Below are 57,671 nucleotides of genomic sequence, written 5' to 3'. Positions count from 1 at the left end.
AAACGGGAAGTAGAATGGATGAAGTTATCTTTGAAGAGTTTAAAGGTACAGGTAACAGTGAAATCGTTCTCGATAGAAATATCTCTGATAGAAGAATCTACCCTGCGGTGAATATCATGAAATCTGGTACAAGAAAAGAAGAACTCCTTCTTACGCCAGATAGACTTCAAAAAGTATGGGCACTTCGAAGTGCTATCAACCAAATGGATGATGTAGAAGCCCTTAAATTCCTTTACGCTAAAATGCTTAAAACAAAGGATAACGAAGAACTCCTGTCCATTATGAATGAATAAAATTTTCTTACAAAGGTAGCGCTGTGTCACAAGTACTTGCCCTAAAATACCGACCTTCTTCTTTCGACAAGCTGATAGGTCAAGAATCCATTACGCAAACACTTTCACTTGCGCTCAACCAAGATAGGCTCTCACACGCCTATCTTTTCTCCGGTCTACGGGGAAGTGGTAAAACTTCAACTGCACGTATCTTTGCAAAAGCGCTTGTGTGTGAACAAGGCCCAACGGCAACACCTTGCGAGACGTGCGATCATTGTCTCAGTGCCAACGAAAACCGCCATATTGACATTATCGAGATGGACGCTGCGTCCAATCGTGGTATTGATGACATTCGCGAGCTCATTGAAAGTACCAAATACAAACCCAGCAGTGCGCGTTTTAAAATCTTCATTATTGACGAAGTTCATATGCTCACAACGCAAGCATTTAACGCACTGTTAAAAACCCTTGAAGAGCCACCACCGTATGTTAAGTTTATTCTTGCAACAACAGACCCATTGAAACTGCCAGCTACGATTTTATCGCGAGCGCAACATTTTCGTTTTAAACAAATTAAAACTGCCGATGTGGTCAATCACCTGTGTCATATTTTAAATCTTGAAAATATCGAGTATGAAAAAGAAGCCCTAGAGATGCTCAGTAGAGCAGGTAACGGCTCTTTGCGTGACACACTGACGCTACTTGACCAAGCGATTATCTATTCTAAAGGTTATATCACACCTCAAAATGTGGCTTCAATGTTAGGGCTGTTAGACCCAACCCAACTTGAAACGATTTTCACCGCCATTTTAAATGGCAATAAAAACGAATTATTGCACCTCATCAAAGAGTTTGAAGCCTATGAGTGTGAAATCGTCATTGACGAACTTATCGCGTATCTGAAAAATGCCTTTTTTGAGCAAGATCGAAGATTTTCAACACTGTTATACGAGCGCTTTTTCAAAATCTTAAGTGAATCCAAAAGCCTTTTGTACATCAACGCTAACAATGGTTTTGTGCTTTCATTGGTCTTCTTTAAAATGGTGGAAGCAACCAATATTAAAACGATTGAAGAGATGATAGACTCACTCGAACATGAAAAATTTCGTCTCCCGACTCCTGCGCAACCGCAACCACAAGAAGAAGAGATTCCAAGCGAAGAAGTTTTACATGTAAAAGACCAAGGCGTAACGACGGCACAGCTTTTTACGCGTCTTTGCGACAAATTGTTAGACCGTAACGTGGAACTCGGCGAATGTTTTAAAACACACATTCGTTTTGTTAGTTTTGACGAAAACACGCTCACGCTCAATTCCAGTGCCGAAGATGAAAATGCAAAAACACTTAACACGCATTATGGAATTATCAAACATTTTGTACAAGAGCTTTTTGGGCTTGAGACCAAAATTAAAATCAATAAAGTCACTCCTGAACCTGAACCTGAGCCTCAACCAACATTAGAGCAACAATTTCACGATGCAGAACTCAGCGCCAATGAAGAGAGTTACTCAATGGTTGAAAACTCCACGTTTGACGAATCTCCGCAAAGCGAGAGTTGCGCAACAGGAGCAATGATGGCACAACAGCGTGAAGTCGATGCTAAAGAGATTTTAAATACGCCTTTTGTGCAACGCGCAACAGAACTGTTTGACCCACAAAAAATTCAAATAAGGCAGAAAGTATAATTATGGATAAAATTCTTATCATCAATACCGGCGGAACATTTAATAAACGCTACAATCCTCTTAAAGGAGAACTTGAAGTTCCCAAAGACGGTATCGCCGTTGAGGCAATTTTGCGTTACTGCTACAATACTCCTTATGAGCTAATCAACATCGTTCACAAAGACAGTCTTGAGATGAATGAAGCAGACCGTGAACTTATCGCAAAAACGATTCAGCAGTCTTCTCATGCAAAAGTACTTATCATTCATGGTACCGATACGATGGATGTAACAGCAACATTTTTAGCATTACATGTAAAAGAAAAAGTCATCACACTCACAGGAGCGATGGTGCCTTTTAGCATTGATGGGATTGAAGCAACGGCTAATTTTATGATGGCATTAGGTCATCTAAGCAATAACGATACAGCAGGCGTTTACATTGCAATGCATGGCATGGTAGCAACGCACAGCAAAATCTACAAAAACAGACAAAAAGGGATTTTCGAGCCTGCTTATTAAACGGCTCGAATCTCTTTGGTTCTTCGAAAGATAAAGTGGCTCATCACAATCACATAATACGGATAAATCACCACTCCTAAAAAAGGGATAAGCGTTAGCGCAAAACAGACAAGCGATATACCTCTTAACTGTCCTGAACACTCTTTTTTTAATCTAAGATACTCTTCTTTTGAATTGAGCATCGAAGAGACATCTAACACCAAGAGTTTATGAAACATATAATAAACAGGAAATAACAGTCCAAAATTGAGTAAAGGAACAAAAGCCAACGGCAAGAGTAAAATAAATAAAATCACCGTAATCAAAATGGTTTTAAGTACAAACCATAAATAACTAATAAGGTCAATCCCTTTGACATGCACGCTAGGATAATAGCGCGTTCCAATCTCTTTGATAAAATAGCCTGCAAACAGCCCCACGATGACCGAATAGACCATCAAAAAAAGATAATAAATCACAATCGCCGATGTTAGAAAAAGCAAAATACCGACAATTGTTTTTGTAATTAAGAAAAGTGAAACAAGGCTAAAAAGCCACGTTTGCTCTAAATTACCTTCAAAGCCTTGAAGCCACTGGGTTATCCAGAGGCTAAGAGCACCGATGCCTCCAAACATTAACCATATAGCGCCAATAAAAAAGGCAATCGTTAGGATAAAAGAGAGCAAAGAGACAAAAAGAACTCTTGGAGAGAGTGTATCTCCAAGAGCCTGTGTGAAGATGTTGGTTTGAAAAGAAGATTGAGGTGCCATCATTTTATTGGATTATTTGGCCATTAACGCTTATGACCCCTTGTTTAAAGGTCACATCGTACACAAAATAATCTCCATCAGCACGACCAAGCTCAAAATCTTGTGGAGCGGTTAATTGCAATGCTTCAAGTGTCGCACGGTCCTCTTTATGGATTTTCACTTTAGACGTTACATCCAATAATCCTATTAAGGCAAGAGGACTTTGTTGGTCGCTAAAATCATTTTTTGCGATTTGCAATGTCGTATTGATAGAGACATCTTTCAGCGCTAGTGTGCCGGAAAGTGCTTTGAGTCCAATGTTAAAATCAAAAACCATTCCGTGTCTTACAAGCGCAACAAAATCATCAATCAACGCTTTTTCACCGCCACTTTCAGGAGCAAGCACCATTGCATTGTAGTCAGCTTGGATTTTTTTAATACTCTCACTTTGCAATCCTTTAAGAGAAAGGTTTGCTAACAATGTATTCAGCTTGACCTCTTCAGCAAGGGCATTGGTAAACGAAAGATTGTTTAAAGCGTAATCTGCTTTTAAGCTCCACTCTTTACGAACATCTTCCGCACTACTGGTCACTTTCATAGCACCCATTGAAAAAGAAACAGCTGAGTACGCATCTTTGGTATCAAACGCATAATGCTCCAAAGAGAGTTCGCCTTTATTGTTCAAATCATCTTGATAATCAAACGTATATAAGAAGTTTTCAAGATTACTCTGAACCGTAAAATCTGCGGCTTTCACTCCTAGATTTTGCTTTTGAATGCCCACGACACCATGAACAATACCCGCACGTTCATTTAAAGTCAATGTATGCCCTTGCGTATCCACATCAATGGTTCCCTCTTCGACATTAATACTCTCTTTAATATCTTTGAGTTTTAATGCTTTGAGTTTTTCATCGCTACTAAAGGTCATATCGACACCAAAAATACCTTTTTCCAGAAGAGGCAATACAACACCTGATGCCTTAGGGTCTTTGGCAATCTCTTCTTGAGTGACTTGTGGTAATTTTGCTAATGTCAATGAGACTTTGGCTTCGCTTGGGAACAGATGAGAGGTAATCATCTCTCCTTTAAACCCAAGACCGTTAAACGCTTCATTGATACCTTCATTGGTTTCGTCTTTAAGACTTTGTGCGAAAAGTTTATATTGAGCATTTTTAGCTACTAATGCATTGAGCATGAAATCACGTGCTTTTTTAGCATCGCTTATTTCAAGTGTAAACGTTCGTTTCCCTGTGAGATAACCGCTTTTACTGATAATCTCTTGTTTAAAGCCATTTTTTTCAAGAAGGCGCTGATTCTCTTCCAGTTTGGAATCAATCTGTTTTGAGATGACTAAAGGTGTAGCAACAATAGCAGCAGCTACGATAGATGCACCAATAAGGTATTTCGCGTTAGCCATAAAGAGCCTTTTAAGATTTATAACCTATGACATAATAGGTATTTTTGTTAGGAACTTTTTCCACCGTAATTTTATATTTTTCCGACCATTTCGCAATCATATCATTGACAGATGCAATCATGTCTTCACCAAGAGCTTCATTTTTGATTTTAAAGTAATCTTTATTGCTAGAAAGTGCCACAAACGAGTGATGTGTTTTAAGCGCATCGTGGAGTGCAATCAAATGTTTTTCAACATTTTCAAAACCAATAGTATTGGCAATAACGCGTGTTAGTTGTGCTTCTACACTAGGGGTGATACTGTATCCAAGTTGTGTTAAAATAGCTTGTTTTTCCATGTCTTTCCTTCTATAAATTGATTCTTTTGGGTCAAAAGACCACCTTTAAACACGTTTAACGCTTTTGTGCGATGAGCACATCTTCGATCATTTTTGAGATATCGCCATCTAAGATAGTATTAACCTGTGAATAGGCGATATTGCTACGATTGTCTTTGACTTGCTGATACGGCGCTAAAACATAACTGCGTATCTGATGTCCCCAGCCAATTTCACTTTTTTCAACACCGTCTTTCTCCGCTTGTTGTTTTTCAAGTTCAAATTCATAGAGGCGAGATTTTAACATCTTCATTGCCGTGGCTCTGTTTTTGTGCTGAGACCTATCGTTTTGGCATTGCACTACAATTCCTGTTGGAATATGTGTAATTCTAATCGCACTATCGGTTTTATTGACGTGCTGTCCACCCGCGCCACCTGAGCGGTACGTATCGACTTTTAAATCACGGTCTTCAATCACGATATCAATGTCATCATCCACTTCGGGAGAGACCATAACCGAGCTAAACGAAGTATGACGTTTGGCATTGGCATCAAACGGGCTGATACGCACAAGCCTATGAATCCCATTTTCGACTTTGAGGTAACCGTACGCATTTTCACCGCGGATGATAAACGTTACATCTTTGAGTCCCGCTTCTTCACCCTCTTGATAGTCCATCACTTCGACTTTAAATCCACAGCGTTCCGCCCATCTAAGATACATACGGTACAAAATGCTTGCCCAATCTTGGCTCTCCGTTCCACCCGCACCTGGGTGAATCGAGATAATGGCATCTTTCGTATCATTCTCACCACTAAGCATCATGGCAATTTCAAGATTGGTAATATGATCTTCTAAATGTTCCGCATCCTTAAACAACTCATCAATCGTTGCTTCATCATTTTCTGCATTGGCCATTTCATAAAGGTCATGGGCATCAAAGACAACATTTTTGGCTTTGGTGTAGCGGTTCAGCAATGAACTAATGGAGGTTTTCTCTTTTTGCAACACAGCGGCCCTCTTCGCATCATTCCAAAATTCTGGGTTTTGCTCTATGGCTTCTATCTCTTGCAATCGTTGCGTAATATCATCAGGTTTGATAATCTGTGCGATATTTTCAACTTTTATCGTTAGTTTTTTGAGAAGTTCTGTATATTCGTAATTATCCAAATATATTCCTTTTGCTATAATACGCTTTCTTGTTTCCTAATGAAGAGCAAACACTTTGAATGTGCACCTTTCATTAAGAAGATATTTTACTCAAAAGTGCCTAAAATGAAAATAGTAAAAACAATTGATGAACTTCAAGCGGCTAGAGCTGAGCTTAGAGGCTCAGTTGGTTTAGTCCCTACCATGGGAGCGTTACACAATGGTCATCTCTCATTAATTCAACAATCTACCGCTGAAAATGACCACACTATTGTCTCTATCTTTGTCAATCCTACCCAATTTTTAGAGGGTGAGGATTTGGATAAATACCCTAAAAAACCCGAAGCCGATATCAAGATTTGTGAATTTGCAGGTGTGGCTATTTTATTTATGCCCTCATCTGAAGTGATGTATGCGTCTATTGAGCCTTCAATTTTAGCACCTTCTTCAAAATCGTATATTTTAGAAGGATTTACAAGACCTGGGCATTTCAATGGTGTCTTACGTGTCGTTTTAAAACTTTTCAATCTTACAAAACCTACACGTGCCTATTTTGGGAAAAAAGATGCCCAACAACTTTATATGATTCAAAATATGGTGCAATCGCTTTTCTTAGATATAAAAATAGTCCCATGCGAAATTGTTCGTGAAGATGACGGTCTTGCGCTTTCCAGTCGCAATGTTTATCTAAATCCCACCGAACGTAAAGAAGCACTCAAGCTGTGCGAATCTCTCAAAGTTGCGACACGTTTAGTTATCAAAGGCGAACGCCATATCCCAAATATTCAAGCTGAAATGTTAAAGGCTTTAGCACCATTACATGTAGAATACGTGGAAATTTTAAATCGTGATTTTGATACAATAACGACACTTGAAATAGGCAACGCTATTATTTTAGTTTGTGCAAAAGTCGGTACAACGCGTCTTATTGATAATCTTTGGGTTTAAATCACCTTTTTCTGCTTCATTGGAAGTAAATTTCAGCGCCCATGCGGCTAACGTAGCTTTTTGGCAATGCCAGAAAGCATAGAATCAAGTTCACAAGAACTTTTTTAAGGATACCATTGAAAAAACTACATCTTGTTTCATTAGGATGCAATAAAAATCTCGTCGATAGCGAAGTGATGTTAGGAAAACTCCAAGCGTACGAATTGTGCGATGACCCCAGTCAGGCTGACGTACTTATCGTCAATACCTGTGGGTTTATCGGACCTGCGAAAGAAGAGAGTTTAAATACTATTTTTTCTTTACACGAAGCACGTAAAAAAAATTCACTCTTAGTCATGGCAGGGTGTTTAACGGAGCGTTACAAAGAAGATTTGACGAAAGAGCTCAAAGAAGTCGATTTGTTTACCGGTGTTGGCGATTACGATAAAATTGATGAAATTATCTCTTTACGCCAAAATCGTTTTAGTCCTGCTACTTATCTTCTTAATGAGGAAGAGCGCATCATTACAGGCTCCAACGCACATGCGTACGTCAAACTCTCAGAAGGCTGCAATCAAGCGTGCAGTTTTTGCGCTATTCCAGGGTTTAAAGGCAAACTTTTTTCACGCACGCTCGAATCTTTGGTTAAAGAGGTTAAAGCACTGGTTGCCAAAGGATTTTTTGATTTTAGTTTTATTTCACAAGACAGCAGTTCTTATTTAAGGGACCAAGGGGAAAAAGAGGGGCTTATCAAGCTCATAGACGCCATTGAAGCTATTGAGGGTGTCAAAAGTGCGCGCATCTTATACCTTTATCCTACCACCACGTCTAATGCACTCATTGAGCGCATTATCGCTTCGCCTTTGTTTCATAACTATTTTGACATGCCGATTCAACATATCAGCGACAGTATGCTCAAACGCATGAAACGAGGCGCGGGACGTGAGCGTATTATTGAACAACTCACGCTCATGCGCCAAGCACCCAACAGTTTTATTCGCACCAGCTTTATCGTGGGACATCCAGGAGAAAGTGAAGCGGAGTTTGAAGAGCTCTTGAGCTTCATGCAGACATTTGAGTTTGATCGTGTCAATATATTTGCCTATTCGGATGAAGAAGACACTTCCGCATACGAAATGGAAGATAAAATTGATGTTAAAACGATTAATAAACGTATCAAAAAACTGGATAAATTAGTATCGAAACAGACTATTAAAAGCCTTGAACGCGAAGTAGGTAAAGAGATGAGTATTCTCATTGAAGGTGAAAGCAGTGAACATGAATTTTTCATGGGAGCAAGAGAACTGCTTTGGGCGCCAACGATTGATGGCGAAATCTTAGTCAATGATTCTGATATTGGGGCTATTGCCATTGGGAAGTGCTACAAAGCCACCATCAGTGAACGTGCTGGAGATAAGCTCATTGCAACCATTACTTCCGTTGCATGAAGCAACACTTAACACGCTTTCTCATCAAAAAAATCTTTTAGCATTTTCAGGCGGTGGAGATTCCACTGCCCTCTTCTTTTTACTTCTAGAACAGAACATTACGTTTGATGTTGCGTTTGTTAATTATAAAACAAGAGAGCAAAGCGATGAAGAAGAAGCTTATGCTAAAGAGCTCTGTCAGCGCTACCATAAACACTATTTTATTTTTACATGTAAATTAGAAGCTTCCAATTTTGAACACCATGCACGTACAAAACGATATGCTTTTTTTGAAACGCTGATTGAGATTTACCACTATACCAATCTTTTATGTGCGCACCATTTAGGAGACCGCTTAGAGTGGTTTTTAATGCAGCTCAGCCGTGGTGCAGGATTGATAGAGATGCTAGGCATGCAAGAGATGGAAAAAAGAGAGCACTACACACTTATCAGGCCACTTTTACATGTAACAAAATCATCGCTTCTTGATTTTTTACAAGCGCACAATCATCGCTACTTTAATGATGAAAGTAATGCAAGCATGGAACACTTACGCAACCATTTTCGCCATCATTTTGCTACGCCATTATTAGAGCAGTATGAAAACGGTATCGCTCAAAGTTTTGTGTATCTGCAAGAAGATGTCAAACGCTTGCTACCTCAAACCTCTTACAAACGTATCAAAGACCTTTTTATCCTTCAAAGAGAAACCGATGACCTTTTGAATATTCGTCAAATTGATAAAATTTTAAAGCTCCTAGGAAAACTTCTTTCCAAAGATGAACGTCAAGAAATTTTACGTACCAAAGAGTGTGTCATAGCAGGAAAGATTGCTGTTTGTTTTCAAGAAGAAACTATTTTTATCGCTCCTTATGTAAAAGAAGCGATGCCAAAAGTATTTAAAGAAGCATGCCGTAAAGCTAAAATTCCTTCGAAGATTCGCCCTTACCTTTTTTCTTCACAGTTGGAACCTCACGCGTTGCGTTAAGATCATACACTTTAATTTTAAAGGTGGATGAGATATTTTGAGCATTGGATTCAAGATGGATAGGAAAGTCTGCTTGAACAATATTGCTGTATTGATTCAACCCTTCTAAAAAGTTATAGAAGTTCTTAGGGGTTTTTAGTGTGGATGTCACATTGAGCTCATATTCGACAAACTCTTTTTTATAATCTGATTTTGTAACCTCAACCAATGAAACTTGTGTAAAAAATTTAGCCGCATAACGAATGAACTCCTCTTGCGTAAAAGGGTGTTTAAACGCTCCGATAATATGCACATTCTCGGCTTTGAGTTTTGAGAGTTCTGATTCACGCTCTAAAAAAAGATTTTCAACGCGCGTTTTATGCACCAATACACGCTTATGCTCTGCTTGTAAAACACGATGGTCTTTGACATTGGGAATGATGAGTAAAAAAACAAAGGCAAAAGTAATAATGATAAACGTCATTAAAAAAAGCAACAGCTTCATTAAATCAATTTTTTCTAAGCTGCGATCAAAACTACTCACCAAGTCCATCCTCGCTAAGAATTTTGTTCACACTCACAAAATTGTACCATCCCTCTTTTGTCAAATAAAACGTTGTATTACTGGTATGAAAAATAGATTTCAGAGGCGCTGCTAATAAAAAATTAAAGGTATCTTGGGTGGGGGTTACACCGTATAAAATGAGTGAATTACGCTCCATTTGTACTTTTTTTAACGTTATTTGATCAGGTACTAAATCAAAAAGATTTTTCATACTCTCTTTGAGCAATGTGTTGTTGGAAAAAATCTCCTCAGAAAGTGCTTTTTGGCGTAAAATTAATCCGATAGATTCATCATCTTCATCGATTTTAGTCTCTAGCATCTGACGTTCTTGGGTCAATTCAACGATACCCGTTTTAAAGGACCGTACTTCATACACGATATAAAAATTGAAAATGAGCATAAATGCAGACATAAGGGCAATAAAGATAACCCACATCTTGCTAAAGAGTGATAAAAAAGGCTTTGGACGAGGGGCTATAAAGCTGTATCTCATTTAAAAACCTCTTGCATTGCAATATCGCACATACGATCACACACATCAACTTTATGGATTTCAACATCCATCATCAATTCATCTTCAAGCTGATGAATCAAATCCGAACTGATTTCATACCCATCGAAAATAATAATCTCTTCAATGAATTCACTAACATACAAAGGATTATGATAATACTCTTCTAAAGACGATTTAAGATACTTATAGACCATCAAATCACGGCCATAAAGCTCTAAACTCATATCTTCTTCTTTGACATCACTCATGCCTTTAAAATGGCCAATAGTTCTATCATCAATGTCTGAAAAAGAGTCTGCTGAACGCAGGTCATCAATATCTTCTAAATCCGTTAATTCGCCTAGTTCATTCAGGTCATCTAAATTGTCATTATCATCTTGGGCAAGTTCTGGCATCTCACTTTCAGAAACAATCTCTTCTTCTTTTTGCTCATTTTCCCAATCATCCACATTTGCGTTATGGGTAAACGAAGATTCATTTTGTGTTTTAAAAAAGGCGCCAAAAAGTAACTGTTTTTCTTTAAAAACAGCAATAATAAAGAAATTTTGGCAATTAAGCATATAACAGGTAGGTTTGCTTTTGAGTTTTTGAGAAACGATAAAATCGCTGAGAATGATGAAAGGCGAGTAGATAAGGTCCACACCGACTTCTGAAAAGAGGTTTTTAACCCATTTGATTTCAATGTAAGATGCATATGCACTCCATTGATTCGAAATTGCGACATGATGGACATTATGCATATCAACACTGTATTTGCTAAAACTGTTGTTTCCTACGCCTTCAATAGCACCTTGTCCCATTGAATCAAGTAAAAAAGCGATATAGACAAACTGGTATTCATCTTGGAGAGACATTAAATAATTTTCAATACTTTTATCGAGAGCTTCAACAGGGAGACTTAAAGGAAAAACTTTGGTAAATGTTTTTTGAAGAGCGCCGTCTTTTAAGACTTTGCAACGAAGCAGACACTCCGCTTCATTAAACATAATAGCAACAAAAAGGTTCTGAAATTTTTTCTGAAGAACTGTTTTAATGCTCATGCCATAGACTCTTTGTTCACGTCGCTACTCTTATGTAAATTTAGGATATATATTAGACTAATCTTGCTTAAGTTTTCTAGAATACGAAGCAAAAGCAGTACCATTTTGCTGTTTTTAGGCTAAATCGCGTGTTCTTGAAGCTGTTTTTGTATCAGTGTTTTGGCTTCTTCCATACTCAAACCATCTACATAAAAAGGTTCTCCAAAATAGAACTCTAACGTACAAAAAGGTTTAGGGAGACAAAAGGCATCCCAACTCTTCATACGCCAAAAAGATGAGGCTTTGCAATTCATTGTGATAATAGGGATATGGCGCATTTGCGCCAAATTGACAATGCCATCGGCAACACTGTGCCTAGGACCACGTGGTCCATCAGGTGTTAGCGCAATATCACGTCCCGCTTTTAAAGATTTTAATGCGCTACGAAGGACACTGCTTCCACCTTTGGATGTGCTGCCTCGCACTGTACTTCCGCCAAATATTTTGATGAGTCTGGCTATCATTTCACCATCAGAATGGCGACTAATCATTGCGTCGACATTCTTTCGATGCGCATAGTGCCAATAGGCAAAAGGCATCATTAAAAGCTCACCGTGCCACATCGCATAGAGGCTTGGTGTTGAAGAGCCGTTGGTGGTAATGTGGAACTTTTTTTTACATGTAAAGTATAGAAGTTTGAGAAAAACAAAAACGAGTGGAGGCAAAATCCAGACGAGGATTTTGCGTCGGTTTTTTTTAGAGAACAATTTCGCCATATAACGAAAGACGTTTTGGATTAGTGATTTTAATATCAACATTCTGACCCAACAAACTCTCATCACCTTTAATCTGCACCAGCGCATTGTTATCGCTTCTGCCTGCTAAAAAACCGCTATTACGAAGTTCGTCGATATAAACGGTATAGACTTTATCGCGTTTACTTTCCGCAATTTCATCTAAGATTTCGTCTTGAATCAATTGTAGTTGCTCAAGCCTTCTAGCAGCAACTTCAGAATCTACTTGATTGGTAAACTCTGCCGCTTTGGTCAAAGGTCTAGGGGAATATTTAAATGCAAAAATTTGCTCAAATTTGACTTGCCTTACGACATCTAACGTATCTTCAAAATCGGCATCGCTTTCACCAGGAAATCCGACGATAATATCTGTGCTAATCGATACATCAGGAATCATCGCTCTTAGTTTTAAAGCCCTGTTTAAAAACCACTCTTTGCTATAACCTCGACGCATTTGCTCTAAAATATGTGTTGAGCCGCTTTGCAATGGCATGTGCATGGACTTACACACTTTTGGATTATTGGCAAATGTTTCTAAAAATTTATCATCCATATGAAGCGGGTGAGGTGACGTAAAACGAATGCGTTGTACTTCGGGAATCTCACTTATTTGATTTAAAAGGTCAGAAAAATCCATGGAATATTTTACGGAAGCACTAAAACGCTTGCCATAGTTATTGACATTTTGCCCCAATAAAAAAATCTCTTTGGCTCCACTAAGAGCAGCTTTTCGTGCTTCATTGATAATCAACTCAGCAGGAATAGATATCTCTTCGCCACGTGTATGCGGTACAATGCAATACGTACATTTTTTATCGCATCCGATGGAAATATTAACGTACGCTTTATAAAGACTATTTCGGTACTCGCCAAAAGCATAAGCACTTTCGTCATAATCTGTATCGACACTTAAAAATTTTTCGGTATTAACAGCGGTAGAAATTTTTGAAACATTACGTGCGCCAATTACAAAACTGACATAAGGGGCACGTTTAAATATCTCTTTTCCTAAATGGCTTGCTGTACATCCGCACACGCCAATTTTTGCGCCATCTTTTTTTTGAAGGTTGTATTTTCCAATTTCTGAAAAAAGTTTACTAACGGGTTTTTCACGTACACTACACGTATTGACCAAAATAAGATCAGCGTCTTGGACGTTATTGGTTAAAACATAATTTTCTTTATCCCCTAGTTCTGCGATAATGTGCTCCGAGTCTCGCACATTCATCGCACAACCTAAGGTCTCTATATAAAGCTTTTTTTCCTCTTTTATACCCAAAATAAAGCCTTAAAGAATATGTACTTCGTACATGTAATCGCTCTCTCCTAGACCATAACGAATATCGCGCAGGTAAACACTAAAACCTTTTTCTTCGAAATGCTCTACTAAAGCGACCAAGTCTTTATGAGAATTTTCTTTGTCAAAGTAAAAAATTTTCTGTCCATCTTTTTCAATAATCTCAGTTACTTTATCCAATGTAATTGTCTTTGGTTTTCCATTAATTTCATTTCTGGCTAATTTAATTTCCATTGTAAACCTCTTTTCTGTCGAAAAAATTATCGTTATGTGCCCAACATGCACAAAGATATATCGCGAAGTATACTTTATTTTCGATAAATTCCTCATTAAAACCACACAATTGCATCTTTATAAAGAAAAATAAAAGAAGATTTTGGCTATAATCCTCTTTCCTCATCTCGCAATCGTTTAAATTTCCATGATTTGTATTTGATATTTTCATCATTGCGACACCTATCTAAATTGAGATAAAATACGTTAAATTTTTTAAGGACACCTATGGAAAGAATTGTAGACATTATAGAATCCATTGCCCATGAAAAGGGGTTAGATATCAATGAAGTGCGTAACACCGTCACTTTAGCGCTCGTAAAAACAGCTAAAAAAATCTATGGATCAGAGTATGAATACGATGCTGAAATCGACCCTGCAACTAAAACACTAAAACTCTATCAAAAAGTTATTGTCGTTACACCTGATGATATAAGGCTTCAAGAAGGAAACGAAAATTTTATTGCTGTTAAAGAAGCCAAAGAGATTGACCCTGATGTAGAAATCGGCGATGAGCTGACTTATGAATTGCCACTGGATAATTTGGGAAGAACAGCCGCTGCAACTCTTCAAAAAGAGCTAGAGTATCATATTCAACGCCTTCTAGAAAACAATATTTTTGAAAAATACCAAAAACTTATTGGTAAAACAGTTTTTGGAACGGTTGTTCGTATCGACAATGATGAAACGACGTATATAGAAATTGATGAAATCAGAGCTGTTTTACCACGTAAAAACCGCATTAAAGGTGAAAAATTTAAAGTCGGCAACGTGGTTAAAAGTGTGATTCGTAAAGTGATGATTGATAAAACGCAAGGAATGTATGTTGAACTCTCACGTACCAGTCCAAAATTTTTAGAATCTCTTTTAGAACTTGAAGTCCCTGAAATCAAAGATGGCATGATCAAAATTGTCGGAAGCGCTAGAATTCCTGGTGAGCGAGCAAAAATTGCCCTGAGTTCATTGCATCCTAATATCGACGCCGTTGGCGCTACCGTTGGTACCAAAGGTGTACGTATTAATGCCGTGAGCAAAGAGTTACACAATGAAAATATCGACTGTATTGAATACTCTAATGTCCCTGAAATTTTCATCGCACGTGCTTTAGCTCCCGCGATTATTTCCAATGTTAAACTTCAAAACGGTAAAGCCATCGTCACGCTACCAAGTGATCAAAAATCAAAAGCAATTGGTAAAAATGGTATTAACATTCGTTTAACCTCAATGCTGTGTGGTGTTGAGATTGAGCTTCATGAATCAGGAGCTGCTACGGCAAATACAACCGCTACTAACGAAGCACAAGTTAAAGAAGAGATTGAACGCAATCCAAATGCGTTAAAAAACCTTTTTGGCGGACTATAAAACCTTTTTACATGTAAAGCTTCCGCTTTACATGTAAATTTTCTTCATGCCCTTTATAAGGCTCTACAGATTGATTTTACTCTGTCTTTTCTTTAACGTATTCCGCCCCATGATTAATCTTCTCTTTTGTCCATTCAGCGCTATCTTTAGCATCTTTTTTAATGCCACCCCATGTTGCGCATCCACTCATCAACAAGATTGTGACTAAAGCTAAAAGAATATTTTTCATTATTGTGTCCTTTTAAAATGATTTATCCTCTTCGTTTAAAGTGAGGATTGAGTTTACTCAGTACCAAATCGGCAATCATATTGCCAAGTAAAGTGAGAAAAGAGGAGATAATAAGAATCCCCATGATCACAGGATAGTCACGACTTAAAGCGCTTTGGTAGAAAAGTAATCCCATACCATTAATGGCGAAGATAGACTCTAAAATAACACTACCGCCGATAAGCCCTGGTAGAGAAAGCCCTAAAATAGTAATAATCGGAGGAGAGAGGTTGGGAAGAATAAACCGCATTAAAAGCGCTTTCCCTTCAATGCCTCTGCTCTTAGCAAAAAAGATATAGTCACTTTTAAGAATATTGAGCGTTAAACTTCGCACATACAATGTCAAACTCCCAAGCCCACCAAAGACCATAACAAAAATAGGAAGCACTAAATGCCATGCCATATCGACGATGTATCGATAACTGCCTTGCGCTATGTCATTAGAATGCAGCCCCGATATCGGAAAGATTTTCCACTGAACTGCAAAAAAAAGCACCAAGAGCAACGAAAGATAAAACGATGGCATGGCATAACTGATTAAAGCCACTTGCTTAATGCTTTTATCGTATGTCAAAGATTGCTTCATCGCGGATTTGACGCCAAAATAGATCGAAAGAAAAAATACAAAAACCATACTAATAACATTCATCAAAAGTGTAATAGGCAATCGCTGTAGTATCTCAGTACGTACCGTTTTTCCACTCGCAAAGGAGATGCCAAAATCAAGTTGCAGTATCGCTTTTAACCATGCAAAAAATTGCATACTTAAAGATTGGTCGAGTCCATAAACGTGTTTGAGCTGTTCAAGTGCTTCAGGGGTGATGTTAGGGTTGAGTTCACCGCTTGCAAAGAAAGAGTTTGGAGCCAAATGAATCGCTCCAAACGAGATCAGAGAAATAATGCAGAGCATCAGTACTACATAACCTAGTTTTTGCAGTACTACTCTCATTGTATTCCTTATTTTCGCATATCCCAAGCAAGTACAGTATGTCCTTCTGCGTCTGTTTCGTCCATACCCATACCCATAATGCTATAACCAGCATCGACGTAGTGAACTTCGCCTGTGACGCACGAAGAGAGGTCACTTAAAAGATACATTCCGCTGTTACCAACTTCATCGGTTGTTACATTTTTGCGAAGTGGTGAGTTCACTTCATTCCAATTTAAAATCATTCTAAAATCGCCGATGCCACTTGCTGCAAGAGTTTTAATCGGTCCTGCACTAATGGCATTCACACGAATACCTCTGCTTCCAAGATCAACAGCAAGGTAGCGTACACATGCTTCTAAGGCTGCTTTTGCTACACCCATGACATTATAATGAGGTACATAACGAGGTCCTCCTAAATACGTCAAGGTAAGAATAGAGCCATTGTCGTTCATCACAGGTAAACATGCACGTGATAATGCAACTAGAGAGTATGCAGATGTGCCAAGAGCAATATCAAATGCTTCTTTGGTGGTATCAACAAATTTGCCCGTCAATGCTTCTTTCGGTGCGTAAGCAACAGAGTGAACCACGAAATCAATTTTGCCGAAATCTTTTTCTAAAGAGGCTGTCAATGCTTCTAAGTGGACTGGATTATTAATATCAAGCTCATACACTTTATCGCATCCAAACTCTTCCGCTATCGGTCTAACTCTTTTTTCGAGTTGTTCATTCAAATACGTAAATGCAAGTTCTGCACCTTGTTCTATGCATGCTTTAGCAATGCCGTAAGCAATGGATTTATTATTTGCAATACCAACGATGAGGCCTTTTTTGCCCTTCATAATCATAATTTCTCTCCTTATTTTTTAACGCTATCCGCGATTTGAATCATGCTACAAAACGCTTCTTCATTCCAGCTTGCTGTTCCAACTAAAACACCATCGCACGCTTTTACATGTAAAATTGCTTCAATATTATCAACTTTAACACTTCCCCCATACAACAAAGGCGCACTGAGTTTAGAACGAAGTTGTACCAACACTTCTTCGATATCTTCCAAACTCGCTGTCAAACCCGTGCCAATCGCCCATACAGGTTCATACGCTATCACCATTTTTTCATAGTGAATATCAATGCCTTCAAGTTGCTCCCACAGGTAACTCATAACAGCATCGATGCCTTGCACTCGTATCTCTTGCGGTTCGCCAATGCAGTAGATAATCTCTGTCTCTCTGGCTTTGGCGAAATCATATTTTTGTGCGATAAAGTTTTGACTTTCTCCTAAAATATGGCGACGTTCGCTGTGTCCAATCAAAACGCTACTGATGCCAAACTCTTCGAGTTGTTCAAAACCTATTTCACCGGTAAATGAACCGTTCTGTACAGGGTAGAAATTTTGTGCACCGACTTTGAGAGAACGAATTTCAGGATAGCTATCTAACGCCGTAAACGGAGCAAAAATGCGTACTTCTGAATGAATGGTGTGTTGGTGCATATACGCTTGAACACTCTGTATAAACGTACGTGCTCTGCCCCTAGTGTAATTGGTTTTAAAGTTTGAAGCAACAATCATGCTTACTCAGTCTCACTTTTACTTAAGACTTTAACACCTGGAAGTTCTTTTCCTTCAATGAGCTCTAAACTAGCACCGCCACCTGTTGAGATAAACGTCATCTCATCGGCATCGCCTGCACGAGCGACCACATCAGCAGTATCGCCACCACCTACAACGGTGGTTGCATGCGCTTGCGCAATGTCGTGAGACATTTTAAAGCTGCCTTTGGAAAATTTTTCCAATTCAAAAACGCCCATTGGACCATTCCAAAGAATTGTTTGGGTATCGGCAAGGGCTTCTCTAAAAAGACGTGATGTCGCAGGTCCAATATCCAGTCCCATCCAGCCTTTGGGGATTTCTTGAACCGTGACAAATTTGATAGTAGCATCTTGTGAGCAGGTTTGCGCCGCTACGACATCTACCGGCAAATAGAGTTTAACGCCCAAGCGTTTTGCCTCTTCCATGACGCGATTGGCTTCATCTAAGAGTTCATCTTCAACCAACGAATTACCGATATCAAGTCCTTGCGCTTTTAAAAAGGTGAACGCCATACCGCCACCAATGACGAGTTTATCAACACGTGGCAATAAATTGATGAGGGCTTGAAGTTTACCGCTGACTTTACTACCACCAACAACTGCCGCAAACGGACGGGTTGGACGGCGAAGAAGGTTTTTGGAAAACTCAACTTCTTTTTGAAGTAAAAATCCAGCCGCAGAGCTTTTTTCATTAAAATAGTGCGTGATAGCTTCTACTGAGGCATGGGCTCTATGGCAAACACCAAATGCATCGTTAATATACACTTCTGCCATATCTGCAAGTGCTTTTGCAAAATCTTCATCATTGGCGGTTTCTCCTTTGTTGAAACGAAGATTTTCCAACAGTAAAATTTCTCCTGGTTGTAAAGCTTCTGCTTTTTCGGTTGCATCTTTACCAATGACATCTGAGCTCAAAACCACTTCTTTGTCCAAAAGACGTTTAAGTCTCATTTGAACGGGCGCGAGTGAATATTTTTCATCCACGACACCTTTGGGACGACCTAAATGGCTTGCTAAAATAACAGCACAACCATGGTCCAAACAATAACGAATCGTAGGGATCGCTGAGCGTACACGTCTATCATCCGTGATATTGGCAAACTCATCTAAAGGCACATTGAAATCACAACGAATAAAAACTTTTTTACCTGCAATATCGAGGTCTCTAATAGAGCGAATCATTCCCTGTCCTTCTTTTATTTACTTACATGTAAAGCCATATCGATCAAACGTGTCGAATAGCCCCATTCATTATCATACCATGCCATAATTTTTACCATGTCGCCACAAATGACTTGTGTTAAATCAGCAGCAACAACAGAACTCCATGAACTGGTAACAAAATCTTGAGAAACTCTTTGCTCAATATCTACTTCTAAAATACCTTTTAAAGCACCTTGCGCTTTTTCCATCAAAATTGCGTTAATTTCTTCTTTGGTTGTTTGCTTTTTGATAAGCACGTTTAAATCAACCATAGAAACATTAGGCGTTGGAACACGTACACTTTGTCCGTGGAGTCTTCCTTTAAGATGAGGAAGAACCAATCCAATTGCTTTTGCAGCACCTGTAGTTGTTGGAATCATATTGATAGCAGCAGCGCGTGCACGGCGTAAATCATTTTTTCTATGTTTTACATCTAAAATATTTTGGTCATTTGTGTAAGAGTGTACGGTGGTCATCAAGCCTTTGTCGATACCAAAGGCATCATCTAAGATTTTAGCCACTGGTCCTAAGCAGTTTGTGGTACAACTTGCATTCGAGATGATGGTTTGACCTGCGTATTTATCTTCATTGACGCCAAGGACAAACGTTGGAGTGTCATCTTTTGCAGGAGCGGAAAGAACGACTTTTTTGATACCATTGTCAATAAACACTTGCATGTCTTTTTGAGTTAAAAGCGCTCCTGTACATTCAAGAACAACATCCACACCATAATCTGCAAAATTAAGTTCTTTTGCATCACGTGTTGAAAACATTTTTACCTTTGCTTTTCCCATTTGCATATAATCATTTTCGAGTAATTCCACATTTCCTTGGAAAATTCCATGTACACTATCGTATTTGAGTAACTGTTTTGTTGTGGCGCGTTCTGCTGTATCATTGACACATACCAACTCAACATCATCGCGTGAATCAATAATTCTAGCAACGCATCTTCCAATGCGACCAAATCCATTTATAGCAATTTTGAGTGCCATAGGTTTTCCTTTTGATATAATAATCATTTTAGTCTATTTGCTTCTGTTTTAGAAAAGCAAAATATTTTAACAAAAATGATGTATAAAAAAGTTTAAAGCACTGGAGAATCCACATTGCATATTGCGATTTTTGGTGGTTCGTTTGACCCACCACACATAGGTCATGAAAAAATAGTCTATGAAGCACTCAAAATCTTGGATATTGATAAACTCATTGTCGTACCAACCTATCTTAGCCCATTTAAAGAGAACTTTTGCGCACCGGCTCTGCTACGCTTCCGTTGGCTACAAGCAATGTTTGAACATGTACCCCACGTCGAAGTCTCATCGTATGAAATTGCCAAAAAACGCCCAATTCCAACGATTGAAACGGTTTTACATGTAAAAAAGCTCTACCCAAGTGCCAAGATTTCTTTAATCATCGGCAGCGATAGTTACGCAACATTACCCAAATGGAATCGATACGATGAGTTGAGCGCTTTGGTTCAAATCGTTGTTGCAAGACGCGGCGATTTTGTTCCGCCAAAGGACTTGAAAATTTTACCAATTAATGTTAATATCAGCTCTTCAAAGCTCCGCTCATTTTTAGATAGAAGATTTCTTCCCAAAGCCATCGAAAATGAAGTGATAGCGTTTTATACAAGGAATCCAATGGATAATAGAATTGAAAGAATTGTCACTGCTTTAAGTGATAAAAAAGCAGAAGACGTACAAGTATTTGATATGAGTGGTAAAGACTATTTTGTAAACACTGTCATTATCGCCACAACAATGGGTGAGAGACATGGTCTTTCATTACTCGACCATCTTAAAACAGAACTCAAAGGTGCTGGTGAAACTTTTTTAAATGTAGATGCTGATGATAACTGGACCGTGATTGATATGGGAGACATCCTTATTCATCTTATGACACCGCAATATCGCCAAAAATACAATCTTGAACTTTTCCTCAAAGAGCGAGAAGATGAGATGAAAAAAGTAAGAGGCGTAGAGTAACCTTATTTGATAACGGCTCTTAGGCAAAGCCTAAGAGCCTACGCTACGCTATACACTAAAGCTTAGCGTCTGGTTTTGGTGTTTTTTCTGTACTTTCAGGAAGCTCAGGATAAACAATAACCGGCTTTCTTCCCTTTAATGCTTTCAAGAATGTCTCAATCTTTGCACTTTCTGTATCACTGATGCTAATCCCAAGTTGAACACTTCCCATCTCTTTAATGGCATCTTTGAGTGTCCAAATAGCACCATTGTGAAAATACGGTGCTGTTTCGCTGATATTTCGTAAGGTAGGGGTTTTGACCATACCGTTCTTATCCCCTTTAAAATCACCCACTTGTGCGAATTTGTATTTACCTGCCACTTGAAACGGTTGCATCGTACCGCCTAAAGCAATGCCATTATGACAACTTGCGCATCCTTTATCCATGAACAATTCTAAGCCCTCTTTTTCTGCTTTACTGAGTGCATTTTCATTACCATGCATAAAGTCATCAAAACGAGAAGGGGTAATCAATGTTTTTTCAAAAATAGCAATCGTTGCGGTAATTGTCTCAAATGTAATTTTGACACTGTCGCCATACGCATGTTTAAACGCTGCAACGTACTCAGGAATAGAATTAATACGCTCTTCAACTAATTTAGGCGGCGCTGCCATCTCTGGTCCTGCTTGAACAGGGCCTTGTGCTTGATCGGCTAGATGAGGACTTCTGCCATCCCAAAACTGCGCTTTAAAAAAAACTGAATTGTAAACGGTTGGAGAATTTAAATGGTGTGGATTGGCTGTCCATCCATGTCCAATTGCGGCACTAATACCATCGGTTCCTCCAAGTGCCAAGTTATGACAGGTATTACAACTGATGAGCTCACTTTTTGACATACGAGGGTCAAAATAGAGTTTTTTGCCCAACTCAATTTTCGCTTCCGTCATAGGATTCTTAGGGTCATCTATTAATTTTAAAACCTCTAACTGACTTGAAGGAATTGCTTCAATCGCATTTTGCTTCACTTTATCCACCAAGCTATTTGCACCGAATAAGACTGTTGTACTCACAATACAAAGACCAATTGCCTTAGAAATTTTCATTTCTTCTCCTTTTTAAGATTGTAAAAAGATTATATGCATTTTTATCTTAATTAATAATTAATACTATTTAGAATTTATTTCTATTATAAAATATTTTCAAATAGGATAGTTAATATCTTATTAAGTTCGGCTCCTATAAAATTCTTATTTACATGTAAGAAGGATTGTGGGCTATGGAAAAGTTTAAAGATGTTTTAAAAGCAAGTAATCTCAAATCAACGCATCAACGTTTAGCAATTTTAAATTGTATCGAGACATTTGGTCATATTGATATCGACACTCTTTTTGACGCCATCATTCGCAAATACCCTACCATGTCCAAAGCAACCCTCTACCGCAATATCAACGACTTAATCTCTTTTCATATTTTAGAAGAAGTCAAACTCCCACATCAAAAACAACAGTATGAAATTAAAAAAGTGCCACACATCCATCTTCTTTGTTCAGAATGTGGCAGTGTTGAAGATATGTTTGTGGAAACAAAAGCACTTATGGAGGCAATCCATTCACAGAGTGGTTTTCATATCAATCATAGTTTTATCGTTATGAATGGTATTTGTGAAAAATGCTCTCAAAAGAGTTCTGGTAATATACTATTTTAAAATACTAAATACGCTCTATCTAGAGTTTGCTAGCAATAGAGATTATTAAGCTCTACTTTTCTATACTAATATTTCTCATAAATTACATGTAAGGATTTTATATTCAGTCATGAAGATTATTTTGCTGCTTGGGCTCGTTAGTAGTCTTCTCTTTTCAGACTCCCTTGATGCACTCTTACAAGAATATAAATCAACTTCGGATAATTCTCTTCAAACAGTAAATGAAAAAATTGGGCATGTGGTCATCTATTCTCAAAAAGAGATTCGCCTGATGCAGTACACCAAGCTCAACGATATTTTAAAAGAACTTCCCTTATTTAACATCAATACCAACCAATTTGGACTGACAAATTACTCCTTAACCGGTTCGAAAACCACTACCAGCGGTTTTTTCCGTTTTTTTATTAATGATCATGAGATCAGTTCAGGCTACGATCAATCCACATCGCTCTCTTGGGGCGATTTGCCGTTAGATTTTGTCGATCATGTTGAGATTTATTATGGAGAGAGTTCTTTTTCATTTGGCAATGAAACAGGCATCTATTTTGTACGAATTTATACCAAATCAGCGCTCAAAGAGAATAGTTCAGAGATTAATAGCTGGATCACTTCCAAAGGGGCAAACTCCCAAAGTTTTACAAACTCGTCCAGTTTTGAAAATGGCTGGTCTTACCTGATGTTTCTCAACCAAGAGAAAGTCAAGAAAACAACCATCTACAATGACCAAAAACTGAACAGTAACGGCACAAAGCACTATGTGTATATGGATATTAGCAACGACACCACCAAAATTAACATGGGCTATACCGATATTTCTCAAAATAATTATACGGGTCTTGCATTTGATGCAACCCCTAACAGCGGTAAAAGCCTCTCAAAAGACTTTTTTATCAACTACACCCACTATTTTTTAGACGACAAATCGCTTAAAGCGAATCTCTCCGTTGATGTGAATGATCGCAGTTACGATGAAGCCAATACCCAAGGTATTGCTGTTGTTCCATTAATTACCTTTTCTCAATATGGGCCTAATGGTCCGAAAAGTTACAGTGAGGATTTGCGTTTTATCAAAACCAACGCCTATCTTTCAAAATCATTTGATGTCGAAAACAACTCTTTTATTACGGCCATTAACGTTAAAAATAAAACGTACGATGTCCAAAACAGAGAAAGTGATACGAACAGTCATATAGGACGTTTTAGTCCTTTTGATGAGGAGACCATCTCTTCTTTATTGTTACAAGACAGTTATAAACTCAGAGACGATCTTATTTTAGTTGCCAACACAAAGCTTGATTACTATGACCGAAATGCTTATTTAAAAGACAGTTCAGAAACCTTGTTACGCGTAGGTGCTATCTATACGCCTACCGAACATTGGGGATTTAAAAGTTTTTATACCCAAACAGCCCTAGCGCCTTCGTTTTACAATGTTGATTATGCCGATGAAAATAAGCCAAAACTTAAATCACAACAATACCGATTTTACACACTTGAAGGCGTTTATACCGAAGGTAATTCAAAATTTGGTATCACTTACGACCATGTAAACATTGATGATTTTATCTATCTCACACCCGTTGGCTTCATCAATGTTGATCATACCATTACAACTAATGGCATTCTTTTTGACTACGAATACAGCTTTAACGATAGAGACAAAATCCATCTTAATTATTATGCTTCAAACCTTAGTGAGACCCTCAGTAACGCTACCAAAGGTGGCTACATTAAATACATGGGAGGGTACCAAAAGTTTGATTACTTTACCTCTGTTATTTGCCGCAATGGATATGACTACCTTGGACTGAGCATTCCTGATAGCTTCGATATGAGCCTTGGTGTGACCTATCATGCCACAAAGGATTTGAGCTACAGCCTTAAAGCGAATAATATTTTTGATCGCTCCACGCAGTCGCTTTATTTTACCAATTTAGGAACCCACTTTTTTGCTTTGGACGATAACGACCGAAGCGTTACTTTCTCTATAAGATGGGTATTCTAATGAGAGTGTTTATCCTTTTATTCACCCTTCTAAGCTTCTTAGTTGCAGAAAATTATACGTTCTTGGTTCAACCTTATAGCAAAGAGGTTGAATTGGAAGCAAAAATTATTGCTGAAGTGGCTACGGCTTCATTGCATGAGAAAATTAAACTCTTTATTCCTCATATCTCAAAAATGGAAGAGAAAGTCTATTCAAAATATTTTACACTCAGTCCAAAATGTGAAACAGCCAACTTCGTTTTTGTCAATAAAAATGTTGAAAATGAGTCCTTATGCGATAATGCGAACCGCCTTTTCTTTACCAACAACTACCGCAAACTTCTCACAAATGATAAGTATTTTGGAGCACTTTTTTGGAATAAGAGTAGACCAAACATTGTTTTTATTCAAAAAAGACTTGATGAAAAAGCAATCGAGCTACCCAAAACGTTTGACCAGTTTGTTGAGAATTTTTAATGCGCATGAAGTCTCTTTTTAAAAATCCTTTTTATCTGCTCATCCCCATTGTGGTGATTACCTCTATTTTATTTTTTTTACTCCTGGTAACGCTTAGACTTGAAAAGAGTATTGAAGCCAAAATTTTCGAAATCTCAACATCCGATGTCTTCTCGATTACCAATAACAGTGCACGCTATATAGAATCCCTCTTTCAAGGTCAGACCAATTATATTGACGATATTAAAAACAATGAGTTCATTCAGCATAAAATTGAAGTGAGTTTAAAAACATTATTAACGCCCCACATTAAATACGCTTACCTTTTATACCGTGATGACAGAGGCATTTTTCGATTTTTAAGCGACGCTTCGACTTCTGAAGAGAAGGCAGCGCTGGATCAAAAGTTAGATGTGGATAGTCCTGAATGGCTGCAAATCTATGTTAAAAAAGAGCCGCTTGTTATTCGCCACACACTTCTACAACAACTCTCCATCAGTTATTTGGTACCTATTTTAAGCCAAGGAAATGTTGAACTCATTTTAGCCATTGATTTTTCTATCCACAAAATTGAAGAGATCAATCAAATCATTCATATGATCAAAAGTGGCATTGTGGGAGCGATGTGTGTTATTTTTGCCATACTTATCTTTGTCATCATCCAGACAAGGCGTTTTAGTGCTGTTCGGAAAAGTGCCTTTATCGACAAACTCACCAGTGTTTACAATCGTAATTACCTTCATAAATATGAAGATTTTATTAACCTGAATGATTATATCCTCGCAACCTTGGACATTGATTACTTCAAAAAAATCAATGATACTTACGGGCATGATACGGGAGATCACGTTTTAAAACAAATTGCCAGTACTATGTTACTTACGATCCGTCATAAAGATGATATGGTCATACGCTATGGAGGTGAAGAGTTCCTGATCTTAGCCAAAATCCATAGAGATGACCAGTTGAGCGCTTTAAATGTCATCGAACGCATTTTTTATGCTGTTCAGGAAAATAAATTTTTGATCTCCCCAACCGAAACCATCCGTGTCACCGTTTCCATTGGTATTAATCTTGTGCCACACAAATCACGGACCTTCCAAGAAGCTTTTAAACTAGCCGATATTGCACTCTATAATGCTAAAACAAAAGGGCGAAACAGAATAGAAATCTACGATGAAAATGAGAATACGCACAATACTTCGATGTCACTCAATGAAATTAAAGAGTCTATTGAAGATCATCGCATTCAGTGTTATTATCAAAAAATTATCCATTCTCAAACGCAAGAGCTTTCCCATTATGAAGCACTCCTTCGTATTATTGATAAAAATGGCGATGTGATTTTGCCCAATCGCATTCTCCCAACCATTAAAGGTACGTTTATTTTACGCAATATTTCTAAAGAAGTTTTGAACATTTGCTATCTTCAATTATTAGCACATCCAAATGTTAATATTAGCGTCAATCTCAATCCTCATGATGTTATCGATGAATCCATTCTCTCCATTTTAAAGAGCTACGCAGCAGAAAAGAATATTGCGCCTAGACTGGGATTGGAAATCATTGAGACAGAAGATATTACCAGCAGAGAAGATGCAAAAAATAATCTTTTGATGTTAAAACAGCTAGGCTACACCATTTATATTGATGATTTTGGGAGTGGTTATTCCAATTTTATCTATCTTGCAGAGATTAAAACGGATTTTATTAAAATTGATGGCACGATCATTCAAAAAATTCTAGACGATAAAATCTCTTTTTCATTGGTAAAAAATATTGTTGCATTTGCCAAAGAGGCACACATTAAAGTGATTGCAGAATATGTCAGCGATGAGAAGATTTATGAGATGATTCAGTCTTTAGGGATTGAGTATGCACAAGGCGTCTTCTTCTCAATTCCTAGCCCTTCAATAGACGATTAACAGCATTACATGTAAAAATCAAAACCAGCTCTTTGTATTAACTTCTTTTTCAAGTGCGTCTTCAATGGTATCATCTAACCGATAAAAAAAGTCAAATCCACTGCGTCGTTCTACTTCATCAATACTGACAACATACTTCTCCAACGCATCTCGCATTTTAGCTTTTTGAGGAATAATGAACGCTAATGCTTTTATCGAACCATTGTCTTCAATTCCAAGATATATTTTGTAAAAGGCTTCAGGGATTTCAATATGAAAAGAGCTTTTAAGGTAGGAACGATTGGTAGTGAAAAGTGGGCCAGTATACACCCATAGCACGTTAAATTTTGGAGCGAACTGTTCTAATTCTATCACTTCAAGTTGCTGCCATAATTTCTGGTTTAAAGAGGGTTTTTGAGGCGTTATATTTGTCATTAAAAACGTTTCTTCTTGTGCCTGTTTGCCATGCAGCATTGCCATTGCATGATTGGGAGCCATGTGACCTCTGTCATATCCACTATTCGTATAATCTTGCGGTGTTACCAAGCCTAAATTTCGCCAATCAGTACTAAAACTATCGGGTCGTTTCAGAGAGTGTGCACCCTTTGGTGTGGGTTTTAGTTGGTACACAACCCATAAAGGATTGCCTTTTATATCAGAGTATCCAACCATGTAAGCTTCATTTCGGAAAATGCGCGTTGCATGTTTTATTGTGGAGTCCGTTGCCTTTGGTACTCCCATATAAGACATGGTGTCTCTGGCAATAAAAAATTCGTAGGAGTAAACTAGCCCTCCTAAAAGAAGAGCTAGTAAAAATATTTTAGGGTTTTTTATCAAAAAAGTAATGAAGGCAATGTTCAAACGTAATGAGTTTCGCATACGCTTTTACATTTTTTCTTTAGCAGTAATACCTATCAACTTTAATCCCAAACGTAATGAGAGCGCTACAGTAGCAAATAATTTAAGGTATTTAGCTTCTTCATTCGTACCAACAACACGATTTTCGTTGTAAAACTTATGCAATGATGCCGCTAGATTTTTTAGATATTCTGTCACCTTTTGGACTTGTCTTGATTGAAAAGCATCTTCAAGGACTTCAGGCAAAAGCAACGCACTGAAAAGAAGATTTTGCGCATCTTCACTCATATTTTCAAGTTTCACATGGATAACATCGCTAATATTTTTTTCTGCTTTTGCAAAAATTTGGTTAATTCGAGCATGCGCGTAATTGATATAAAAAATTGGATTGTTGCTGTCTTCTTGTTTGAAAACATCCACATCAAATTCTAAATGCGTGTCTGATTTTTTACTTAAAAATACAAAGCGCAATGCATCGCTTCCGATTTCACTCACAACATCACTCATCAAAATAAAATTACCCGCACGTTTACTCATCTTATAAGGCTCACCACCTTTGAGCAGTGAAACCATTTGAGCAAGCAAAACTTCTAGTTTTGTTTCATCGTATCCGAGAAAATTGATCGCAGCTTTAACACGTGTAATATACCCGTGATGGTCCGCTCCCCAAATATTGATATAATGATCATACCCTCGTTGGAATTTATTATCGTGATAGATAATATCGCCCGCTAGATAGGTTGGTCTTCCATCTTCACGCACAACGACACGATCTTTTTCATCGCCAAGCTCCGTTGAGCGAATCCAAATTTTTCCGCCTTCTTCGTACGTTTTGTGACTCTCTTGCAATTTTTTGAAGCTTTCATCCCATTTGTCATACAGTGATTTTTCGCTGACAAACTGTTCAAACTCAATACCCACATCGGCTAAGTTTGAGCGAATAAGCTCAAGCATTTTATCTTTACCCCAAACGGAGAGTGTTTTAATATTTTCTTCACTCAGGAAAATGGCTTCACCAAGCTCTGACTTAGCGACATGTGCTAAATCGATAATATATTCACCTCGATAAAACTCTTCAGGCCAAGCAACTTCTAACCCAAGGATGTTTTCTCGACCCGATAAATAAAGAGAGAGTCCTAAAAGATCGACCTGATTACCTGCATCATTGACATAATATTCACTGGTAATTTTATAGCCTAAATGTGTACCAATGCGATACAAAGCATCGCCCATAACGGCACCTCTGGCATGACCAATATGTAATGGTCCTGTCGGATTTGCACTCACGTACTCTAGTAAAATACTTTCATGATATTCATCACGTCCGAACTCAGATTCATGCTGTATCGCCCATGTGGCATATTGATCTAAAAAAGCTTCACTCAGCTTAAAATTAATATACCCTTTAATAGGCGTCACTGCTTGAAAAATAGAGTTCGTATCAAACTTTGTACAAATCTCTTCTGCAATCGCGATAGGTGATTTTTTGAGCTCTTTAGCGAGCGAAAAAGCTATGGGAGTTGCATAGTGGCCAAAAGAGAGATTACTTGGCTTTTCTAAAATAAACTCTCTTTGTAGTGTCTCTTTAATAACGCGTGTAACCGATTTTTTCAACACCCAACCTTATACAGATTTTTTTTCGTCTGTTGTTGTCGTTGTTACCGTTACATCAGGTTTTGATTCAACTTTATCTGTCGTAGTTGTTGTCACTTCTTCATCTTCTTTGATTGCTTTTTTAAAGTTTTTGATACCTGAACCTAATCCTTTGGCAAGTTCTGGAATTTTTTTTGCCCCAAAAAGCAAAACAACAATCAATAAAACAATCAGCAATTGCTGAACACTTGGACCCATTTTTTCTCCTTATAAGAAATTACATGTAAACTTTAAGTTCGGGCATTATAGCATTTTTTTATAAACTAAAAATGAGATGCTAAGACTTAATCGATATTTGCCCAGTTGTTAATAAATTCGCCTAAATCCATTAGAGCTCTTTTCTTTCGAGAAGCAAGCGCAATAGCAGTCAAATCATGCAGCGTTGTCGTTAAATCGTCATTAATCAATAAATAGTCATACTCTCGAATGCGTGTCATTTCCGATACCGCATTCGCTAATCTTTTGGTAATAACCTCTGTTGGATCAGTGCCACGATTAATCAATCTTTCTTGTAAACATTTCTGATCGGGTGTTGTTATAAAAACCGATGTAATCATATCACCAAATTTTTCACGTGCTATTTTATGCCCTTGGACATCAATATCACAAATAACCAACTTTCCTTCATGCAACTCTTTTAAAATAGGCTTTAATGAAGTACCATAATAGTTATCGTGCACTTTTGCCCACTCTAAAAAGAAGCCTGCTTCAATATCTTGTTCAAACTCATCTTTGGTAATAAAATGGTAATTCACGCCATCTTTTTCACCTTCTCTTACTGCGCGCGTTGTACTTGAAATAGAAAAATACGAATCATGAATCGTTTTCAGGACCTCTTTCATTAAAGAGCTTTTTCCGGCTCCGCTTGGACCTGAAATAACTAAAATATTTCCTTTCACGCGTTTCTACTCTTTATCATCAAACGTAATAGAGATGTTGATGCGCATTCCTTTGAGGGCATCGCGTAAAATATCACTTTGAGCAAGCCCTGAAATGCTTCTCGCAACACTGCTTTCAATCTCACCGCGAATCACTTCTATCTCTTCATTTTGTTTCTTCTCTACTGATGCTGGAGCAACATCAATGCATTCTTCTTCGACCTCTTCACCAAAAGCACTTTTGAGTAGATTTTCATTTAAATCATCTAAAGAATCAATAGAGGTATCGGATAAAATTTTGCTTGCTGCAACATCGACTTGTGGAATTGTCATTTCTTCTTCTACCGCAGGAAGTTCCATTGCGACATCAACTTGAGGGATTAAAAGGTCATCGTCTCCAAAACTCAAATCTTCATCCTCATCGTCCTCACTAGGTTTTTCATTTAAAATATCTTCGAATGCATCAATCATATCTTCTTGCACATCTGCTTCCGCCGTTCCAGTGACATTTATATCTTCTGATTCTAAAGATAGGTCTAATGATTTATCCTCATCTAACAAAGATTCTTCCAAACTTGGAAGATCTAGGGCATCTTCTTGTTCATCATCACCCAGTAATAAACTATCTTCAAAGCTTGGAAGCTCTAGACTGTCTATTTCATCGTTTTCGTCAGGTACCTCATTAAAGAAAAACTCTTTATCGTCATCTTCATTGGCACGTGCTGCCATCTCTACGATCTCTTCTTGTTCTTCACGTTCTTCTTCTGCATCATTATCATCAAGGAGTTGTTTCACTTCATTGATATCATCTTTGTCAAGGACACATGGCGTATGCAAGACTTCTTCATCCAAGGCTTCTTGAGTTTCATCATTCTCTAATAATTTTTCTTCAGGCTCTTCATCAAAATTAAAATCTTCTTCTTGAGCTTTTTCTAATGGTTCATCCAAGGTCTCATTTACGTCAAGGTCTTCACCATTACTTTGTGCCGTTAGCTCTTCTTTTGGCATATCAAGGAGATCATCGTCATCAAGGCTTAAGTCTTCAAAGTTAAGCGAGGCAAGAGAGAGATCATCCACGTCATTCTCATTGCTGCCCTCTTCATCCTCTTTTGGTGCTGCATTGCCAAGCGGTATCTCATTTTTTTCATCATCGTCTAGTGTATCAATTTGGTCGATATCGAAGGCTACTGAGTCTTCAAGCAATGCATCTTGTGATGTGGCATCATCATTGCCATCTATTTCATCTTCGCTTTTCAGGCTACTTAATACATTTTTGACTTTATCAAGCAATAATAAAAAATCGGTTGGGAGAAACGGTTTTTCTAAAACAACATTGGCACTTTCAGGTTTTTGGGCACCTCTTTGGCAAATGGAGATGACATAATTGCATCCTGTGTGCTCACAGAGCCCTTGTAATGCTTCTTCGTCGTAGAGTTCGTTATCAACCATTACTACATCATAATTAACCAATGGAACTAAACCGTAATCGTCAAATTCGTCTAGTTCATACCCTGCTTTATCAGCACTAAGTTTGATTAATCTTGAAACAGCGGGATTGTTATTGAGTAGTAACAGGCGCATGCTCACTCCTGAATGAGAATTATTAGCTCTCATTGTAGTATAAAAAAATTTATGATTGCTTTAACGTACAAAAAGAAGTGTCAAATGATTGATAGCTTCTAAAAATTCTCGTTTAAAAAGCAGCATGACAGAAGCCAACGTTGCTATTAAAACTACGAGAGAAACGGCAATTCTAATCGGAAAGCCTACAACCAGTAAGTTAAACTGCGGCATTGTTTTCATAAGCATCCCAAAGACAACATCCAAGAGCAAAGAGAAGGCAACCACCGGAAAAGAGAGTATAAAGCCGTAAACAAATATTCCTGTCGTAGCTTTTAATAAATACGTCAAAATATTCATGTGAGGGTAAAAGGTACCTAAGGGCATCAAAGTCAGAGAATCGGCAATAAATAAAAGCATTTGATGATGTCCGTTAAATGCTAAAATAACCATTAACCCAATCAATGCTAACAGTTGAGATAACACAGGAATAGACGTACTCGTTTGTGGGTCCATAACACTCGCCATTGTAAATCCCATAACAAATGAGACTTGCATCCCTGCCATTTGTAAAATTGAGAGTGCTATTGTTAGAAAAAGTCCTCCAATAAGTCCAATCAACAATTCACTTAAAATGGCAAGCAAAAGATTGATCAGCGTAGGCATTACATGTAAAGGCGGCAATAGAGGAAAAAGAAAAACGACCATAAAGAGCGTAATGGATGTTTTAATCGATAGAGGAATTGTTGCATGTGAAAAAAAAGGGAAAAAGGCAAATAGTCCGCTAAGTCTTGCAAACAAAAGAAGAAATAAAATCACTTGATGTTCACTAAAAAGCTTAATCAGTGATTCCATATTATGCCTCTTCTTTCAATCCATCCAAATGCAAATGTCGTACATAAGTGCATTGTTTTGCAAGTTGCTGATTGTGTGTTACCAATAAAAGAGCAGCATTTTCATGTTCTATATACTCAAAAAGGACGTTCATCACTTCTTGAGCCGTCTTATCATCCAAATTACCGGTAGGCTCATCCGCAAAGATAATTTTTGGTCTTTTTGCTAATACACGTGCAATGGAAACTCTTTGTTGCTGACCACCGGAAAGATCTCCTACTCTATAATGCATAAAATCAGCTATTCCCAATCGTTTAAGCAATGCATCATCCATTGTTTTATCACTGATTAAAGAAGCTAATTCGACATTTTCATTTGCAAAAAAACCTTTAAAAAGATAATGCGACTGAAAAATGATACCAACATCATAACGTCTTAACGTGAGCCTTGCATCATCATTATCTTGATAGATATTATGATCACACAAAATCACCTCTCCTTGGTTTGGCGTTAATAAAGTAGAACAAATATGAAGAAGCGTTGATTTACCACTGCCGCTGACACCTAATATCGCCATGGACTCTTTGGGAGCAAGTGAAAAATTAATATTTTCAAATAGAGGATAATCAAATGCATGGGAAATATTACGTGCATCAAGCAAAGACATGAGTGTCCTTTGGAAAGAAGAATGAGGTGAAGGAAAATTCCTTCACCTCAGGAAATTACTTAAGTTGTTCAGCGACTTCGCTAGCAAAGTCGCATGCTTTTTTCTCTAAACCTTCGCCTAGTTCAAAACGAACATAGCCTACAAGTTCAATTTTACCGCCAAGCTCTTTACTTTTTTCTTCAACAACTTGTGCGATAGTTTTTTTATCATCCATAACGTAGAATTGGCTTAAAAGTGTGTATTGTTGGTCAAGCTGTGTATTATCAGCGATAAAGCGCTCGAGTTGTCCAGGAATAATTTTGTCCCAGATTTGCTCAGGTTTACCTTGTGCTTTAAGTTCTGCTTGCATCTCTTTTTTCGCGTTTTCTAACACTTCATCTGTCAATTGTACACGAGAAACGAACAAAGGCATACGTTTAAGAGGTTTTTTAAGACGACTTAACTCTTCGTTCTCTTTTTCAATGTCGGCTTTGATACCAATAGTCTCTTGCTCAACAAACGCTGGATCAAGTTCTGTATAACTTAAAAAAGTTGGTTTCATAGCTGCGGCATGCATACAAAGGTTACGAATAAATTCGCCTGCAGCCATTGCCGTTTTTTCACTATCACAATTAGCAGCGATAAGAACACCTACACGGCCGTTTGAGTGAACGTATCCATTGACAACGCCATTGGCACCCGCTTTTAACGTAGCAAAACGTCTGACAACAAGGTTTTCACCAATCGTTGCGACTTTTGTTGCGAAATACTCTTCAAACACAGTACCGTTAATGGTTGTTTTCATCAACTCTTCAGTTGTTTCAACATTGGTTGTTTGGATGTGAGCGGTTGTCTCTTTAGTGAGATTAATAAATCCTTCATTTTTAGCAACAAAGTCTGTCTCTGCATTGATCTCGCTTACAGTTGCTAGTTTAAGGCTTGCATCAACAAAAACATTGACCAAACCTTCACTTGCTAATCTGTCCGCTTTTTTAGCAGCTTTACCAAGACCTTTTTCTCTTAAAAGTGTGGTTGCCGCTTCAAAATCTCCGTCTGTATCCACCAATGCTTTCTTACAATCCATCATGCCAGCCCCTGTGGACTCGCGTAATTCTTTTACTAAAGCAGCAGTAATTTCAGCCATTATTCGCCTTCCTCTACTGCAAATTCTTCTTCGCTGACCACTTCTTCGATCAACTCTTTTTTCTCGTCTTCACTAATTTCAGCGACTTCTTCCGTTGCAGGAGCATCTTTTGAACGGATTTCATAACCCTCAGTCATTGCTTCACACATCTCTTTACAGAAAAGTTGAATTGAGCGAATCGCATCATCGTTTCCTGGGATTGGAAGATCAACAACGTCTGGATCACAGTTGGTATCAAGTGGAGCTACAACAGTAATTCCAAGTCTTCTTGCTTCTTGAACTGCAATTTTCTCTTTAACGGTGTCAATAACAAAAATCATATCGGGTAAGTTTTTCATATTTCTGATACCACCAAGGTAATCAAGAAGTTTCTCTTTTTTTCTTCTAAGCATTAACGCTTCTTTTTTAGTAAGAAGGTCAATTTGTCCATCTTCTTCCATTTTCTCGATGATGTCAAGCTTACGGATAGATTGTCTGATGGTTTGGTAGTTAGTAAGCATACCGCCTAACCATCTGTGATTCACATATGGCATACCGCATTTTTCTGCGTATTCTTTAATGGCTTGGCTTGCTTGTTTTTTTGTTCCAACGAACAACATTGTTTTACCTTCAGCTGCTGCATCTTTAACAACATTGTAGGTATATCTGAAATAACGTAGTGTTTTTTGTAAATCTACGATATAGATATTTTTTCTCTCGCCGAAGATGAATTTTTTCATCTTTGGATTCCAACGTCTTGTTTGGTGTCCGAAGTGTACACCACACTCTAATAGGTCTTTCATGGTTACCATGAAGCGCTCCTTATGTTTTTTTGGTTTAGCCTCCACACCCATGCAACAGTAAAACTGCAACCGTAAAGGATTGGTGTGTGTGAGATTTGGAGTGTGATTATAGTAAAAACAAGATTAAATTTTGCTTTTTTTAATGAAAATATAAGCAAAATTGTTTACTTTAATTTACATTAAATCAAAAAAACTCTATAATTGCGCACATTTAAATTTATAACAAAAAGGTCATGCCGTGCGTTTATTATTGGCTTGTCTTTTGAGCTTTTCATTTCTTGTTGCTGCTCAAACCAGCACTACAGGATCGAATGGCAATGAAGATTTAGAAACTGAATTCAACACCAAATCCGAAAAAATCTTTGATCCGTTAAGTGGTTATAATGAAATAATGACTTCTTTTAACGATAATTTTTATGAATATATTTTGAGACCTACGGCTGAAGGGTATAGTTATATTGTACCCGAAATGGCACGTAATGGCGTTTCAAACTTTTTTGACAACCTCTTTTTCCCTATTCGTCTTGTCAATAATCTTTTACAATTCAAATTCAAAAACTCTTTAGAAGAGACGGAGCGATTTGTCTTGAACTCAACCATGGGTATTTTAGGGTTTCGAGATGTTGCAGATGAAGAGCTAGGCATTAAAGAGCATAAAGAAGATTTTGGTCAAACACTTGGATTTTACGGAGTTGGCAGTGGCTTTCATGTAGTACTTCCGATTCTTGGACCATCCAATGTCCGCGACATCGTCGGTTTAGCCGGTGATTATTGGCTCAATCCAATCAACTATATTGAATCACGTGATGCTAATTTACTCGATAGTACAGAAGAATCTTTCTATGTAACAGCGTACTATACCATCAACGAAACATCTTTACATGTAAAAGAGTATGAAAATATTAAAAAAGATGCGATTGAACTCTATCCGTTCTTACGCAGCTTGTATGAATCACGAAGAAATAAATTAATAAGCGAATAAATAATGATAAAAAAATTACTGATTTTATTGATAGGTATGCTGTTATATGCACAATCGGCCATGGCGCTTCAAGAGAGTGAAATCAGCTCTTTTATGCGCACCAATATTGATCTTGCAACCTCTATTTTACGCAATTCTAAGCTAGCAAAACCTGAGAGAACAGCGCAATTATATGCTATTTTTGATTCTGTTTTTGATTATACATTGATGGCAAGATTGGCGATTGGTGGAAAACAATGGGAATCGCTCAACCACGACAAGCAAGTAGAATTTACAAAATTGTTTGAAATGAAACTCAAAAACTCCTATATGGAAAAACTTGACCTTTACACCGATGAAAAAATTGTCATGAAGAACCTTGAAAAGATAAAAGATGCACGCATACACCTCACAACGCACTTAATGCGAAATGGTGAAGTGTATGAGATTATTTACAAGTTTTATAAAGATGCCAATAACAATTGGATGATTTATGATGTTGATATTTTAGGTGTAAGTATTATTCAAACGTATCGAACACAGTTTGCCGAAATTCTTGCTAAAGAGTCGTTTGACAAGTTGCTCGATAGGCTCAAACAACTTGAGCCTATTCAAGCGCAATCGTAAACGTAAGAGAGCGTGTTACGCGTTAATTTTTTCTTTGATGATTTTTGCTTTTTGAGCAATCGTTTCAATTTTTTCTGTTGCACTTAGAGTATCATTTAAAAGCACTTCCACAAAAGCACTTCCAACAATGACGCCATCAACACCACGGGCTCTCTCTTTGGCTGTTTTTTCATTCACGCCAAACCCTACAAACAGAGGTGTTGAACTTTTTTCTTTAATCGCTTCAATCGTTTTAGTCAGGTCTTCACTGGCATGTGCACCCGTAATACCCGCATAAGCGACAAGATAAATAAACCCTTTTGCGTTTTTAACAATTTGAGCGATACGTTCTTTAGAATCTGTAGGGGCTACAAAACTGACCATAGAAAGCGCATATTGCTCCATAAGAGGTAGATAAGGTAAAGCTTCTTCATGAGGCAAATCAGGGATAATAAATCCCTTCACACCAAATTCTGCTGCTTTTTGTGCAAAATACTCGATACCTTTATGATAGAAAGGATTAAAATAACCCATCCAGTATGTCTCAATTTGTGGGGCGATAATGGAAGAGATATCTAATAACGTCTCCATTTTAAAGCCATGTTGTAAGGCTTGTAAATTAGCAGCTTCAATGATAGGTCCATCCGCGACAGGATCTGAAAATGGAATACCAAGCTCAAGTTTATCAACACCTGCTTCTTTAAGTGCACACGCTAAATCTAACGAAAATTGTCTATCCGGAAACCCAGCAGTAATATAGGCAACTAATTGCTTCACTCTTTCTCCAACATATGAGGTACTTTAATTATTAACGGATTTAAAACCGTAAAAAACGATGCATCATTTTCGACATCTCTACGGTATTTTTCAAATTGATCGCTCACAAGTAACAACCAATCAATAAATTCTTCACTGGCAGGCCCTTTTAACATCCTTGCTTCTTCAACGATATCTTCACATAAAACAGCAAGTTTAATAATAGGGTCGAGTTTTAAAAAACCAGCGGCTGATTTCATATTATGAAATATCCGAAAGAGGTCTCCAATATTATCACTATACTTATCGACTCGATTCAACCCAATGATGAGAGGCTCCATGTTTTCACACATGATTGCATAGTGGGAGACAAAATCTTCAACAATTTCGATGTCAAAATCAACTTCCAATTGTGCCAAAATACCCATTGTGCATACCTCCGAAGTTTTCAATTGTACCATTTTTAATCTAAAATTTTCTTATCTTAAAATTGGGTATAATTCTTCCATGAAAACAATTACATCTATTCAAAAAAACAAAGGAACGACTCCTTTAACAGTCATCACAGCCTATGATGCCCTCTTTGCTTCTTTATTTGATACCAAAGTGGATATTATTTTAGTGGGCGATAGCCTCAATATGAGTTTTAATGCCAAGCCCGATACACTTTCTGCTTCTATGGAAGTGATGCTGTACCATACAAAAGCCGTATGTGCAGGGGCAAAAGATACGTTTATCGTATGTGATATGCCCTTTGGAACCTATACCGATGAAAAAACGGCTCTGTTAAATGCTTCCCTTGTTTACAGCCAAACCAATGCACATGCCATCAAAATCGAAGGCGGAGTCAGTCGAGCACCTATTGTCAAAGCTTTAACACAAAACTCTATTGCCGTGATGGGACACATCGGACTTATGCCTCAATACGTTAGAAGTGAAGGCGGATATAAAGTACGTGGACGCATTGAAGAAGATGTACGCGCTCTTATTGAAGATGCCAAAGCTATTGAGCAAGCAGGTGCGTTTAGCTTGGTGATTGAAGGAGTCGTTGAAGAAGCGGCACGTCGTATCTCCGAATCCATTTCAATTCCAACGATTGGTATAGGTGCTGGCAAATACACGGACGGTCAAGTCTTGGTATGGAGCGATATGTTAGGCTTTTTTCAAGCCTTTCAACCCAAATTTGTTAAACGCTACTTAGACGGTGCTACTTTGGTACAAAATGCGGTTGAAGCGTATGTAAAAGAAGTTCAAGAACGCACTTTTCCTGAAACGCAATACACCTATACAAAGTAGGCTTATGGAACGCGTTGTCGAAATCGAAAAAATCTCTTTTGAAAGCGAATATGAAAAGAGTCTTCGCCCTACTTCATTTGAAGATTATATTGGGCAAGAAAAAATTAAAAAGAATCTACAAGTTTTTATCCAAGCGGCACAAAAACGCTCAGAATGTTTAGATCATATTCTCTTTTTTGGACCTCCAGGTCTTGGGAAAACCACCTTGGCACATATCATTTCAAATGAAATGCGTGCAAATATTAAAATTACAGCTGCACCAATGATTGAAAAGAGTGGCGATTTGGCAGCCATTCTTACGAATTTGCAAGAAGGAGATATTTTATTCATCGATGAAATACATCGTCTCTCACCTGCCATCGAAGAGATACTCTATCCTGCGATGGAAGATTACCGTTTGGATATCATCATCGGCTCTGGTCCAGCAGCTCAGACCATTAAAATTGATTTACCCAAATTTACGCTAATTGGAGCAACCACAAGAGCAGGTATGATAAGCTCTCCCTTAAGAGATCGTTTTGGTATGCACTTTCGTTTACAGTTCTATACCAAAGATGAACTCTCACTTATTATCACCAAAGCATCTCATAAATTGGAAAAAATATGCCTTCAAGATGCCGCTGTTGAAATGGCACGACGCTCACGGGGAACCCCCAGAATTGCTTTGCGTCTTTTAAAACGTATCCGTGATTATGCTGATGTTGCCGATGAAGAGACGATTAACAAAACGCGCGCACAGTACGGATTGAATGAATTAGGTGTGAATGATTTGGGATTTGATGAACTCGATTTAAAATACTTAGAACTGCTTTTGCAAACCAAAGGACGCCCTTTGGGTCTAAGTACCATTGCAGCAGCACTGAGTGAAGATGAGGGAACCATTGAAGATGTGATTGAACCTTATTTGCTTGCCAATAACTACATCGAACGAACGGCGCGTGGACGCATTGCGAGCCCTAAGACGTATGAACTTTTTAGACTAACACCTCCTGTTTTACACGGTGGATTATTTGAGGAAACTTTATGAACGAACATCGCTTTTTCCTAACAGCCATCTTTCTAGCCGTTGTCTATTCGATTTTCAAATTATATGAACCGTTTTTGATGATTATAACCATTGCTTCACTCCTTGCAATGGCAACGTACAATGTCAATTTCAAACTCTATACTACCTTTAGAAACAAGCACATTGCAGCACTTCTTTCTACGTTACTCTTGTCTGTTCTCTTGTTCGGTCCTATCGTTTATACGATTACATCGGTAGGCAGTATTGTCAATAGTTTTGATGTGTCCATGATTGAAAAAGTTCAAACATATTTACGCAATATGAACTATCAATTGCCTGCTCCTATTGCATTTTTGCAACCTAATTTAGATGATTTTATCAGCACTCTCAATATTGCACAAATCTCAACAAAAGCACTCTCTTACTTAGGTGCCATCGGTAAAAATAGTGCGGGATTTTTAAAAGATATGCTTCTTATCGTCGTCTTTTTCTTTTTTGCTCTTTTAAATGGTAAAGATTTACTGGATTATTTTAAAAGTGTGATGCCAATGGATGCAAAAGAGGTTAATGTCGTTTTCTCCGAAGTCACCAATGTTATGAGTGTTGTCTTTTATTCGATTTTACTCAGTGCCATTTTTCAAGGTGCGTTGTTTGCTATTATTGGGATGGTATTTGGATACGATGGATTATTGCTTGGTATTTTCTATGGATTTGCTTCGTTAATACCTATCATTGGCGGCGCTTTAATGTGGGTACCGTTGTGTTCTTTAGAATTAGCACACGGTAATGTTGCCACAGCTGTTACGATTGCGCTTTATTCTATTATTGTTATCTCTATCATTGCCGATACCTTTATCAAACCACTGATTATCAAATACATTAATGACACATTGGTTAAAACGCCGACAACCGTAAATGAACTCTTGATTTTCTTTGCTATCTTTGCAGGCTTAACAACGTTTGGATTTTGGGGAATGATACTAGGGCCTGCGATTACCACGCTGTTTATTTCTATTTTAAAACTCTATAAAGTTCTCAAAGAACAACATTACATGTAAAAAAGAGGTGGGACTATTCCACCTCTTTTACCAACGCTTCTATTTGCTCTATAATCTTATGATGACGGGCTTTGCGCTCTTCAATAAATTGAACTTTTTCCTCTTTTAACGCTGCAAACTGACTAATGAGCCTGTCATAATCTTTGCTGAGAAAGGTATGGCGTGTATTCATCATATTTTCAAGTTCATAAAGGTGAAATGATGTGCGTAAACGCTCTTGAATCTCATCAATCTTAGGCTGATACAGTGAAAACTTTGTTGGGTTTTCTTCATAAAGTTTGACAGATTTTTCAATCTTGTTTTCTAAAAACGCCACACACACTTCAGTTGCGTTTTGATAGTTGAAGCTTACGGCACTGCTTAGGTGATTGAACTCCGAGCTAATCTTGGCGTAAGAGTCTGCTATTTCGTCATTAAATGGCTTTAAAATATTTTCATACACTTTAGAGGCAAAACGGCGCATATTGGCAAACTCTATGTCTGAATGCAACTCTTCGCTTTTGCGAATGACTTCGTACGGAGCTTGCCATTTTAAGATACCTTGTTCCAAAGACTTATAGACTAAACGATTTTTTTCATTGACCTCGTTTTGAATAGCACTCAAATTTCTCACGTACTGTTTAAACATCTTGCCAATCAAATTGTCTTCATAAAATAGACTTTTATAGATAACATCAGAATTGATTTTGGGCGCTTGGTATTCAAAAGGTAAGTAGTGCGTCTCTTTACTTAAAAAACTTTTTTTCTGCGCTTCATAACGAACCTGCTTTTGTGTTGTCATTTGATTATAAATCGCATCTGAGATGGTTTCAATAATTTGCTCAATGCGCATAAATGCACTTTTCAGGTCATGCGAAAATTTGCTTTTAAGGTCCGTAAACAGACCTTTTGACTGCATTTCAAAGCGAACGATTTCATCTAAGAGTTCATCGTAAATCGTTAAAAAAAGTTGGTGCTGTGCAATCAATTTTGAAGCAATATCTTTAATCTCTTTGCTAATAGCAAACTCTTTAGCTTGCGTCGCTTTGGGTTGTATTTCTTGACGTATAAACGTAAGGACTTTGTCGATATTAGAATCTTCCAATAACTGGATATTTGAACTTAAATCACCCTCTAAAATAGCGTCTAACTCTTTTTGATACGCTTTAAATTCAGAATCTATTGCTTTAAAATCAATCTTTTCGCCACTGTTTTGTAGTTTTACATGTAATTCATGCATAAAGAGTTCGAGTCGTTCTTCCATCATGACTTTTTTATCATGACTGCGTGACTCTAAGGCTTGGCGAGCTGAGATGGGAATGACATCGCTAAAGAACTCTTTAAAAGCCGTTTTGACATAAGTGGTTGTCTCTTCAACTTGTGTGGGCGTAAATTTATCTTTTTGATTTAAGACACACAGTGACTTGTTTTGATATTTGCCTAAGTACTCTTCTAAGACTTGAAGCTCACTCATCTTACCCGCATTATCGATAAGCGTCAGCCAAATGATACCATCTACTTCTTTGAGTACTTTCTCCGTGGTTTGCGTATCGCTTGCTGCTTGAGAATTGAGTCCGGGAGTATCGACAAAAACAATATCTTTGAGGATATTGAGAGGTGCATACAAAACCAAATAAGCAATATCTTCGACATGTTCACGTTGGTCGGTAAAATTAGCAATGGAACTGATATCGTGGTATTCGTCCCTTCCATCTTTGTAACGCACACGAATTTTAAACGCATCGCCGTAACGAATGTAATTTACTTTAGAGGTGACAGGTGTAATACCCGTGGGTAAAATACTCTTAGCTAATAGGGCATTGAGAAATGTTGATTTACCACTGGAAAACTGCCCCGTAATTGCCACTTTCATTGGCTCCTCAGAACGCATTTGCAGGCGATAGAGTGCTTCTTTGAGTTGGGTTGAAGGCGAATGTTTGTCGTCTAAAAGGATGTACTGGATTTTTTTAAGAGCTCCTAAGAGCGTCGCATCAAACGTTGGGGTTACTTTTAAAAATTCGGCTTTATAAGAAGCGATAAAATTTTCTAATAGACTCATTTTGCTTCCTTTGTACCATTTAAATCTTTAAGCACGATGTGCATAACGCGCTCTTTTTCTTTGATTTCCAAAATTCTTGCATCTTTTTGAAAGCTTTGATCTTTCATCTGTTTCATGGCTTTTTCAAGCGTTGCTTCTTCATGACCAAAGCGCTCCTCAATCTCTTTAGCAGGAGCTTTGCATAAGACGACAAAAGCATTGAGCAATTCTGCATTCACGCGTTCGAGTTTACTCTCTAACATCTCTTTAATCGTGTCAAATTCTGCACCAAACAGTGAATCGCAAATACTTGAGAGTTGGCTTTGTTCATTTTTACCGTATTTTCGGATGGCTTCATTGACACTGGCAATAATCGCCATACTATTTTTAAACACCAAAATAGAACCCAAATGCTCTTCACAAAATGTTTTGGCATCAAAGTGAACTTTAGCATCTTCATGTTTGAATTCACCGTATTTTGCATCCATAAACTCAAGCATACTTTGCATTTTCTTTTCAAATTCATAGCGATAATCACGAATAAAATCAACCATACCATCTTTGATAGCGGTTTGTATAATAGAAGAAATTCGCTCTTCTTTGGGTGCCTTTTTATTTTTCGTAAACTCATAGCTAACATCATCCATAATGCGGCGTTTTACAACAGATTGTAATGTATCCAGGCGGTTATAGGCAAATTTATGCAACGTGGTAAAATAGTGTTGCATTTCTAACTGACTCTGCGCAATCGCTTGATTGATTTGCTCTAAAAAGTTTAAAATACTCTGTTTATTTTCTTGATGTTTAGCATACGCTTGTTCTATCTCTTCTTGTGAAATAGAGAGTAAATGCATCTCTTGTTCAAAAATTGAAAGGGATTCTTCTACAATAGATTCAATTTCATTGCGATTTGCGGTAATAATCAAATTAGCTTTTTGACTATTTTCACCAAAAAGCACCTCTTCGAGATACGCTTCAACCAATGGAAGGCCCGTTCTTTGCATATCGTATCCAAGCGCATTTGCTTCATTGCTTTTGCCTAGTTTGTGCATTAAAGCTAGTTTTCCCGCAATCGGAATAAAAACAATTTTCGCAATTACTTCATCAAGTTTTGCACCCTTGTTTTGTTCTTTTAAACGGGCTTCAATACTACGCTTCGTATAAGCAATGACTTCTTCTAGCTCTTTTTCTTTAATCGCATCAATCCGTGTAATGACAATCAGCAGTTGCGCAACATGACGATAAAGCAAGGCATCAATGATAAAATCAACATCTTTTTGTGTTGCCGCTTGTGCTGCATTCATCAGATGAATCATTAAATCACATTCACTTAAGTACTCTAAAGTAATCTCTTCACGCTGAACGACAGGGTCATCAAGACCTGGAGTATCGACAATTTGTACGCCATCTTGGACAAATTTTAGGTCGGTATAAAGCTCTACGCTTTTAACGAGATTGCATTTTTTATCGGAATGTTTTGCGGAAGTGTAAAGCGCTAAATCATTCACAGCAATCGTTTGACTCTCGCCTTGTGGAGTAATCCATGTTGAAAACTGTGTTCCAAAATGTGCCTTACTCTCTGCGACAAAGGCTTCTAAACTTTTAAGACTTTTAGCACCCTCTTCTATTTTATGCCACTCTTTAGCATTCCAAAAATTGACAACGGCATATGGCTTTTTGGCATATTTAATCAATGTGAGATTCGCGGTTTCAGGAACAACAGACGTCCCAAGAACTTCTTGCCCTAAGAGTGCATTGAGCATCGTAGATTTTCCAGCATTCATGACACCCGTAATACCAATCGAAAAACGTTGGTTTTGGAGTCTTAGAAGCATCGCGTCCAATTTCTCATTCAATAAAGGAACTTCAATACTCTGTTTGAGATTATCAATCGCTGTCATTAGGATGTTAAGTGCTGTTTTATAATGGTTTTCTTGGACGGTTGCACTTTTTACATGTAAATTAATTTTTTCTATTTTTTTCTCTTCAATAAGCGAAATCAACGTACTGAGCGTTCGCAAACCATCATAAGAGATGACCTCTTCTTTGCGTAAGATTTCTAATCGCTTGATAATGGTCGCATTAATCTGCACATTGCCAATATCCATGAGAAAAAGTAATACTTGTATTTGCGCGTATTGAACAGACTCTTTCGTGAAAGGAGTTGAAAAAAGTGTCTGTAGGACTACTTTAGGAGCTTCAAGCATGCCCATATTCGCCATATTTTGCGGATTGATGATCAATAAAATAGCAATGCTATCGCAAAAATCATCGAAAGTGTTGGATAACGTGTGACTGAGTTGAGATTTTTGTTTTTCTTCTAAAACAACTTGTTGGGTTATTTTCTCATTCCAAACAAGCAAAAAAAAGTCATTGACAACATGCATACAGGGCTATCTTTAAAATTTTTTAATGAGATTTCTTACGGTATTTATTATATCAATATTTCTTATAATAGAAACAAAAATGTTGGATTAACCATTCTGATTAAGGCAAAAAAAGGATGGGACAAGTGCCCCACCCTTTATCAATTTGAATGTTAGCGAAGTGCTACGAGTTTTCTTCTCATATAGGCAATTTTTGATTGAAGTGGTAAGTGTTTTGGACAGTTGTCTTCACAAGCAACAAGGCTCATACATCCAAAAATACCATCATCATCACCAATGAGTTCATAGAAATCTTCATCGGTTCTATCATCATGTGGATCCATTGCAAAACGTGCAACTCTGTTGATACCAACCGCACCGATAAAGTTTGGTCTCATCAATTTTGTTCCACATGCAGCAACACAAATACCACATTCGATACAACGATCAAGTTCAAATGTCTCATCAGCGAGTTTTGGATCCATTGGTGCTTCGAGTTTAGAAATATCAGGTTTATGATTGGTATGAATCCAACTCTCAACACGTTTACTCATTCCGTTCATCCAGTTACCGGTATCAACAGAAAGGTCTTTAATGAGTTTGAATGCTGGCATAGGCATTAACTGAATAATACCATCTTTGAAATCTTTCGTTAAAGTTCGGCATGCGAGTCTTGGAGTACCATTCACCATCATACCACAACTTCCGCAGATACCTGCACGGCATACAAAGTCAAATGAGAGGTCTGCATCTAAAGTTTCACGAATTTTTGTCAAAGCAATAAACAGAGTCATACCATCTGTCTCTTCAAGTTTATACTCTGCAAAATGTGCTTTAGAAAGTTTTGATTGTGGGTTATATTTCATAGCCCTGATCGTAATAGTTCTACTCATTTTGTATCTCCAAATCTCTCATTTTTAGCTTTATAGTATGGTTGCAATTCAAATGGCATCAATGCATCTTGGATTTCATGTCTATCTTTGCCTGCTGCTTCCATCTCTTCACGAATTTTATCCACTTGCTCTTGTCTTTGTGTACTAATTGGGTTTTCGATAATATTACCTTTAACACCATATCCACGGAATGCTGGTGGCATTTCCATTTTCATAATGTCAAGTTCTTCATAAGTTACTGTTGGTAATGTCTCACCATCTTTCCATGAAGTAAGTGTTCTCTTCAACCAATTAACATCATCACGTTTAAGATAATCTTCTCTATAGTGTGCACCACGACTTTCTGTTCTATCACGTGCACCCACAGCAACACAGAGTGCAAGTTTAAGCATCATAGGAACACGGTACGCTTCTTCTAACTCTGGGTTAGCAGAGGTTGTTTTTGATTTAACAGTAACATCGTGAGATTTTTTAAGAAGGTCTTCAAGTTCATTAACCGCTTCTGCAAGTCCTTTGCCATCACGGAAAATCGCAACTTTTTCCCACATAATATCACGCATTTTGTTTTTGATTTCAAAAATGTTGTATTTACCTTTGTTGGTCAATAGATGATTAATGAAATCGCTTTGTTTTTTAAGTGCTCTCTCAATCGCTGTTGTATTAACATCAATTTCATGAGATAGACAGAAATCTGCGAAATAATCACCCACAATCATACCAGCAACAACGGTCTCACTGACTGAGTTACCACCAAGACGGTTAAATCCGTGCATATCCCAACATGCTGCTTCACCTGCAGAGAAAAGACCTGAAAGTGTTGGAGACTCACCGGTTGGTTTGGTTCTAATACCACCCATTGAGTAGTGTTGCATTGGAAGAACAGGTGCCCAACCTTTTGGACCTTCATCCGCAGGGTCAATACCGTTAAAGATTTGACAAATTTCTTGTACATCTCTTAGGTTTCGCTCAATGTGTGCACGACCAAGAATAGAGATATCTAACCACAAGTGCTCGCCATACGGAGATTTAACACCTTTACCTTTACGGATGTGTTCCATCATACGACGACTTACAACGTCACGACTTGCGAGTTCTTTTTTCTCTGGCTCGTAGTCTGGCATAAAACGGTGACCATCAACGTCACGTAAGATACCACCATCTCCTCTACAGCCCTCTGTTAAAAGGATACCTGATGGGACGATTGGGGTCGGGTGAAATTGTACTGCTTCCATATTACCAAGTTTTGCAATACCTGTTTCAAGAGCAATAGCAGCACCGATACCATCACAAATAACCGCGTTGGTTGTTTGTTTGTAAAGTCTTCCATAACCACCCGTTGCGATCAATGTACCTTTAGCCACATATGCCCAAAGCTCACCTGTAACAAGGTCTCTGACAACAGCACCGTAACAGCGGTTGTTTTCGTGAATTAAAGCAATCGCTTCTTTTCTATCTTCAATATTAACATTATGTTTTAATGCTTCATTCGCAACACCAAAAAGCATGGTATGTCCTGTAGCATCCGCTGTATAACAGGTTCTCCATTTTTTGGTACCACCAAAGTCACGAGAGTGAATGTAACCATGTACTTCATCATCTTCAACAATGGTTGTTCTCTCAGCATTCATAATCGCCTCACGAGGACCTTTTTGAATTCGTGTCCAAGGCACACCCCAACCCGCTAATTCGCGGATCGCTTTAGGAGCAACGGTTACGAACATACGAGCAACTTCTTGGTCACAACCCCAGTCGCTACCTTTTACAGTATCGGCAAAGTGAACATCTTCGTTGTCACCACGACTCATTTTTGAGTTACCAAGACTTGCTTGCATACCACCTTGTGCCGCAGCAGAGTGTGATCTCTTTACGGGACAAAGACTTAAAACTGTTGTACTAAGACCTTTAGATTGCGCTGCAATCGCCGCTCTTAAACCTGCTAAACCACCACCGATAACCAGTGCATCACAATATTTTACGTTCATGTTTACGCCCTAACCTTCACATCATATCTTACTTCTACTTGTGCAGTTGGCTGAAATCTTTCACCTACATTGTGTCTGTGTTCGTATCCAATTTTTACATACGCTGCAAGAGTCAAAAGACCAAGTGCAAGGAAAAATGTTGTGACAGCCCATTTTACTTTTTTAAGATTTTTACGAGATGCTTTTGCATCTGCACCTTCAAACCATCCCCATTTAACACAAAGACGATAAAGGCCGATACCACCATGGAATTCTACTGCTAAAAGAAGAAGAAGATAAAATGGCCACATATAATCAGAGTACATTCTATCAGCTGAACCAAATGGTCCGATTTCATCTGCTTTAGTCGCCATTGTAAACAAGTGAGCAGAACCTAAGAAGAACATCGCGAAACCAGTAAACGCTTGTGTAAACCACATCGTTGTATCATCATGTTTCATCATGCCCATATGTGTTTTATATGCTTGGTATTGTCTAAAGTTAATAGGCAATTTACGCATTCCAAGCATTGCATGGACAATAAATACTGCAAAAACGAATAAGACGATTGCAGAAACAATTACAGGCTGTGGCTCACTTAAGAACATACTGCCTTCAAACATTTTGGTTATGGTGTACATAAAATCTTTGCTAATCAAGATTGTTGAAACAAAGAACATATGTCCCCACATAAACAAACCTAAAAATAGACCCGTCGCACTTTGAATATAATCAAGTTTCGCTGGAAGTCTACTTTTTTTTCCCTCAATACTAGTACCTAGAAAACCTTCAAGTAGGTCACTCACATCTCATCCTTTTTGTGAAGTTTGATAAACACGCATTAATGTGCAAAACGCCACAGTGACGTCTTATTATCTTTTGTAAAAGCTTTCTTAAGCCCTAAAGCTAACAAGCCATAATTATGCCGTTTTGCACACAACTGCTGAAATTATAATATAGCAAAGGGGATTTAAAAGGGATTTTTTTATCCCTTTTTTCCTCGCCAAATTATAACACCATATAATAGTAACGAGGCCACGACCATGGCTAAAGAGAGCGCTTGTCCCTTACTCATCCACCCACCATAGACAAAACCGATTTGAAAATCAGGTTCTCGGTAAAACTCTGCGACAAAACGTGCTATGGAGTAAAAAGCACCGTATAAAGCGATTAATTCTCCATCGTATCGCTTATGCAAACGATACCAATAGAGGATAAGAAAAACAACCAATCCTTCAAGGAGTGCCTCATAGAGCTGAGAAGGATGGCGTAAAACACCGTCCACATAAATTCCCCATGCCACATCGGTAGGTCTACCAACTAATTCTTGATTTAAAAAGTTTCCAATGCGTCCGAAGATATACCCCACAGGAACACTGAGGGCTACAACATCTAAAAGGCCCCATATCTTCATCTTATGCCTAAGACTAAAAAACCATGTTCCAAGCAAAAAGCCTACGATAGCACCATGATAGCTCATTCCACGTATGCCGACGAATGTTCCATCCATAAAAGGATTAAACATTTGCCACGGATGTGTCAAATAGTAATCAACATGCGGATCATAAAAGAAGATATACCCTATACGCGCTCCCAAAATAATGCCGATTTCTATCCAGATGAAATAGTTTTCTAACACTTGATTGCTAAACCCTAAATTGTCTTTTTTTACAAACCATTTAGCGGCATACAATGCTCCTAAAAGCGCACAAATATACATAATGCCATACCAATGAACGGCTATAGGGCCTAACTTGAAGGCGACAGGGTCAAAATGCGAATAAATTTCATTCCAAAAAAGCATAAAAATCCTTACATGTAAAAAGAAAAGTCTACCCGAAGAAGGTTGAGAAAGTCTTTAGAAGCTCAATTGCTCACATACGACCTGATTACGCCCATTCTCTTTAGCACGGTACAATGCCTCATCCACACGTACCATCATGCTCTTTTCATCATCTCCCTCATGAAAGGTTGCCACCCCAAAACTGGCTGTTTTCATTCCAACCTGTGAAAAGGAAAACGATGCAACGCATAGACGCAATTTTTCTGCTAGTAAAGAAGCATTTTCAAGGGTACTGTTGGGCAATAAAAGTAAAAACTCCTCCCCACCCCAACGCCCAAAAATATCTTCAGAGCGAATCTGTGCTTTAACGCATAAAGCAAACTCTTGCAAAATCGTGTCTCCCACTTGATGCCCATAGATATCATTGACCGATTTAAATTTATCAATATCAAGCAAGATAATTGAAAAAGGCGTGTGATGTCGCCTTGCAATCGAAAGATGGTGCGCAAAGACTTCATCCAATTTTAAACGATTGTAAAGTCCTGTGAGTCTATCGGTGATAGAGAGTTCTTCGACCCGTTTTTTATCGGTAATATCCGTTCGAATGGCGGTATATCCAATTAAAGAGTAATCTTCATCGTACAGTGGCGCAATAATCGTCTCCACCCAATACGCACTGCCATCTTTATGTCTATTTTTAAGCTCACCTCTCCAAATCAAACCACTTTTAATCGCCTTCCACATCTGCTCATACACCGAGGAAGGAACATCCGCATGACGTACAATCGAATGATTGGCACCAATGAGTTCTTCTTTAGAGTATCCTGAAATCTTACAAAACGCCTCACTGACCTCGGTAATCACACCCTTTAAATCGGTGGTCGAAATAATCACATGTTTATCAATAATACTTAAATATTCTTCCAATTTATATTTTGATTTTCGATAGTTGGTAATATCTCTCAAGGTTAAAACTACCGCACTGACATTATCGTTATCATGTAAATAAATAGGTGCCGCATTCATTTGAATCCATACAAGAGGATAATCCTCTCTTTGAATCCCCATAATAATACCATTTTGTGACTCACCCGATCTCAAAACCTTCATAAAAGGAAGCTCTTCTGGTAAAAAAGAAGAACCATCTTCATGAAGGGCTTTCCATGGAAGATCACTATTAAGTGTTCCAATCAGCGTCTTATTAAAAGAAGGTAATATCTTTTTTGCAGTATCGTTGCACTCTGTTATGACCCCTTCACGATTAATCACCATAACGCCTTCTTGCATCGTTTTAAAAAGAAGACGCACCCATGCCTCAGATTCGGAAAGCTGTTTTGTTTTTTCTTCCGCAATCTCATACGCACGGCTACGTGTACGTTGCAAAGCATACATCCATCCACTCAATAGTATGGAAAAAAGTATGCCAATAAAGACTTGAATATGAGGGAAATAATGATTTAATTGATTATGCAATACGCTATTGGCTTTAAAATAGAGTGTCCAATGAGTATCATATGACGTAAATACAACGGAACGCTCTAATCGAGGCTTGGTTAATTGTGAATTGGAATTATATAACAGTGTCTCCTCGCTTAAAGATTCACAATCATACACTTCAAAACTCACTAACCCATCATTCGCTTTTAAAATATTTTCAAAAAAGGTATTGACTTTTATGGCGCTGTAAACAACCCCTTTTGCAGCAGCTAAACGCTCTGCCTCATTTTGAAGTGAATGATGACGATAATAAAAAGGCATGTAAATAATAAACCCTTTTTTTTCGGAAGCTTGCGCTTGTTTCACAAATTCAATTTTTGGCGTAATGGTTACAGAGCCTTTTTTTAAAGCCTTTTCGATGTTTTGCCTGCGCATCGCTTCAGAACCCATGTCATACCCTAAAATCTGTACAGTTTGTTCTGTAAAAGGCTCAATATACGTAATGGGAAAGAGTGTTGAATGAGAAGAAGATGAGGGGAAAATCTTATACTGTGCCATAGCACTGTCTTCTGCCATCTTTTTTTCATAGGCTTCTCTCTTCGAAGCTTCCACCAAAGGCACATACCCTAAAGCATAAAGGCTTGGAAAATTAATGGCTAAGTCATGCATCTTTGCAAAAGTATGCCACTCATTGCGGGTAATAGTTTCTGAAGCAAAAATAAACGCAGCACTGCTGTTTAAAAGTTGTACATGGGAGTCGAGTTCTTTTTGAATTAAAGCGGTTATCTCTTTAGAGGCAGCATCAAACCGTATCGCTTCAACATTTTCAATCCATTGATAACTCTTCCATGCCATCAACATGGAAAAAAGCACACCCACAAATAAGACCACTAAAGGTAAAAATGAAAAAGTATACAAACGCCTTAATACGTGCACCATCGCTCCTCAAAAGTCTATTAAGCGATTGTAGCACAAAAGAAGAAAAATAACGCAGCAAAGAGGTGTAAGGAGCGTTAGAAGCTCCTTACATGTAAAGTTATTTAACCTGAATTTTTTTCACTTCACTTTTTTCAATTTTAAGTTTAGGCAGCACAACTTCTAGCACGCCATTTTCACTGCTGGCTTCAATGTTTTCCACATCCACATTTTCAGGCAGAGCAAACGAGCGTTGGAATTTTCCATAACTGCTTTCTACTTTGTAGTAGTCATTCTCTTTGCGCTCCTCTTTGAAGCTTCGCTCCCCTGAGATAATAATCTGATTTTCTTTGAGGTCAATGTGAATATCCTCTTTTTTCACCCCTGGTAAATCCACCTCAATATGGTAGGCAAACTCACCCTCACGGGTACTGACACTGGGACGAAACGCAGAGATGTCACCCTCTTCACTTTGAGCGCTCGGGTAGTAATTAAAAAGCCTACTTTCAAGTTCTCGTAACTCTTTAAAGGGATTATAACGTGTGACTAACATAATGGACTCCTTTATTTTTTTTGATAGCAGAAGTCTATTACATGTAAAAAAATATGTCTGCCACTTAAGTAGCAGAGTTACTCTAAAGGGAGATGCTCCAGCAGGTTTTGAGAATCTTTAATGTAAATCTCTTTACGCTTAATATCAATAAGCCCCTCTTTTTTAAGCGATTGGAGGTTTCGATTGAGCACTTTACGAACCGTGCCTATAAGGTTGGCAAGTTCATCGTGAGAAAGGTTGTTGATGAGTTTGAGGGTTTGTTTGTCGCCCTCTTTTTCAATGTTTTTCGCAATGAGCTTCACCAACCGTGTGGTCGTATCGTACAAAGAGAGGTCTGTTGCCAATGTCTCAACATCACGCAACTGCTTAGCGACATAAGGGAAAAAGAGTTTGTTAAACGAGGGCTTCGTTTCTATCCACTCACGAAAGAGCTCAATGGGAAATACCAGCAGTTTTACATCGTCTAACGCCATCGCCATATTTTCATGCGCTTTGCCGTCTAAGAGACTTACCACATCGTACATATCGCCTTTGGATAAAAGATACAAAATCTGCTCTTTGCCGTTTTCAAAGTTAATTTGCGAAATTTTGACACGCCCTTCTAAAATGATAAAAAAGTGCTCCATACACTCCTCAGGTCGCATCAAGATTTCACCTTTTTTGACATAGGTTATCCGCCCAAAACGGGCGATATCTTCGTGAAGCTCTTGTTGTATGACCTCTAATGCGTACATAATTATTTCACCTCTCCATCCACATACATCCATGCTTTACCATAACGTTTAAAGCGAGACTGCTCTTCATGAACGCCTTGAGCGCCATTTTGTATAAAACTGGCACGAAACGTGACTTTGCCAACAGTGTCTTTTTCCTCACCTTGCCACGTCTCTAAGACTTCAAGTCCCATCCATGCTAAACCTTTACATGTAAAAGCAATTTCTTCTTTGAGATGTTTAGCTCGGTTGTTCGGATGCGTCGTTTCATACAAATAATCCACCAAGGAAAAGACAAAAGCGCTGTAACGTGAACGCATCAGTGCAACCGCCGTGGGGGCATTCCCCTTTTTATGATACGGTTCACAGCAAATTTCATAAGGTTTTAAACTGCCACAAGGGCATAAGTCACGTTCATTCATAGCGCTTCTTTCATTAAGTGATGGAAGAAGAATTATACTGATTTTTATGTAAATCGCTTCTTCTATGCTAGTGTATTTCATCATCTAATCTGATACCTTCAACTTCGTATATTCTTAGATACGGTACACTTTCATACTTGAATAACGAGGCCTTTTGTTGATACTTTTTTCTCTTTTTACATCATGGAAACCATGGTTTCCGGTTGTTGGTTTAACCATTTCTGCGTTTATTTTCAATACCACAGAATTTGCGCCCATTAGTTTGCTCACCAATATTGCCAGTGATTTGAACATCAGTGAAGCACATGCTGGAATTATGATGACCGTGTATGCGTGGGTCGTGGCAAGCCTTTCTTTGCCATTGATGCTCTTCACCAAAACAATGGAGCGTCGTCGCCTGCTTTTATGGCTCTTCATCCTCTTTATTGCCAGTCATATTCTCTCCTCTGTTGCTTGGAATTTTTGGATTTTAATGCTCTCACGCATTGGAATTGCTCTGTCACACGCCGTATTTTGGTCGATTACTGCTTCTTTAACCTATCGTTTAGCACCCGAAGGTAAAAAAACACGCGCACTTGGTATTTTAGCAACGGGCACCTCCTTAGCCATCGTTTTAGGCTTACCGCTTGGACGCATCATCGGTCAAGCACTTGGATGGCGAGCCACATTTGGCATTATCGGTTTCTTGGCATTTTTGATGCTTTTTGTTTTGATGAAAGTCTTGCCACTGCTTCCAAGCATCAATGCAGGTTCGATTAACAGCTTACCACTGCTTGCAAAACGTCCTGCACTGATGGGTATTTATGTCCTATTAGCCTTGGCCATTACCGCACACTTCACGGCTTACTCGTATATCGAACCTTTTGTGCAACAAGTTTCTTTTTTCAGTGCCGACTTTGCGACGATGATACTGTTTATCTTTGGACTGGCTGGATTTTTAGGAAGTGCTATTTTCGCGTATTTCAAAAGCAAATACCCCTTTGTTCTCATTTCAGGAGCATTGGGCGGATTAATCGTGTGCCTGCTGTTGATGCTTCCTTTAGCGCCACATATGCTCTCTTTTAGTCTGATGTGTTTTGTGTGGGGCATCACGATATGCCTTATTAGCCTTATGCTTCAAGTCACGGTCTTAGAACTTGCCCCTGATGCAACGGATGTGGCGATGTCACTTTTTTCTGGTATCTACAACATTGGTATCGGTGGAGGGGCTTTTGTAGGAAGTCTCGTTATCTTGCACCATTCTATGTCAGAGGTAGGAGTCGTGGGTGCATTTTTTGGAAGTCTTGCATTGATATTATGCATTGTGATTTGGACAAAATTTTTAAAAGCAAAACCGCACGCATAAACGGAGCTATCGACGCGCGAAATCACTTTACATGTAAAGATTTAAAGTGTTTTGTGACCACTCAAACAACTTTGTTACGCCCTTTTTCTTTGGCTTCATACAGCGCTTTGTCGGCTTTATCAAAAATTTTAATGATGCTATCGTACTTTTCAAACTGGGCGGTTCCAAAACTGGCCGTCAGTGAGACTATTTCAGGAAATTCATACGACTCTATGGCAACGCGTATTTTCTCCGCTAACACACGTGCGCCTTCAATGTCGGTATCGCGACAAATCAGTAAAAATTCTTCGCCTCCCCATCGCCCAAAAATATCAGTCTCGCGTTTGGTATATGTTACGATTCGAGCAACGCTTTTTAAAACTTCGTCGCCTCTTTTGTGCCCATAATTATCATTCACATGTTTGAAATAATCCAAATCGAACATGATGATGGAAAGTGGTAATTGGTCTCTATCAAACATCTTTTTTTCATACTCTAAAATATCATCCAGCTTTAAACGGTTATGAATACCTGTCAATTTGTCGGTATTGGAGAGAATTTCCAGTTGCGTGTTATATTTTTTCAACTGATATTGCCTCACAAGTACAATTAAAATAATAACGCCAATAATCGTCGCGACCATATAAAGATAGGTATAATCCATGCGCTCTTCATAATTGACCGATATCCATTTATTTAAGATAGCTTGGTTTTTCGTTGTATCAAGCGAGTCAATTGCTTTTTCAAAAATGGAGAGCAATAAGGGTTCATCATTGCGTGTTGCGACTCCGAGTTCCCATTTTTCATCAAATTTACCTACGATTTTCAAAGAACCGTAATACTCTTTTTGAATCTGATACGCCACCGTGGCCAGTGTCCCAATGTAGCCAAAAAGCTTTTTTTGCTCTACTTTCTTTAACCCATCCGCATCATTATCGACTTCGACCAGTTGCATATTAGGATACCGCACTCTTAAAATTTCACCGTAAGCATACCCTTTTGCAATCCCAATCGGCTTATCGACCAACGAACTTAAATCCGAATAAAACACCTTATCAAATTTCGAGACAAGCACAAGGGGTATATGCAAATAAGGATGCGTAAAATTCATATACATTCTTCGCTCTGGTGTCGGCATAGCAAGAGAAAAGATGTCACATTTTCGCTCCTTGGCATATATCATGGATTCTAACCATGTCCGCGTAGGAACCAGAACAATCGGTATGCCAATAAAATGTTCCATCTCATGAATATAATCTGCCGCAATACCGACATGCTTACCGTTTTGATTCATCTCCAGAGGCATCCAATCTGGGTCAATACACATCTTAATCGTCTGTTTTCTCGAAAGATACATCTGCTCGTCCAACGTAAATGCCAACCTCGCTTCTTTAGGTAAAATGTTTTTTGACCATTTCTCTTTTAATCTCTCTAGCTCTTCTGCCGTCACATTTTGCAATGCTTTATTGATGAGTGATTGTAACGTGGTATCGTCATGGTGCATCACGATATAGAGATTTTTATCTTTTAATTTTTGCAACTCAACTTTTGAGACGATATGTAGATTCGCAAGCATCTCTTTATTGATGATATATTGCGATGTAAAAAAGTCATCTATCCCCGCATCAATGAGTCCAAAGGCTATCGCTTCAAGCATCTCTTTGGTCGTCTCATACTCCACCACTTTAAGGGATGGGTACTCTTCTTTGAGGTATTTTGTGGTAGGCCATCCTTTACCTGCTCCGATGGTTTTGCCCTTCAAATCATCCATAGAATAGATATCTTGCCGCTTGGTTTGCGCAACAAGAGCCAAATCCATCGTGATAAATTTATCGCTGAAGAGAAAATTTTTGCGTCGCTCCGCAGAGGGGATTAAAGGCTGCGCCATAGTGATTTCATTGTTCTTGAATTTCTCGTATAAGTTGGGCCATGTATCGCTAATAAAATTCAAACGTACACCCATTTTATCCGCTAAAAGTTTCATATAATCAACCGCATACCCTTTGGCTTCACCGTTT

At 38.2% G+C, this 57,671-nt stretch carries 57 protein-coding genes (2 of these 57 only partly in view); 18 read left to right on the top strand and 39 right to left on the bottom strand.

Annotated elements, in window-relative coordinates:
• The 3 genes in view from rho to AC5SLP_RS02055 are tightly spaced (at most 23 nt apart) and all read left to right on the top strand, a layout consistent with a single transcriptional unit that may run on beyond the window.
• Positions 1-293 carry the end of a transcription termination factor Rho gene (rho, locus tag AC5SLP_RS02065; RefSeq protein WP_495253471.1) on the top strand. 1,072 nt of this gene lie to the left of the window's left edge, so only the last 293 of its 1,365 coding nucleotides appear in the window; its start codon lies beyond the left edge, outside the window; the stop codon is at positions 291-293.
• 23 nt (positions 294-316) lie between these two features.
• Entirely contained in the window at positions 317-1,957 is a 1,641-nt protein-coding gene (locus AC5SLP_RS02060) for a DNA polymerase III subunit gamma/tau (RefSeq protein ID WP_495253470.1), read from the top strand.
• A gap of 2 nt (positions 1,958-1,959) precedes the next feature.
• Positions 1,960-2,457 carry an asparaginase domain-containing protein gene (locus tag AC5SLP_RS02055; protein WP_495253469.1) on the top strand — a complete coding sequence of 166 codons (498 nt, stop codon included), beginning with the start codon at positions 1,960-1,962 and terminating at the stop codon, positions 2,455-2,457.
• Here the strand turns inward: AC5SLP_RS02055 and AC5SLP_RS02050 are convergent.
• Genes AC5SLP_RS02050 through prfB form a run of 4 tightly spaced genes read right to left on the bottom strand, consistent with a single transcriptional unit; the run spans position 2,454 to position 6,092 of the window.
• Positions 2,454-3,209 (bottom strand): EI24 domain-containing protein, encoded by a 756-nt coding sequence (locus AC5SLP_RS02050; RefSeq protein ID WP_495253468.1) that lies wholly within the window; start codon positions 3,207-3,209, stop codon positions 2,454-2,456. The two genes, AC5SLP_RS02055 and AC5SLP_RS02050, sit on opposite strands and share 4 nt — an antisense overlap.
• A gap of 1 nt (position 3,210) precedes the next feature.
• Positions 3,211-4,605, bottom strand: coding sequence for a YdgA family protein (locus AC5SLP_RS02045; protein WP_495253467.1), 1,395 nt, complete (start codon positions 4,603-4,605; stop codon positions 3,211-3,213).
• Between the two features lie 10 nt (positions 4,606-4,615).
• Positions 4,616-4,942, bottom strand: a complete 327-nt coding sequence (locus tag AC5SLP_RS02040; protein WP_495253466.1) for a hypothetical protein — start codon at positions 4,940-4,942, stop codon at positions 4,616-4,618.
• Positions 4,943-4,997: 55 nt separating this feature from the next.
• Positions 4,998-6,092: a peptide chain release factor 2 gene (gene prfB, locus AC5SLP_RS02035; RefSeq protein WP_495253465.1), complete on the bottom strand. Its 1,095-nt coding sequence runs from the start codon at positions 6,090-6,092 to the stop codon at positions 4,998-5,000.
• Positions 6,093-6,197: 105 nt separating this feature from the next.
• Here prfB and panC point away from each other — a divergent pair, with 105 nt between their 5' ends.
• The 3 genes from panC (at position 6,198) to tilS (ending at position 9,413) form a co-directional block, all read left to right on the top strand.
• Entirely contained in the window at positions 6,198-7,019 is an 822-nt protein-coding gene (gene panC / locus AC5SLP_RS02030) for a pantoate--beta-alanine ligase (protein WP_495253464.1), read from the top strand.
• Between the two features lie 116 nt (positions 7,020-7,135).
• Positions 7,136-8,446, top strand: coding sequence for a 30S ribosomal protein S12 methylthiotransferase RimO (rimO, locus tag AC5SLP_RS02025; RefSeq protein WP_495253463.1), 1,311 nt, complete (start codon positions 7,136-7,138; stop codon positions 8,444-8,446).
• Positions 8,421-9,413 carry a tRNA lysidine(34) synthetase TilS gene (gene tilS / locus AC5SLP_RS02020; protein ID WP_495253462.1) on the top strand — a complete coding sequence of 331 codons (993 nt, stop codon included), beginning with the start codon at positions 8,421-8,423 and terminating at the stop codon, positions 9,411-9,413. Before rimO ends, tilS begins: the two co-directional genes overlap by 26 nt.
• Here tilS and AC5SLP_RS02015 read toward each other — a convergent pair.
• From AC5SLP_RS02015 to AC5SLP_RS01990, 6 genes are all read right to left on the bottom strand, one after another.
• Positions 9,346-9,936: a hypothetical protein gene (locus AC5SLP_RS02015; RefSeq protein ID WP_495253461.1), complete on the bottom strand. Its 591-nt coding sequence runs from the start codon at positions 9,934-9,936 to the stop codon at positions 9,346-9,348. The genes tilS and AC5SLP_RS02015 overlap by 68 nt on opposite strands.
• Entirely contained in the window at positions 9,929-10,450 is a 522-nt protein-coding gene (locus tag AC5SLP_RS02010) for a hypothetical protein (protein ID WP_495253460.1), read from the bottom strand. Before AC5SLP_RS02010 ends, AC5SLP_RS02015 begins: the two co-directional genes overlap by 8 nt.
• Positions 10,447-11,511: a DUF8341 domain-containing protein gene (locus AC5SLP_RS02005; protein WP_495253459.1), complete on the bottom strand. Its 1,065-nt coding sequence runs from the start codon at positions 11,509-11,511 to the stop codon at positions 10,447-10,449. Before AC5SLP_RS02005 ends, AC5SLP_RS02010 begins: the two co-directional genes overlap by 4 nt.
• A 119-nt stretch (positions 11,512-11,630) precedes the next feature.
• The gene (locus AC5SLP_RS02000) at positions 11,631-12,266 is read right to left on the bottom strand and encodes a lysophospholipid acyltransferase family protein (RefSeq protein WP_495253458.1); all 636 of its coding nucleotides are present in this window, start codon (positions 12,264-12,266) and stop codon (positions 11,631-11,633) included.
• On the bottom strand, positions 12,247-13,557 hold the full coding sequence (miaB, locus tag AC5SLP_RS01995) for a tRNA (N6-isopentenyl adenosine(37)-C2)-methylthiotransferase MiaB (protein ID WP_495253866.1): 1,311 nt from the start codon (positions 13,555-13,557) through the stop codon (positions 12,247-12,249). The genes AC5SLP_RS02000 and miaB overlap by 20 nt, the downstream gene beginning before the upstream one ends.
• Positions 13,558-13,572: 15 nt before the next feature.
• On the bottom strand, positions 13,573-13,815 hold the full coding sequence (locus AC5SLP_RS01990; RefSeq protein WP_495253457.1) for an HP0268 family nuclease: 243 nt from the start codon (positions 13,813-13,815) through the stop codon (positions 13,573-13,575).
• Between the two features lie 267 nt (positions 13,816-14,082).
• Here AC5SLP_RS01990 and nusA point away from each other — a divergent pair, with 267 nt between their 5' ends.
• On the top strand, positions 14,083-15,216 hold the full coding sequence (gene nusA / locus AC5SLP_RS01985) for a transcription termination factor NusA (protein WP_495253456.1): 1,134 nt from the start codon (positions 14,083-14,085) through the stop codon (positions 15,214-15,216).
• Between the two features lie 76 nt (positions 15,217-15,292).
• Here nusA and AC5SLP_RS01980 read toward each other — a convergent pair whose 3' ends face one another.
• From AC5SLP_RS01980 to gap, 6 genes are read right to left on the bottom strand one after another with little or no spacing between them, the layout of a single operon-like run.
• Positions 15,293-15,445, bottom strand: coding sequence for a hypothetical protein (locus AC5SLP_RS01980; RefSeq protein WP_495253455.1), 153 nt, complete (start codon positions 15,443-15,445; stop codon positions 15,293-15,295).
• 22 nt (positions 15,446-15,467) lie between these two features.
• Entirely contained in the window at positions 15,468-16,433 is a 966-nt protein-coding gene (locus AC5SLP_RS01975) for an ABC transporter permease (RefSeq protein ID WP_495253454.1), read from the bottom strand.
• Between the two features lie 8 nt (positions 16,434-16,441).
• Complete coding sequence (gene fabI, locus AC5SLP_RS01970) at positions 16,442-17,263, bottom strand: enoyl-ACP reductase FabI (RefSeq protein WP_495253453.1); 822 nt, start codon at positions 17,261-17,263, stop codon at positions 16,442-16,444.
• An 11-nt stretch (positions 17,264-17,274) separates the two neighbouring features.
• The gene (locus tag AC5SLP_RS01965; protein WP_495253452.1) at positions 17,275-17,988 is read right to left on the bottom strand and encodes a triose-phosphate isomerase; all 714 of its coding nucleotides are present in this window, start codon (positions 17,986-17,988) and stop codon (positions 17,275-17,277) included.
• 2 nt (positions 17,989-17,990) lie between these two features.
• Positions 17,991-19,190 (bottom strand): phosphoglycerate kinase, encoded by a 1,200-nt coding sequence (locus tag AC5SLP_RS01960; RefSeq protein WP_495253451.1) that lies wholly within the window; start codon positions 19,188-19,190, stop codon positions 17,991-17,993.
• A 14-nt stretch (positions 19,191-19,204) separates the two neighbouring features.
• Positions 19,205-20,206, bottom strand: a complete 1,002-nt coding sequence (gene gap, locus AC5SLP_RS01955; RefSeq protein WP_495253450.1) for a type I glyceraldehyde-3-phosphate dehydrogenase — start codon at positions 20,204-20,206, stop codon at positions 19,205-19,207.
• Between the two features lie 114 nt (positions 20,207-20,320).
• Between gap and nadD the strand changes: the two genes are divergently transcribed.
• Complete coding sequence (nadD, locus tag AC5SLP_RS01950; protein ID WP_495253449.1) at positions 20,321-21,202, top strand: nicotinate (nicotinamide) nucleotide adenylyltransferase; 882 nt, start codon at positions 20,321-20,323, stop codon at positions 21,200-21,202.
• Between the two features lie 55 nt (positions 21,203-21,257).
• On the opposite strand, the gene AC5SLP_RS01945 is transcribed toward nadD, so the two are convergent.
• Positions 21,258-22,286, bottom strand: coding sequence for a cytochrome-c peroxidase (locus AC5SLP_RS01945; RefSeq protein WP_495253448.1), 1,029 nt, complete (start codon positions 22,284-22,286; stop codon positions 21,258-21,260).
• A 173-nt stretch (positions 22,287-22,459) separates the two neighbouring features.
• Between AC5SLP_RS01945 and AC5SLP_RS01940 the strand changes: the two genes are divergently transcribed.
• From AC5SLP_RS01940 to AC5SLP_RS01925, 4 genes are all read left to right on the top strand, one after another.
• Positions 22,460-22,888 (top strand): Fur family transcriptional regulator, encoded by a 429-nt coding sequence (locus tag AC5SLP_RS01940; protein WP_495253447.1) that lies wholly within the window; start codon positions 22,460-22,462, stop codon positions 22,886-22,888.
• Positions 22,889-22,997: 109 nt separating this feature from the next.
• Positions 22,998-24,893, top strand: a complete 1,896-nt coding sequence (locus AC5SLP_RS01935) for a TonB-dependent receptor plug domain-containing protein (protein ID WP_495253446.1) — start codon at positions 22,998-23,000, stop codon at positions 24,891-24,893.
• Entirely contained in the window at positions 24,893-25,348 is a 456-nt protein-coding gene (locus tag AC5SLP_RS01930) for a hypothetical protein (RefSeq protein ID WP_495253445.1), read from the top strand. The genes AC5SLP_RS01935 and AC5SLP_RS01930 overlap by 1 nt, the downstream gene beginning before the upstream one ends.
• Positions 25,348-27,252, top strand: a complete 1,905-nt coding sequence (locus AC5SLP_RS01925) for an EAL domain-containing protein (protein ID WP_495253444.1) — start codon at positions 25,348-25,350, stop codon at positions 27,250-27,252. Before AC5SLP_RS01930 ends, AC5SLP_RS01925 begins: the two co-directional genes overlap by 1 nt.
• Positions 27,253-27,270: 18 nt before the next feature.
• On the opposite strand, the gene AC5SLP_RS01920 is transcribed toward AC5SLP_RS01925, so the two are convergent.
• The 9 genes from AC5SLP_RS01920 to rpsB form a co-directional block, all read right to left on the bottom strand.
• Positions 27,271-27,972, bottom strand: coding sequence for a DNA/RNA non-specific endonuclease (locus tag AC5SLP_RS01920; protein WP_495253865.1), 702 nt, complete (start codon positions 27,970-27,972; stop codon positions 27,271-27,273).
• 144 nt (positions 27,973-28,116) lie between these two features.
• Positions 28,117-29,703, bottom strand: coding sequence for an arginine--tRNA ligase (gene argS / locus AC5SLP_RS01915; RefSeq protein ID WP_495253443.1), 1,587 nt, complete (start codon positions 29,701-29,703; stop codon positions 28,117-28,119).
• A 9-nt stretch (positions 29,704-29,712) separates the two neighbouring features.
• The gene (gene tatA, locus AC5SLP_RS01910; protein ID WP_495253442.1) at positions 29,713-29,940 is read right to left on the bottom strand and encodes a twin-arginine translocase TatA/TatE family subunit; all 228 of its coding nucleotides are present in this window, start codon (positions 29,938-29,940) and stop codon (positions 29,713-29,715) included.
• An 86-nt stretch (positions 29,941-30,026) separates the two neighbouring features.
• On the bottom strand, positions 30,027-30,641 hold the full coding sequence (gene gmk / locus AC5SLP_RS01905) for a guanylate kinase (RefSeq protein WP_495253441.1): 615 nt from the start codon (positions 30,639-30,641) through the stop codon (positions 30,027-30,029).
• A gap of 6 nt (positions 30,642-30,647) precedes the next feature.
• Complete coding sequence (locus tag AC5SLP_RS01900) at positions 30,648-32,201, bottom strand: hypothetical protein (RefSeq protein WP_495253440.1); 1,554 nt, start codon at positions 32,199-32,201, stop codon at positions 30,648-30,650.
• A gap of 60 nt (positions 32,202-32,261) precedes the next feature.
• Positions 32,262-33,035, bottom strand: a complete 774-nt coding sequence (gene fliR, locus AC5SLP_RS01895) for a flagellar biosynthetic protein FliR (protein WP_495253439.1) — start codon at positions 33,033-33,035, stop codon at positions 32,262-32,264.
• A 1-nt stretch (position 33,036) separates the two neighbouring features.
• Positions 33,037-33,681, bottom strand: coding sequence for an ABC transporter ATP-binding protein (locus AC5SLP_RS01890; RefSeq protein WP_495253438.1), 645 nt, complete (start codon positions 33,679-33,681; stop codon positions 33,037-33,039).
• Positions 33,682-33,736: 55 nt separating this feature from the next.
• The gene (tsf, locus tag AC5SLP_RS01885) at positions 33,737-34,804 is read right to left on the bottom strand and encodes a translation elongation factor Ts (RefSeq protein ID WP_495253437.1); all 1,068 of its coding nucleotides are present in this window, start codon (positions 34,802-34,804) and stop codon (positions 33,737-33,739) included.
• Positions 34,804-35,595: a 30S ribosomal protein S2 gene (gene rpsB / locus AC5SLP_RS01880; RefSeq protein WP_495253436.1), complete on the bottom strand. Its 792-nt coding sequence runs from the start codon at positions 35,593-35,595 to the stop codon at positions 34,804-34,806. The genes tsf and rpsB overlap by 1 nt, the downstream gene beginning before the upstream one ends.
• 229 nt (positions 35,596-35,824) lie before the next feature.
• Between rpsB and AC5SLP_RS01875 the strand changes: the two genes are divergently transcribed.
• Together AC5SLP_RS01875 and AC5SLP_RS01870 are read left to right on the top strand one after the other, a co-directional pair.
• Complete coding sequence (locus AC5SLP_RS01875; protein WP_495253435.1) at positions 35,825-36,568, top strand: MlaA family lipoprotein; 744 nt, start codon at positions 35,825-35,827, stop codon at positions 36,566-36,568.
• A 3-nt stretch (positions 36,569-36,571) separates the two neighbouring features.
• On the top strand, positions 36,572-37,174 hold the full coding sequence (locus AC5SLP_RS01870; RefSeq protein WP_495253434.1) for a Tgt2/MlaC family protein: 603 nt from the start codon (positions 36,572-36,574) through the stop codon (positions 37,172-37,174).
• A 15-nt stretch (positions 37,175-37,189) separates the two neighbouring features.
• Here the strand turns inward: AC5SLP_RS01870 and trpA are convergent, their stop codons facing one another.
• Together trpA and AC5SLP_RS01860 are read right to left on the bottom strand one after the other, a co-directional pair.
• Positions 37,190-37,930, bottom strand: coding sequence for a tryptophan synthase subunit alpha (trpA, locus tag AC5SLP_RS01865; protein ID WP_495253433.1), 741 nt, complete (start codon positions 37,928-37,930; stop codon positions 37,190-37,192).
• Positions 37,927-38,337: an Hpt domain-containing protein gene (locus AC5SLP_RS01860; protein ID WP_495253432.1), complete on the bottom strand. Its 411-nt coding sequence runs from the start codon at positions 38,335-38,337 to the stop codon at positions 37,927-37,929. The genes trpA and AC5SLP_RS01860 overlap by 4 nt, the downstream gene beginning before the upstream one ends.
• Positions 38,338-38,416: 79 nt before the next feature.
• On the opposite strand from AC5SLP_RS01860, the gene panB reads away from it, so the two are divergent.
• The 3 genes from panB to AC5SLP_RS01845 are packed head-to-tail and all read left to right on the top strand — an operon-like array spanning position 38,417 to position 41,269.
• A complete protein-coding gene (gene panB, locus AC5SLP_RS01855) occupies positions 38,417-39,205 on the top strand; it encodes a 3-methyl-2-oxobutanoate hydroxymethyltransferase (RefSeq protein ID WP_495253431.1) in 789 nt (262 codons plus the stop codon).
• Positions 39,206-39,209: 4 nt separating this feature from the next.
• The gene (ruvB, locus tag AC5SLP_RS01850) at positions 39,210-40,232 is read left to right on the top strand and encodes a Holliday junction branch migration DNA helicase RuvB (protein WP_495253430.1); all 1,023 of its coding nucleotides are present in this window, start codon (positions 39,210-39,212) and stop codon (positions 40,230-40,232) included.
• Positions 40,229-41,269 carry an AI-2E family transporter gene (locus tag AC5SLP_RS01845; RefSeq protein ID WP_495253429.1) on the top strand — a complete coding sequence of 347 codons (1,041 nt, stop codon included), beginning with the start codon at positions 40,229-40,231 and terminating at the stop codon, positions 41,267-41,269. Before ruvB ends, AC5SLP_RS01845 begins: the two co-directional genes overlap by 4 nt.
• A gap of 13 nt (positions 41,270-41,282) precedes the next feature.
• Here AC5SLP_RS01845 and AC5SLP_RS01840 read toward each other — a convergent pair whose 3' ends face one another.
• From AC5SLP_RS01840 to AC5SLP_RS01795, 10 genes are all read right to left on the bottom strand, one after another.
• Positions 41,283-43,307: a dynamin family protein gene (locus AC5SLP_RS01840; RefSeq protein ID WP_495253428.1), complete on the bottom strand. Its 2,025-nt coding sequence runs from the start codon at positions 43,305-43,307 to the stop codon at positions 41,283-41,285.
• On the bottom strand, positions 43,304-45,673 hold the full coding sequence (locus tag AC5SLP_RS01835; RefSeq protein ID WP_495253427.1) for a dynamin family protein: 2,370 nt from the start codon (positions 45,671-45,673) through the stop codon (positions 43,304-43,306). Before AC5SLP_RS01835 ends, AC5SLP_RS01840 begins: the two co-directional genes overlap by 4 nt.
• 152 nt (positions 45,674-45,825) lie before the next feature.
• Entirely contained in the window at positions 45,826-46,545 is a 720-nt protein-coding gene (locus AC5SLP_RS01830) for a fumarate reductase iron-sulfur subunit (RefSeq protein ID WP_495253426.1), read from the bottom strand.
• The gene (locus tag AC5SLP_RS01825) at positions 46,542-48,527 is read right to left on the bottom strand and encodes a fumarate reductase flavoprotein subunit (protein WP_495253425.1); all 1,986 of its coding nucleotides are present in this window, start codon (positions 48,525-48,527) and stop codon (positions 46,542-46,544) included. The genes AC5SLP_RS01830 and AC5SLP_RS01825 overlap by 4 nt, the downstream gene beginning before the upstream one ends.
• Before the next feature lie 2 nt (positions 48,528-48,529).
• Positions 48,530-49,312, bottom strand: coding sequence for a fumarate reductase cytochrome b subunit (locus tag AC5SLP_RS01820; protein ID WP_495253424.1), 783 nt, complete (start codon positions 49,310-49,312; stop codon positions 48,530-48,532).
• Positions 49,313-49,491: 179 nt separating this feature from the next.
• Positions 49,492-50,310, bottom strand: a complete 819-nt coding sequence (gene lgt, locus AC5SLP_RS01815; RefSeq protein WP_495253423.1) for a prolipoprotein diacylglyceryl transferase — start codon at positions 50,308-50,310, stop codon at positions 49,492-49,494.
• 54 nt (positions 50,311-50,364) lie between these two features.
• A complete protein-coding gene (locus AC5SLP_RS01810; RefSeq protein ID WP_495253422.1) occupies positions 50,365-52,662 on the bottom strand; it encodes a sensor domain-containing diguanylate cyclase in 2,298 nt (765 codons plus the stop codon).
• A 100-nt stretch (positions 52,663-52,762) separates the two neighbouring features.
• Positions 52,763-53,194, bottom strand: a complete 432-nt coding sequence (locus AC5SLP_RS01805) for an Hsp20/alpha crystallin family protein (RefSeq protein ID WP_495253421.1) — start codon at positions 53,192-53,194, stop codon at positions 52,763-52,765.
• A gap of 77 nt (positions 53,195-53,271) precedes the next feature.
• A complete protein-coding gene (locus AC5SLP_RS01800) occupies positions 53,272-53,928 on the bottom strand; it encodes a Crp/Fnr family transcriptional regulator (protein WP_495253420.1) in 657 nt (218 codons plus the stop codon).
• A gap of 2 nt (positions 53,929-53,930) precedes the next feature.
• Complete coding sequence (locus AC5SLP_RS01795; protein ID WP_495253419.1) at positions 53,931-54,329, bottom strand: YchJ family protein; 399 nt, start codon at positions 54,327-54,329, stop codon at positions 53,931-53,933.
• 160 nt (positions 54,330-54,489) lie between these two features.
• Here AC5SLP_RS01795 and AC5SLP_RS01790 point away from each other — a divergent pair, with 160 nt between their 5' ends.
• Complete coding sequence (locus tag AC5SLP_RS01790; RefSeq protein ID WP_495253864.1) at positions 54,490-55,674, top strand: sugar transporter; 1,185 nt, start codon at positions 54,490-54,492, stop codon at positions 55,672-55,674.
• A gap of 61 nt (positions 55,675-55,735) precedes the next feature.
• On the opposite strand, the gene AC5SLP_RS01785 is transcribed toward AC5SLP_RS01790, so the two are convergent.
• Positions 55,736-57,671, bottom strand: the 3' portion of a protein-coding gene (locus AC5SLP_RS01785) for a transporter substrate-binding domain-containing diguanylate cyclase (protein ID WP_495253418.1). 905 nt of this gene lie beyond the right edge of the window; the window shows 1,936 of its 2,841 coding nt (coding positions 906-2,841); its start codon lies off the right edge, out of view — the gene reads right to left on this strand; the stop codon is at positions 55,736-55,738.

It is taken from the genome of Sulfurospirillum sp. E15m (assembly GCF_059415145.1).
Note: the sequence above shows the minus strand (reverse complement) of the source record. Positions and strands in the feature narration are given on the sequence as shown.

Bases quoted from the DNA above. Each gene is read 5' to 3' on its own strand.
- AC5SLP_RS02055 (WP_495253469.1), top strand. From the start codon at position 1,960: ATGGATAAAATTCTTATCATCAATACCGGCGGAACATTTAATAAACGC.
- AC5SLP_RS02050 (WP_495253468.1), bottom strand. From the start codon at position 3,209: ATGATGGCACCTCAATCTTCTTTTCAAACCAACATCTTCACACAGGCT.
- AC5SLP_RS02045 (WP_495253467.1), bottom strand. From the start codon at position 4,605: ATGGCTAACGCGAAATACCTTATTGGTGCATCTATCGTAGCTGCTGCT.
- AC5SLP_RS02040 (WP_495253466.1), bottom strand. From the start codon at position 4,942: ATGGAAAAACAAGCTATTTTAACACAACTTGGATACAGTATCACCCCT.
- panC (WP_495253464.1), top strand. From the start codon at position 6,198: ATGAAAATAGTAAAAACAATTGATGAACTTCAAGCGGCTAGAGCTGAG.
- AC5SLP_RS02010 (WP_495253460.1), bottom strand. From the start codon at position 10,450: ATGAGATACAGCTTTATAGCCCCTCGTCCAAAGCCTTTTTTATCACTC.
- AC5SLP_RS02005 (WP_495253459.1), bottom strand. From the start codon at position 11,511: ATGAGCATTAAAACAGTTCTTCAGAAAAAATTTCAGAACCTTTTTGTT.
- AC5SLP_RS02000 (WP_495253458.1), bottom strand. From the start codon at position 12,266: ATGGCGAAATTGTTCTCTAAAAAAAACCGACGCAAAATCCTCGTCTGG.
- AC5SLP_RS01990 (WP_495253457.1), bottom strand. From the start codon at position 13,815: ATGGAAATTAAATTAGCCAGAAATGAAATTAATGGAAAACCAAAGACA.
- nusA (WP_495253456.1), top strand. From the start codon at position 14,083: ATGGAAAGAATTGTAGACATTATAGAATCCATTGCCCATGAAAAGGGG.
- AC5SLP_RS01980 (WP_495253455.1), bottom strand. From the start codon at position 15,445: ATGAAAAATATTCTTTTAGCTTTAGTCACAATCTTGTTGATGAGTGGA.
- AC5SLP_RS01975 (WP_495253454.1), bottom strand. From the start codon at position 16,433: ATGAGAGTAGTACTGCAAAAACTAGGTTATGTAGTACTGATGCTCTGC.
- fabI (WP_495253453.1), bottom strand. From the start codon at position 17,263: ATGATTATGAAGGGCAAAAAAGGCCTCATCGTTGGTATTGCAAATAAT.
- AC5SLP_RS01965 (WP_495253452.1), bottom strand. From the start codon at position 17,988: ATGATTGTTGCTTCAAACTTTAAAACCAATTACACTAGGGGCAGAGCA.
- AC5SLP_RS01960 (WP_495253451.1), bottom strand. From the start codon at position 19,190: ATGATTCGCTCTATTAGAGACCTCGATATTGCAGGTAAAAAAGTTTTT.
- gap (WP_495253450.1), bottom strand. From the start codon at position 20,206: ATGGCACTCAAAATTGCTATAAATGGATTTGGTCGCATTGGAAGATGC.
- AC5SLP_RS01945 (WP_495253448.1), bottom strand. From the start codon at position 22,286: ATGAAAATTTCTAAGGCAATTGGTCTTTGTATTGTGAGTACAACAGTC.
- AC5SLP_RS01940 (WP_495253447.1), top strand. From the start codon at position 22,460: ATGGAAAAGTTTAAAGATGTTTTAAAAGCAAGTAATCTCAAATCAACG.
- AC5SLP_RS01935 (WP_495253446.1), top strand. From the start codon at position 22,998: ATGAAGATTATTTTGCTGCTTGGGCTCGTTAGTAGTCTTCTCTTTTCA.
- AC5SLP_RS01930 (WP_495253445.1), top strand. From the start codon at position 24,893: ATGAGAGTGTTTATCCTTTTATTCACCCTTCTAAGCTTCTTAGTTGCA.
- AC5SLP_RS01925 (WP_495253444.1), top strand. From the start codon at position 25,348: ATGCGCATGAAGTCTCTTTTTAAAAATCCTTTTTATCTGCTCATCCCC.
- AC5SLP_RS01920 (WP_495253865.1), bottom strand. From the start codon at position 27,972: ATGGGAGTACCAAAGGCAACGGACTCCACAATAAAACATGCAACGCGC.
- tatA (WP_495253442.1), bottom strand. From the start codon at position 29,940: ATGGGTCCAAGTGTTCAGCAATTGCTGATTGTTTTATTGATTGTTGTT.
- AC5SLP_RS01900 (WP_495253440.1), bottom strand. From the start codon at position 32,201: ATGCGCCTGTTACTACTCAATAACAATCCCGCTGTTTCAAGATTAATC.
- fliR (WP_495253439.1), bottom strand. From the start codon at position 33,035: ATGGAATCACTGATTAAGCTTTTTAGTGAACATCAAGTGATTTTATTT.
- AC5SLP_RS01890 (WP_495253438.1), bottom strand. From the start codon at position 33,681: ATGTCTTTGCTTGATGCACGTAATATTTCCCATGCATTTGATTATCCT.
- tsf (WP_495253437.1), bottom strand. From the start codon at position 34,804: ATGGCTGAAATTACTGCTGCTTTAGTAAAAGAATTACGCGAGTCCACA.
- rpsB (WP_495253436.1), bottom strand. From the start codon at position 35,595: ATGGTAACCATGAAAGACCTATTAGAGTGTGGTGTACACTTCGGACAC.
- AC5SLP_RS01870 (WP_495253434.1), top strand. From the start codon at position 36,572: ATGATAAAAAAATTACTGATTTTATTGATAGGTATGCTGTTATATGCA.
- AC5SLP_RS01860 (WP_495253432.1), bottom strand. From the start codon at position 38,337: ATGGGTATTTTGGCACAATTGGAAGTTGATTTTGACATCGAAATTGTT.
- panB (WP_495253431.1), top strand. From the start codon at position 38,417: ATGAAAACAATTACATCTATTCAAAAAAACAAAGGAACGACTCCTTTA.
- ruvB (WP_495253430.1), top strand. From the start codon at position 39,210: ATGGAACGCGTTGTCGAAATCGAAAAAATCTCTTTTGAAAGCGAATAT.
- AC5SLP_RS01845 (WP_495253429.1), top strand. From the start codon at position 40,229: ATGAACGAACATCGCTTTTTCCTAACAGCCATCTTTCTAGCCGTTGTC.
- AC5SLP_RS01840 (WP_495253428.1), bottom strand. From the start codon at position 43,307: ATGAGTCTATTAGAAAATTTTATCGCTTCTTATAAAGCCGAATTTTTA.
- AC5SLP_RS01835 (WP_495253427.1), bottom strand. From the start codon at position 45,673: ATGCATGTTGTCAATGACTTTTTTTTGCTTGTTTGGAATGAGAAAATA.
- AC5SLP_RS01830 (WP_495253426.1), bottom strand. From the start codon at position 46,545: ATGAGTAGAACTATTACGATCAGGGCTATGAAATATAACCCACAATCA.
- AC5SLP_RS01825 (WP_495253425.1), bottom strand. From the start codon at position 48,527: ATGAACGTAAAATATTGTGATGCACTGGTTATCGGTGGTGGTTTAGCA.
- lgt (WP_495253423.1), bottom strand. From the start codon at position 50,310: ATGCTTTTTTGGAATGAAATTTATTCGCATTTTGACCCTGTCGCCTTC.
- AC5SLP_RS01805 (WP_495253421.1), bottom strand. From the start codon at position 53,194: ATGTTAGTCACACGTTATAATCCCTTTAAAGAGTTACGAGAACTTGAA.
- AC5SLP_RS01800 (WP_495253420.1), bottom strand. From the start codon at position 53,928: ATGTACGCATTAGAGGTCATACAACAAGAGCTTCACGAAGATATCGCC.
- AC5SLP_RS01795 (WP_495253419.1), bottom strand. From the start codon at position 54,329: ATGAATGAACGTGACTTATGCCCTTGTGGCAGTTTAAAACCTTATGAA.